We start from the raw sequence: 54,234 nt of genomic DNA, 5'->3' as shown, positions 1-54,234 counted from the left end.
TCTAGACACTGTCAAGATGAGGATATCGAGAAACTAGACGATGTCAAGATAGGATGCAGGGGTGGGAAAACAGACCTATCACCACGGCGACCTGCGGGCGGCGATTCTCTCGCAGGCTGCGGCGCTGGTCGCCGAACGTGGCGCGGACGGCATCTCGCTACGTGAATTGGCCAGAGCCGCAGGCGTTTCACACGCCGCACCCGCGCATCACTTCACCGATCGGCGCGGGCTGTTCACCGCGCTGGCGGCCGAAGGATTCGGCCTGCTGGCCGCGGCCCTGGCCGACGCCCGGCCACAGTTCGTCGACGCCGCCAAAGCGTATGTCCGGTTCGCCCTGGATCATCCCGGCCACTACGAGGTGATGTTCGACAAGTCGCTCTACGACGACGATGACCCCGACCTGCTACGCGCCTCGGCCGCCGCGGGTGCCGAACTGAACCGCGGCGTCGGCACCCTGGCGGATCCGCACGCCAAAGCCGATCCCGACGGGGCCGCCCTGGCGGCGTGGTCGCTGGTGCACGGGTTCGCCCAGTTGTGGCTCAACGACGCCTTCGACAAGACGTGCATGGCGGGCGATCCGATCGCCACGGTCGAGAGGCTGGCGGCGATCCTGTTCGACGGCTAGCGTCGTCCCGGTGAGCCTGAACACGATCCCGCTGACCACCCTCGCCGGGGAATCCACCACGCTGGCCGAATTATCGGACGGCGCAACGCTCGTCGTGAACGTCGCCTCCAAGTGTGGCTTGACACCGCAGTACAGCGCGCTGGAGAAGCTGGCACAGGACTACGCCGGCCGGCTCACCGTCGTCGGCGTGCCGTGCAATCAGTTCATGGGACAGGAGCCCGGCACCGCCGAGGAGATCCAGACGTTCTGCTCGACCACCTACGGGGTCAGCTTCCCGCTGCTGGCCAAGACCGACGTCAACGGCGAAGACCGGCATCCGCTGTACGCCGCGCTGACCGAGACCCCCGACGCCGACGGTGCGGCCGGCGACATCCAGTGGAACTTCGAGAAGTTCCTGCTCGCGCCCGGCGGTGAGGTGGTCAACCGGTTCCGGCCCCGCACCGAACCCGACGCACCCGAGGTGATCGCGGCGATCGAAGCGGTACTGGCCGAATAGCCGATCCAAAAGTCAACTTGCGTCCGGGTGTTCGCAACCGTCGCGACACCTGACGTTGCCACACTGTGAACGTGGCAGGAGAACTGATCGTCTCCATTTCCGGTATCAGGGATCGCACCCTGACCGAGGTCGACGCGTTCTGCGGTGAGTTGGACGCCCGCGGCGTTCCGGTGTCGCTGATGGTGGCGCCCAGGCTCAAGGGAGACTACCGCCTGGAGCAGGATGGCTCCAGTGTCGAATGGCTCGGCGACCGTCGCAACCGGGGCGACGCCCTGGTCCTGCACGGTTTCGACGAGGTCGCCACCAAGACCCGTCGTGGCGAGTTCGCCGTATTGCCCGCGCACGAGGCGAATCTGCGGCTGATGGGCGCCGACCGTGTTCTGGAACATCTCGGCCTGCGTACCCGGCTGTTCGCCGCGCCGGGCTGGACGGTCTCGCAGGGCACCGTCGCGGCCTTGCCGCGGAACGGATTCCGGTTGCTCATCGGCGTCGCGGGCATCAGTGATCTGATCCGCGACACCACCCTGCGGGCCCGTGTGCTCGGCATCGGCGAGGGATTTCTGACCGAACCGTGGTGGTGCCGCACCCTGGTGCTGTCCGCCGAACGCAGCGCCCGCCGCGGCGGCATGGTGCGACTGGCCGTCTCGGCCCGCCAGCTACGCCGCACCGGAACCCGGCAGGCCATCCTGGACGCCATCGACCTGGCTCTCATGCACCAGTGCGTGCCTGCGGTGTACCGCTGGACCCCGTATCCGGCGCTCACCGACGCGGCCTGACCCGCTGGACTGCCCGACTCCTCACCGCTTGATCGTCGTCGAGGTGGGGCTAGCCTTGGCGTCATGGACGCCGATGTCATCGTGGTGGGTGCTGGGCTGGCCGGGCTGGTCGCCGCATGCGAACTGGTCGAACGCGGTCGTAAGGTCCTGATCGTCGACCAGGAGAACGCCGCCAACATCGGCGGCCAGGCCTACTGGTCGTTCGGCGGGTTGTTCTTCGTCGACAGCCCCGAGCAGCGCCGCCTCGGTATCCGCGACAGTCACGAGCTGGCGTTACAGGATTGGCTGGGCTCCGCCGGCTTCGACCGCGCCGAGGACCACTGGCCCCGCCAGTGGGCACACGCCTACGTCGACTTCGCCGCGGGGGAGAAGCGCCGCTGGCTGCGGGAGCGTGGGCTGCAGACCTTCGCGCTGGTCGGCTGGGCCGAACGCGGCGGCTATGGCGCTCGCGGACACGGGAATTCGGTCCCGCGCTTCCACATCACCTGGGGCACCGGCCCGGCGCTGGTCGACATCTTCGCCCGCCGCCTGCTCGGCCACCCGAAGGTGACGTTCGCACACCGGCACCGCGTCGACGAGCTCATCGTCGCGGACGGCGCCGTCGTCGGTGTGCGCGGTGCGGTGCTCGAGCCGTCGGCCGCCGCACGTGGCGTCGCGTCCTCGCGTAACACCGTGGGGGAGTTCGATTTCCGGGCCCAGGCCGTGATCGTCGCCAGCGGCGGCATCGGCGGCAACCACGATCTGGTGCGCAAGAACTGGCCGGCCCGGATGGGTACACCACCGAAGACGATGCTCTCCGGTGTCCCCGAGCACGTCGACGGGCGGATGATCGGGATCGCCGAATCCGCGGGCGCCCAGGTGATCAACGCCGACCGGATGTGGCACTACACCGAAGGCATCACCAACTACGACCCGGTGTGGCCCAACCACGGTATCCGGATCCTGCCCGGGCCGTCCTCGTTGTGGCTGGACGCCACCGGGAAACGCCTGCCAGTGCCGCTGTACCCGGGATTCGACACGCTCGGCACGCTGGAGTACATCGCCGCCACCGGCTACGACTACACCTGGTTCGTGCTCAACGCCCGCATCATCGCCAAGGAGTTCGGCCTGTCTGGGCAGGAGCAGAACCCGGACCTGACCGGGCGCAGTGTCCGTGCCGTGCTGTCCCGCGGCCGGGACGGCGGCCCCGCCCCGGTCCGCGCATTCGTGGACAAGGGCGTCGATTTCGTCACCGCGAACTCACTGCGAGACCTGGTGTCCGCGATGAACGGCGTCGACGGGGTGGCGCCCCTGGACTACGCCACCGTCGAGGCCGAAGTGACCGCGCGGGACCGCGAGGTGGTCAACCGCTTCAGCAAGGACGGGCAGATCACCGCGATCCGGGGTGCCCGCGACTACCTGCCGGACCGGCTGGCCCGCGTCGTCGCCCCACACCGGTTGACCGATTCCAAGGCCGGCCCGCTGATCGCCGTCAAACTGCACATCTTGACCCGCAAATCGCTGGGTGGACTGCAGACCGACCTGGAATCGCGGGTTCTCACCGCCGACGGCAGCGCCTTCAGCGGTCTGTACGCCGCCGGTGAGGCCGCCGGATTCGGTGGCGGCGGCGTACACGGCTACCGGTCGCTGGAAGGCACCTTCTTGGGTGGCTGCGTGTTCTCCGGCCGGGCCGCGGGCAGGGCGGCCGCCCGCGACACCGCCTGAGGCCCGGCCGCCAGGACCGCCAAGCACACCAGGGCGGTGGCCCACAGCCAGCCGCCGAAGATATCGGTCAGGTAGTGGTAGTCGGTCGCGGCCATCCCGATGCCACCGATGACGCTGATCACCGCGGCCAGCGCGGCTCGCCACACCGTGTAGCCGACGGCCAGCACGAACATCGCCGTCACGGTGGTGACCACCGTGGCGTGTCCGCTGGGGTAGGCGTGGGCCCAGTAGCCGCCGTCCCCTTTGGCGCGGCCGAACAGCTTCTTGAGCACACGCGATCCGAGCAGCGCGAGGCCCGGACACAGAGCCGCGACCGCCGCCACCCGCCAGCGCCGCTGCCACAGCGCCACCACCACCGCACAGAACACCAGGGCGACCATCGCGATACCCCAGGTGAACCACAGCATCCAGCGGGGATCCGGGCCGAGGATCCGGTTCATCGCGTTCAGCGCGGCGATGTCGAAAGGGGTGTTACTTGGACCAACCAGCAGGCCGAGCACCACCATGGCGGTGATGCCGGCGGGCGGCCACCAGATCAGCAGGGTCCGTGCGTTCAGAATGTCGTTCCGTTCTCCGGGGTGAGCACCTGGAAGTCGGTGTCCGTCATCTCCGACAACCGGCCGTAGTAGATACCCCGCGCGGCCGGCTCGATGATGCCCTGGTGGATCGGCACGGCCCGGGACGGAGCGACGGCGCGCAGATAGTCGACCGCCTCGGAGATCTTCATCCACGGCGCCGCCGCCGGGGTGGCCAACACGTCGACCGGCTCACCGGGGGCGAACAGGGCGTCGCCCGGGTGCATCAGCCGGGCGGGGTGGTCGCCGTCGCCGATCAGGTACGACGTGTTGTCGATCACCGGGATGTCCGGGTGGATGGTGGCGTGGGTGCCGCCCACGCCACGCACCGACAGATGCCCGACGGTGAAGGCGTCGCCGGCGTGTACCGCTGTCCACGGTGCGCCCAGCTGGGCCGCCGTCTGGGGATCCGCGTACAGCTTGGCCTGCGGGTTCGCGTCCAGCAGCGCGGGCAGCCTGGCGGTGTCGGCGTGATCGGGATGCTGATGGGTGATCAGGATCGCGTCCAGACCCGTGATGCCCTCGAAGCCGTGTGAGAAGTTGCCGGGATCGAACAGCACCCTGGTGCTGCCGCCGCCGACGTTCGGGAAGTCTGCCAGCAGGCAGGAGTGGCCGAAATGCACGAGTTGCATGGCTCCATTGTGGCTTGTATCTACGTCGGTAGAGTTACAGCCGATCAGGACCGATTTGTGCAAACTTTCGAAGGAGTACCCGTGGCCCGCGTCGTAGTGCACGTGATGCCCAAGGCCGAGATCCTCGACCCGCAGGGGCAGGCGATCGTCGGCGCGCTGGGCCGTCTCGGCCACTCTGGTATCTCGGACGTCCGCCAGGGCAAGCGTTTCGAGCTCGAGGTGGACGATTCGGTATCCGATGCGGCGCTGGCCGAAATCGCCGAATCGCTGTTGGCCAACACGGTCATCGAGGACTTCGTCGTGAGCCGGGAACAGTCGTGACCGGTCTAGAGGCGAGCGCAGCGACGCGAAATGCGGCTGCGGCGAGCGCAGCGACGGGTAACAGTGCCGCCAAGGTGGGCGTGATCACCTTTCCCGGCACGCTGGATGACGTCGACGCGGCCCGGGCGGTGCGGTTGGCCGGCGGCGAGGCCGTCGCCCTGTGGCATGCCGATGCCGACCTCAAGGGTGTGGACGCCGTGGTGGTACCGGGCGGGTTCTCCTACGGGGACTACCTGCGCGCCGGGGCCATCGCCAGCTTCGCGCCGGTGATGCGCTCGGTGGTCGACGCTGCCCGGGGCGGGCTGCCGGTGCTCGGCATCTGCAACGGCTTCCAGGTGCTGTGTGAGTCCGGTCTGCTGCCGGGTGCGCTGACCCGCAACGCCGGACTGCACTTCATCTGCCGTGACGTGTGGCTGCAGGTGGCGTCCAACTCGACGGCGTGGACCACCCGCTACGAGCAGGACGCCGATCTGCTGGTGCCGCTGAAATCCGGCGAGGGCCGGTACGTCGCCTCTGAGGCAGTGCTCGACGAACTCGAGGGTGAGGGCCGCGTGGTGTTCCGCTACCGCGACAACCTCAACGGGTCGATGCGCGGCATCGCCGGGGTCAGCTCGGCCGACGGCCGCGTGGTCGGGCTGATGCCGCACCCCGAGCACGCCACCGAACCGCTCACCGGCCCATCTGATGACGGGCTCGGGCTGTTCTACTCCGCCCTTGATGCGGTGTTGACGGCTTAACTCGCGATTAACCGCACCCGGTCTCGAGCCGGGTCGGGCCAGCTGGTCCTCAAAATGCCTGATGGCCAAGAGTTTTCGGTACTCGAGAACGGCGGTCGCGTCCGTAGTCGACGGATTCGGGACCCCCGGACTTAGACTGCTGATGTTCGCGACCACTAATCCGGTCCGGACATTCGGCGAGCGAGTACATCGGAAAGGCCCATATGAAAGTCCGTGTCGCCCTTGGCGTCCTAGTCATCATTGCGGCATACGTCACGACGATCGCTCTGTACGCGGCCACCGGTCTTGGCAGTCCCCGGGAGCTAACCGCCGATGAGCCGGTGCCCGGTGCAACCTCGGTCACCTTCGACCTGGAAGAGGTTCACGCAGTTAAGGGCGAGATGGTTGCCAACGTCACGGTCACCCCGGGACCGGGCGTGCTCGATCCGGTAACTCACAGCCTGACCGAAGACCTCAGTGTCGCAATCCATTCGGCCGTCACGCCCACCACCCGCAGCTGGCCCAAGGGCACCGTCCCAGGTGTTTTTCCTGTCGCGCTCACCATCGCCGGCAACCCCGGCGCCTACCCGTTTGACCGGTATCGATCCGGACCCATCACCGTCGAGGTGGTACGCGGCGCCAACCGAGCCCCCGAGCGAACCTGGGCATCGTTCGTCGACCGGGTGCCGGGATGGATGTTCAGCATCCCCTCGCGCGGCGCGTCCGACGCATCCACGGTGTACCGCGTGGACTTGCATCGGTCGCCGAGCACCGCTGCGTTTGCCGCGATCATCTTGGGCGCACTGATCACCATCGCCACGCTGGGCGTGGTCGTAGCCGTGCAGACCTTGCGGAATCAGCGCAAGTTCCAACCGCCGATGACGACGTGGTTCGCGGCAATGCTGTTTGCAGTCGTGCCGTTGCGCAACGCACTGCCCGATGCGCCACCCATGGGGACGTGGGTGGACGTCACCGTGGTGCTCTGGGTGGTCGTGGCCCTGGTCGCGTCCATGAGCATGTATGTCGCCTGTTGGTGGCGGCACCTCAAACCCGAGGTCGACGACAAGCGATGAGAAGCCCGTGTGGATGCCGGTGCTCTGGGGTACCGGCCGCCGCGCGGATCAGGCGGACAGTGCGACCGACGCCTCGGCGGTGTAGTTCAGGAATGTGAACGTCTCCTGCAGGTACAGCTGCACGGTCTCGGCGTCGTGGCTCAGATAGCCGATCGACACGTCGGTGCCCAGCTGTAGATCGAAATCGCCTCCGCGGGTGGACAACACGAACGCGCCATCGATGGCGGGGGCCCAGATGATATCCCCGTCGACCACCCGGTTGAGGTGCTCGCGCAGCGGGTAGCCGTGTTCGGTGGTCTCGCTGACCTTGGTGTACGCGTCGGCCGACAGCAGCACCGAGTACGGCCCGTCGACACCGGCCAGCCGCAGCTCCGAGAGCGCCTGGGCGATCACATCGGGGTAGTCCCGGGGATCCTCGGGCAAAGCCAGGCCGGGGTTGGAGCTGGACGCCCGGATGCCCTGGATGTTGGCGGCCGCGTACCCCTCGAAGATCGCCCGATCCTCGGCGAACGCCAGCTTCTTGGCCGCGTCCTTGACCGGATCCCAGTCCGAGTCCTGCGAGCCGCGCTCCACGTCGTCGATCGCCTCGCGGGTGATCGTGAACGGCACCCGCAGCCGCACCAGCGGCCGGCTGTCCCGCAGGTGGGCCAGCACACCGTCGCCCGGTGAGGCCACGTTGAGCAGATGTCCTGTCGACACCGCGGCGGTCGTGGCGCCGCTCGGCCCGCTGCAGTCCACGACGCGGCGTCCGGCGATGTGGCGCTTGAACGTCCGGGTGGCCTCCTGCTCGATCTCGGCCCACGCCTCGTCGGTGACCGGCGCCAGTTCGCGGTACAGGTTGTTCATTGGGGTTGTCCTTTCAAGCTGCCGATCGACAGTGAACCGGAGTATGCGGGGGCGGGAGGGGTGACGACCACGGCGGGTGCGGCGTTCTCGTCACCGGGTAGCGGGGGCGGGTCGTCGAGGAAATCGGCGGTCGGGGTGAAGAACAGACACCCGGTGACCGCGGTGGAGAAATCCAGAATCCGGTCGGTGTTGCCGGGCGGATCCCCGATGAACATGTTGCGCAGCATGCGCTCGGTGACCGCGGCGCTGCGCGAGTACCCGATGTAGTAGGTCCCGAACTCACCCTTGCCGATCTCACCGAACGGCATGTTGTGGCGCAGGGTCTTCAGTTCGTTGCCCTCGTCGTCCTCGATCACGTTGAGGGCCACATGCGAATTCGCGGGCTTTACGGCATCGTCGAGTTCGATGTCGTCGAGTTTGGTGCGGCCGATCGCGCGCTCCTGCTCCTCGACCGACAGCGCGTTCCAGGCCGACATATCGTGCAGGTAGCGCTGCACGTGCACGTAGCAGCCGCCGGCGAAGTCGGGATCCTCGTCGCCGATCTGACTGGCGTGCAGTGCCACCTGGCCACCCGGGTTCTCGGTGCCGTCCACGAAGCCCAGCAGGTCGCGGTTGTCGAAGAACTTGAACCCCTGCACCTCGTCGACGATGGTGATGGCGCCGTCCATCGCCTGGGCGATCTTGCCGGCCAGCTCGAAACACACGTCCAGCGACTCGGCGCGGAGGTGGAACAACAGATCCCCGGGAGTGGACGGGGCGCTGTGCCGCGGGCCCTCCAACGCGATGAACGGGTGTAGTTCGGCCGGCCGCGGCCCGCTGAACAACCGGTCCCAGGCGTCCGAGCCGATCGACGTGATGACGGACAGATGCTTGGCCGGATCGCGAAAACCTATGGCGCGAACCAGCCCCGAGATATCGCCGAGGGCATCGTGCACTGTCTGCTCGCCACCGTCGTCGATGGTGGCGACCAAGAAGATGGCAGCCGGCGTCAGAGGCGCAAGCACCGCCTGCGGAACAAGATCGGGCACATCGCAGACCCTAGCGCGGCCGACGCCCGGCACACCGGTCAAGATGAAAAGATGCCAGCTAGCCCCCAGAGCCTGTGTGAGTTCATCGACGCCTCACCGTCGCCGTTCCATGTGTGCGCGACCGCCGCGCGCCTGCTGGCGGCCGCCGGATACACCGAACTGTCCGAGGCGGACGCCTGGCCCGCCTCGGGCCGCTATTTCACGGTGCGGGCGGGTTCGTTGGTCGCCTGGGATTCGACGCCCGGCGATGTGCCGTTCCGGATCGTCGGCGGCCACACCGACAGCCCCAACCTGCGCGTCAAGCAGCACCCGGACCGGGCGGTCGCGGGCTGGCAGGTGGTGGCGTTGGCGCCCTACGGCGGTGCATGGCTGAACTCCTGGCTGGACCGCGATCTCGGGATCAGCGGCCAGCTGTCGATCGTCGAGGCGGGGAGTGGGTCCGGCGGCGGGGTGGAACACCGGCTGGTCCGCATCGACGACCCGATCCTGCGGGTGCCGCAGCTGGCCATCCACCTGTCCGATGACCGCAAGGGTGTCAGCCCCGACCCGCAGCGCCACGTCAACGCGATCTGGGGCCTGGGGGAGCAGGGCTCGTTCCTCGAGTTCGTCGCCGAACGCGCCGGGGTGCGGGCCTCGGAGGTCCTGGGCTTCGACCTGATGACGCACGACCAGGCGGCGTCGGCGATCACCGGCGCCGGTGGCGAGTTCGTCAGCGCCCCGCGGCTGGACAACCAGGTCACTTGCTACGCCGGGGTCGAAGCGTTACTCGCGGTGAAGCCCACCGGTCACATCCCGGTGCTCGCCCTGTTCGACCACGAGGAGGTCGGCTCGCAGTCCGATCACGGCGCCCAGTCCGAGCTGTTGCCGACGGTGCTGGAGCGCATCGTGCTGGCGGCGGGTCACGGTCGGGAGCATTTCCTGCGTCGCTGCGCCGAGTCGATGGTGGCTTCCGGAGACATGGCCCACGCCACCCACCCGAACTACCCGGACCGGCACGAACCCGGTCACCTCATCGCCGTCAACGCCGGTCCGGTACTCAAGGTGCAGCCCAACCTGCGGTACGCCACCGACGGCCGGACCGCGGCGGCGTTCGCGCTCGCGTGCCGGCAGGCCGGGGTGCCGCTACAGCGCTACGAGCACCGGGCCGACCTGCCGTGCGGGTCGACCATCGGGCCGATGACATCCGCACGTACCGGTATCCCGACGGTCGACGTGGGTGCGGCGCAGCTGGCCATGCATTCGGCCCGGGAGATGATGGGCGCCCTCGACGTCGCGACGTATTCGGCGGCGCTTCAGGCGTTCCTGGCGCCCGCGGGTTCGTCCACGCCGTAGGTGTCGGGGGTAGTCGTTAAGCTCCCGGTATGGGCCTTGGCGTGGAGATGATCACCGTCGACTCACTCGATCCCGACCGCCTCGCGGCGTGGTGGGCCACCGCCACCGACGGTGAGCTGACCGCGTTGATGCCGGGGGAATTCGTGTTCGTCGCCTTGCCGAGCGGGTTGCGGCTGGGGTTCCAGCGGGTCGAGGATCCGACTCCCGGCAAGAACCGGGTGCATGTCGATTTCAGCGCCGCCGATCTGGAGGCGGAGGTGGCTCGCCTGGTCTCGCTGGGCGCCCGTGAGACCGGCCGGCACGAGTACGGCGCGGAGTTCCGCTGGGTGGTGCTCGCGGACCCGGACGGAAACGCCTTCTGCTTGACTGCCGCTTCCTGACGGGTGTCCGCGGGCACGGTCGTCGGTCTCGGCGCTGCTGTCCATCACCCTGCTGGTGCTGCGCAGCGTGCTGCTCTGGGGAGTGCTCGGGCCGGTGCTGGTCGGCCGCTACGCGAAGAACGAATAAACTATGCCGGTGACCTTTGGTAACAGTCCCGAAGTAGACACCGTCGAGCGGGCAGCCACCACCCCCGAACATCCGCAGCCCTACCGTGAGCTCGGTCTCAAGGATGACGAGTACCAGCGCATCCGCGAGATCCTGGGCCGCCGACCCACCGATGCCGAACTGGCCATGTACTCGGTGATGTGGAGCGAGCACTGCTCCTACAAGTCCTCCAAGGTGCACCTGTGCTACTTCGGGGAGACCACCACCGACGAGATGCGGGCCGGGATGCTGGCCGGCATCGGCGAGAACGCCGGCGTCGTCGACATCGGCGACGGCTGGGCCGTCACCTTCAAGGTCGAATCGCACAACCACCCGTCGTACGTGGAGCCCTATCAGGGTGCGGCCACCGGCGTCGGCGGGATCGTCCGCGACATCATGGCGATGGGCGCCCGCCCGGTGGCCGTGATGGATCAGCTGCGGTTCGGGGCGGCCGACGCGCCCGACACCCGACGCGTGCTCGACGGGGTGGTCCGCGGTGTCGGCGGCTACGGGAACTCACTCGGCCTGCCCAACATCGGCGGCGAAACGGTGTTCGACGCGTCGTATGCCGGCAACCCGTTGGTGAACGCGCTGTGCGTCGGTGTGCTCCGCAAGGAGGATCTGCACCTGGCGTTCGCCTCGGGCACCGGTAACAAGATCATCCTGTTCGGCGCCCGCACCGGTCTGGACGGTATCGGCGGTGTGTCGGTGCTGGCATCGGAGACCTTCGGCGGCGACGAGGGATCCGGCCCGGGCCGCAAGAAACTGCCCGCCGTGCAGGTCGGTGACCCGTTCATGGAGAAGGTGCTCATCGAGTGCTGCCTGGAGCTCTACGCGGCCGACCTGGTGGTCGGTATCCAGGACCTCGGTGGTGCCGGATTATCTTGCGCCACATCCGAACTCGCATCGGCCGGAGACGGGGGTATGCGGGTGGAGCTGGAGACGGTGCCCCAGCGCGCCGCGAACATGACCCCGGCCGAGATCCTGTCGAGCGAATCCCAGGAACGCATGTGCGCGGTCGTCACACCGGAGAACGTCGAGGCGTTCCTGGCCGTCTGCCGCAAGTGGGAGGTGCTGGCCACCGTCATCGGGGAGGTCACCGACGGCGACCGCCTCGAGATCACCTGGCACGGTGAGACCGTCGTCGACGTGCCGCCACGCACCGTCGCCCACGAAGGCCCGGTGTACCAGCGGCCGGTCGCGCGCCCCGACACCCAGGACGCGCTGATCGCCGACACCACCGCCGCGCTGCCCCGCCCGGTGACGGGCGATGAGCTGCGCGCCACGTTGCTTGCGATGGTGGGCAGTCCGCACCTGTGCAGCCGGGCGTTCATCACCGAGCAGTACGACCGCTACGTGCGGGGTAACACCGTGCTCGCCGAACACGCCGACGGTGGTGTGCTGCGCATCGACGAGGCCACCGGCCGCGGCGTCGCGGTCTCCACCGACGCCTCCGGGCGCTACACCCAGCTGGACCCGTACACCGGAGCGCAACTCGCGCTGGCGGAGGCCTACCGCAACGTCGCCGTCACCGGCGCGACCCCGGTGGCCGTGACGAACTGCCTGAACTTCGGCTCGCCGGAGGACCCGGGTGTCATGTGGCAGTTCTCGCAGGCGGTGCGGGGGCTCGCCGATGGTTGTGCCGCCCTTGGCATTCCGGTGACCGGCGGCAACGTCAGCTTCTACAACCAGACCGGCAGCACCGCGATCCTGCCCACGCCGGTGGTCGGGGTGCTCGGTGTCATCGATGACGTGACCCGCCGGATCCCCACCGGTCTGGGCGCCGAGCCCGGTGAAACCCTGCTGCTGCTGGGCGACACCCATGACGAGTTCGACGGCTCGATCTGGGCGCAGGTCACCGCCGACCACCTCGGCGGCGTGCCCCCCAAGGTTGATCTGGGCCGCGAGAAACTGCTGTCGGAGGTGCTGACCTCCGCCTCGCGCGACGGACTGATCTCGGCCGCGCACGACCTCAGTGAGGGCGGTCTGATCCAGGCCGTCGTGGAGGCGTCGCTGGCCGGCGAAACCGGTTGCCGGATCATCATTCCCGACGAATTCCTGGAAGGCACGGGTCCGTTCACGTTCCTGTTCTCCGAGTCGTCGGGCCGGGTGCTGGTCGCGGTGCCGCGCACCGAGGAGAGCCGGTTCCGGTCGATGTGTGAGGCGCGTGGCCTGCCGGTGCAGCGCATCGGGGTGGCCGACGAAGGCAGCGACTCGGTGGAGGTGCAGGGTCAGTTCACCGTGACGCTCGACGAACTGCGCAGGACGTCCGAGGGCGTGCTGCCCGGGTTGTTCGGGTGATCGAGCGGACCGGTTACCACCACCCCCTTCTGGTGTGGGCCTGGAGCCTGGTCCGCCTCGATTTCTTCGGCGTCGCGTTCGGTGCACTGTTCTTCTGTCTGTCGCTGACCCCGTCACTGTTGCCGCGGGACTGGCTGTTCGCCGGCCTGATCGGTGGCATCAACTCGGCGATCGGTTACGGCATCGGTGTCGGCGTCGGAAAGCTGCTGTACCGCTTCGGGCTTCGGTACCGATCCTGGTGGCCGCCGTCTCCGCGGGTGACCCGGGTGTTCAAGGCCGTGATCGTGACCGCGTCCGTTGGGTCCGCGTTGCTGATGCTCATCCCGGCCGCGGCGTGGCAGCGGCAGGTGTCGGCGGCGATGGGCATCGCGGGCCCGGGCGCCGCCAGTTACCTGCGCACGCTGCTCATCGCGCTGCTGGTCGGCGCGGCCTGTGTGGGGACCTGGCGAGTGCTCGTCGATGCGGTCAAACTGCTTGCCCGGCTGCTGATCCGGCGCTGGCACCTGCACCACGAGGTGGCGTTCTTCATCGGAACCGCCATCGTCGTGGTGCTGATCATCACCCTCGTCAACGGTGTGCTGTACCGCGGCTTCCTGATCGGCGCGAGCAGCGTCTTCCAGCCGCAGAACTCGACGACACGGGCCGGGGTCAGCCAACCGCTGGAGCCGGAGAGATCTGGCAGCCCCACCTCTTTCGCGTCCTGGGACGGCCTCGGTTACCAGGGGCGCAACTTCGTCGCCGGCGGCCCCGATGCCGGCGAACTCACCCGGGTCAACGGCACCCCGGCTCAGGAACCCATCCGGGTGTACGCCGGTCTGGAGACCGCCGACACCGATGAAGGCCGGCTGGCGGTGCTGCTCAGCGAGCTGGAGCGCACGGATGCCTTCGACCGTAAGCTGCTGGTGATCATCCCGACCACGGGCACCGGATGGATCAATCCGATTGCGGCGCGCGCCATCGAGCTGATGTACAACGGCGACACCGCCCTGGTCGGTATGCAGTATTCGTATCTGCCGAGCTGGATTTCGTTTCTCGGCGACCGGCAGAAGTCGGTGCAGACCGGCCGGATGATGATCGACGCGATCCACGACCGCTGGTCGAAACTGCCGCCGGAGCACCGGCCCAGGCTGGCGTTGTACGGCGAGAGCCTGGGGTCGCTGGCCGGGCAGGGCGCCTTCGGCTGGCTGCCCGATATCGCCGCGATGGACTTCTCCTCGGTGTTGTGGGTCGGGCCCCCGAACGAGAGCGCGCTGTGGAGCGGTCTGGTGCAGCGGCGCGACCCGGGCACCCGCGAGGTCGAACCGCGTTACGACAACGGCCGCACGGTGCGGTTCTCGCAGGCGCAGAATGCGGATGAGATCGCGCGGGTGGCCTCGGCACCGTGGGAGGGCACCCGGGTGCTGTTCCTGCAGCACGCGTCCGACCCGATCGTCTGGTGGTCGCCGAAACTCCTGTTCTCCCGGCCGGATTGGCTGACCGAACCGCCCGGTGCCGATCGCACGGCGTCCATGCGCTGGTATCCGATCGTGACGTTCTGGCAGGTGGGTGCCGATATGACCAACGCGTCCGGGGTGCCCGGCGGACATGGGCACAACTACGGCGACTCGGTGCTGGACGGCTGGGTGGCCGTCGCCGCACCGCAGGGCTGGACTCCGGCGGACACCGAGCGGATCCGCGACGCCTTGCACCACGACGACGCATCCGACCAATACTGATGTCCCACAAAATAATTCGGGCCATTGCGCTGGCGACCGCCGTGGCGGCGGGCAAATCCGCGCTGACCCGTGCGCCCGTGCGCGTCGCGGCGGGTACCGCCCTCGTGACCTGCAGCGGGGCCCGGGTCGGGCTGCGCGGGCCGGCGGTGCGGTCCGGGATGCGCCTGGGCCTGGCCGTGGCCGCCCCGATCGCGGTGGGTACCGCTGTCGCGGCGGCGTTGCCACCGGTGCGGGCCGGTATGGCGGCGCGGCAACTGCCCGCCGATCCGGCGCGCTGGCTGTTGGTGCGTATCCCGGTGGCCACCGTCTGGGCCGAGGAGGCGGCGTTTCGGGGCGGGCTCGGCACCGTCACCGCGGCGGCTTTCGGCCCCCGGACCGGCCGGCTGGTGCAGGCGATCGCGTTCGGCCTCAGCCATATCGGCGACGCCCGGCAGGAGCGCAGCGACTCGGGGGAGGTGCTCGTGTGGGCCACCGTGGTGGCCACGGCCGCCGCCGGATGGGCCTTCGACTGGCTGTATCGCCGCTCGGGCAGCTTGCTGGCACCGATGCTGGCGCACCTGGCCATCAATGAGGCCGGCGCGTTGGCGGCGCTGGTGGTCCAGCGGCGTCATCGCTAGGCGTCGCGGATATCGGGCACCAGGTCGTGCGGTTCGGTGTCCTGATCGTCGATGCCGAAACTGATGATCCGCCGTGGCGTCACCCTGATGATGGCGGAATCCAATGGGTCGCCGGCCGGCCCGGTGCGGGCGGGGACCGTCGCCTGTTCCGCGGTGCCCCGGATCTCCAGGCAGCGCACCCGCCACGGTTCGCGTGAGGCGATGTCATCGACGACGAAGGCGACCTTGTCGTTGCGGGCGAGGTTGCGGAACTTGCGGCTGGACGACATCCGGTAGCCGGCGATGTCGATGGTGCCCAGCTCCGCGTTGTAGGTGAAGCCGACCGGGCTGTTCTGCGGTGTCCCGTCCGGCCCGATGGTCGCCAGGCGACCCAGTTCCGCGTTGTCGAGGAACGCGATCTCGTACGGTGTGAATGCCATGAACCCACGCTAGGAGCTCAATCGAGGTTGAGGTCAACCCTCACGGATTGATGGTGGGCTCGCCCACCTGGCGGCCCCACACGTAGTCGGTGAAGATCGGCGAGCCGAATTCGAAATGGTTGTACGGCGCGATGGACAGGCCGGTGTCCATCACCAGATATGGTGCGGGCCAGAGGTCTTTGGTGATCTTCTGCCAGCAGCCGGGCTTGCCTTCCGGACCGCCGTGGGCGTTCACCCGGGGCAGGTTGTCCGGGTACACGTACGGGTTGGGCAGGCCGAACCCGAATACCGTGCCCGCCGAGTCCAACGAGTAGCCGTTGTCGCCGCCGAACGTCGATGCCATCAGCGGTGCGACGTCGTAGTAGTTCCGGATGGTGCACAGCAGTTGCGGACTGTAGATGTCGAACACCTTCGACGTCGGTATCAGATCCTGGGCGCCGCGCGACAGGAACGGTCCGCCTCGCTCCAGGATGTCGCCGGCGTTGTCGCCGAACCCGACGGCGGCCAGCAGCGCCCGATCGATGGCGCCGCGTTGGTCGTTGAGCGTGGCGGCGGTGCGCACCGCGGCGGCCAGTCCGTCGAACAGGTCGGGGCCGGCGTCGGCGTAGCGATCGGCCAGCATGGCCCACGACCGGGTGTCATGCCCGAACTCATCGGTGCGGGCGATGAAATCCGCGAGGATCGCGTTGCCGTCCTGCAGGGAGTTCCCGAACCTGGCGCCCATCCCGTCCAGCGCCTCCGCGGCCGCGGTCAGCGTCAGGTTCAGCTTCACCGGGTCGACCTGCTCGGAGATGGCCATCACCGTCTCGAACAGGGTGTTGAACTCGGTGCTGACCCACGTTGCGGTGATCTCGCCGTGGGGTGAAATGTGCTGTGGCGAGGGGATTTCCGGTGACCTCAGCGCGATGTACTTGTTGCCGAACACGGTGGTGGCGTTGATATCGGCGGTGACGTTCGACGGGATGAGCGGCAGGTAGCGCGGTTCGATCTGCACCGCCAGCCGGGCATGGGGCGTCCCGTCGACATCGGTGGGGGAGATCGCGCGCACCCGGCCGATCTCCACCCCGTTGAAGGTGATCTTCGATCCCGGATCCACTCCGAGGCCGGCCCGCGGCGACAGCACGGTCAGTTCCACGCGGTAACGGAACTCACCCCGGAACTGCAGAGAGATGACGGCGGCCAGGCCGGTCAACAGTGCCAGCGCGACCGCACCGACCGCCCGATACGGCGGTGCGAAGCGCTCGGCTGCCACATTGCGACACTAATGGGATGGTGGCGCGCCGAACGGCAGATCCGGAACAGACGCGGGCCGCGGTGCTCGCGGTCGCGGACTGGCTGCGCGATGACAGCCGTCCGGCCCCGGAGCGGCCCGTTCTCGCCGCTGCGGTCAGGCTCACCGCGCGCACCCTGGCCGCGCTGGCCCCCGGCGCCAGCGTCGAGGTTCGGGTGCCCCCCTATGTCGCCGTGCAGTGCATCGCCGGCCCCCGGCACACCCGTGGCACCCCACCGAATGTGGTCGAGGCGGATCCGCGCACCTGGCTGCTGCTCGCCACCGGGCTGCTCGATATCGACTCGGCGCCCGGGATGACGATGTCCGGTTCGCGGGCTCGCGAGATCGCCGGCTGGCTGCCCCTGGTCCGGCTGGACGGCTGACGGGTAGCCCGGGGGTGGCGTCGCTCACATATTGCGGCCGGCCCGGGCCGGAATGTCGGTTCGCCCCAGTGATGTTGACGTTTGTACCTGGGTAATCCGCCGTTCGATTCAGCTAATGACGGGGGTTGCCCGTAAACTGTGTTACGTCACCCACAGCCCCTAGGGAGCAGACTGATCGTGACCGCCGAGCAGATCGAGCAGACCGAAGAAGACCCGAGAGAAGAATGTGGCGTCTTCGGCGTCTGGGCTCCCGGCGAAGATGTGGCCAAACTCACCTACTACGGCCTTTATGCGCTACAACACCGTGGCCAGGAGGCGGCCGGTATCGCCGTCGCCGACGGTTCGCAGGTGCTGGTGTTCAAAGATCTGGGTCTGGTCAGTCAGGTGTTCGATGAGCAGACGCTGGCGGCCATGCCTGGCCACGTCGCCGTCGGACACTGCCGCTACTCCACCACCGGCTCCACCACCTGGGAGAACGCCCAGCCGGTGTTCCGCAACACCGCCGCCGGCACCGGTGTCGCCTTGGGGCATAACGGCAATCTGGTCAACACCGCGGAGCTGGCCCGTCAGGCTCGCGAAGCCGGGCTGATCGAGACCCGGGGCGCCCCGGCTGCCACCACCGACTCCGACATCCTCGGCGCACTGCTGGCTCACGGCGCGGCCGATGCCACCCTGGAGCAAGCCGCCCTGGACCTGCTGCCGACCGTGCGCGGTGCCTTCTGCCTGACCTTCATGGACGAGAACACCCTGTACGCGGCGCGCGACCCGCACGGTGTACGCCCGCTGTCGCTGGGCCGGCTGGACCGCGGCTGGGTGGTGGCCTCGGAGACTGCGGCACTGGACATCGTGGGCGCGTCCTTCGTGCGCGATATCGAGCCCGGCGAGCTGCTGGCCATCGACGCCGACGGGGTGCGCTCCACCCGATTCGCGAATCCGACCCCCAAGGGCTGCGTCTTCGAATACGTCTACCTGGCCCGGCCGGACAGTGTGATCGGTGGCCGGTCCGTGCATGCCACCCGCGTCGAGATCGGCCGTCGGTTGGCCGCTGAGAACCCCGTGGAGGGTGACCTGGTGATCGGGGTTCCCGAGTCGGGGATCCCCGCGGCGGTCGGCTATGCGCAGGGTTCGGGTATCCCCTACGGACAGGGCCTGATGAAGAACGCCTACGTGGGGCGCACCTTCATCCAGCCGTCGCAGACCATCCGTCAGCTCGGCATCAGGCTCAAGCTGAACCCACTCAAGGAAGTCATCCGCGGCAAGCGGCTGATCGTCGTCGACGACTCGATCGTGCGCGGTAACACCCAGCGCGCCCTGATCCGGATGCTGCGGGAGGCGGGTGCACTCGAGGTGCACGTCCGGATCGCCTCGCCACCGGTGAAGTGGCCGTGCTTCTACGGAATCGACTTCGCCACCCCGGCCGAGCTGATCGCCAACGGTTCCAGCGGCGACGAGGACGAGATGCTGGAGGACGTGCGCCGGGCCATCGGTGCCGACACCCTCGGCTACATCAGTCAGCAGGGCATGGTCGCCGCCACCGAGCAGCCGTCATCGCGGTTGTGCTCGGCGTGCTTCGACGGGAACTACCCGATCGAGCTCCCGGGCGAGAGCGCCCTGGGCAAGAACGTCATCGAGCACATGTTGGCCAACGCGGCGCGCAGCGGGATCCCGCTGGAGCCGGCCAACGACAACGCCTCCGCGATCAGAAGGCCCTGACGGCTCCGCCGTCGTCCAACACTAGAAACCGCACCCGGGATCCGGCGCATCGGTGGCGGGCGGGGCTCCGGCCGGATCGATATAGACCACCCACATCACCAGCGGGTCCGGACCCAGGTTGCGGCCGTTGTGCACCGGGCCGCTCTCCTCGGTGATCGGCGCTCCGGTCGGGTACACCCCGTCCACCGAGCAGTCCGCCCCGAAGTGGGTGAGCGTCCCCGACTCGATCAGGCCGAACACCCGGCCCTGATGCCAGTGCCAGCCGGTACCGCCGCCTGGGGCGATGGTGATCTCTTTGGTGATGTAGTCGTGTCCGTCCCGGGTGGCCTGCGCCAGGACCTGCGCCTCCACGCCGACTCCGGCGGTGGCGGACGCCGTTGCGGGCAGGCCCGCGGCGCACGCCACGACAGCCCCGGCGGCCAGCGCCGACCAGCGAAATCGGTTCATGAGCGCCCAGAGTGTCATACGTCACCTCGTTGTGTGCGGGCCCGGCAGAGGGCCCGGGCCTTACCAGCGGTGTCGGGGCCGGACCGGGAGCGGTAGCCTTTAGCCTGATGAGTCAGGGTCGCGCCGAACAACACGGCATCTCTTATGCAACGGCCGGGGTGGACATCGAGGCGGGGGATCGCGCCGTCGAGCTGTTCAAACCGTTGGCCAAGAAAGCCACCCGCCCGGAGGTCCGAGGCGGTCTGGGTGGGTTTGCCGGACTGTTCGCGCTGCGCGGCGGGTATCGAGAACCGCTGCTGGCCTCGTCGACAGACGGCGTCGGCACCAAGCTGGCCATCGCGCAAGCGATGGACAAGCACGACACGGTCGGGCTGGACCTGGTGGCGATGGTCGTCGACGACCTCGTCGTCTGCGGGGCCGAGCCGCTGTTCCTGCAGGACTACATCGCCGTCGGACGCACGGTCCCCGAGCGGGTCAGCGCCATCGTGTCCGGTATCGCCGACGGTTGTGTCCTGGCCGGCTGCGCGCTGCTGGGCGGGGAGACCGCCGAGCACCCCGGACTGATGGAGCCCGACCACTACGACATCTCGGCGACCGGTGTCGGCGTCGTGGAAGCCGACGACCTGCTAGGGCCGGAACTGGTCAGGCCCGGCGATGTGATCATCGCCATGGCGTCCACCGGCCTGCACTCCAACGGCTACTCGTTGGCCCGCAAGGTGCTGCTGGAGATCGACCGGATGGATCTGGCCGGCCATGTCGAGGAGTTCGGTCGCACACTCGGCGAGGAACTGCTCGAACCCACCTACATCTACGCCAAGGACTGCCTGGCCCTGGCATCGGAGACCCAGGTCCGGACCTTCTGCCACGTCACCGGTGGCGGGCTGGCGGGCAACCTCGAACGGGTCATCCCGAACGGACTGGTCGCCGAGCTGGACCGTGGCACCTGGACGCCCGCGCCGGTCTTCGGCATGATCGCCCAGCGCGGTCGCGTGGAGCGTGCCGAAATGGAGAAGACGTTCAACATGGGCGTCGGCATGGTCGCCATCGTCGCGCCGGAGGACACCGACCGCGCACTGGCGATTCTCACCGCACGTCATCTGAACTGCTGGACGCTGGGCACCGTTGCCAAGAGCGGCAAGGGTGAGGCCCGCGCACACCTCGTCGGTCAGCATCCGCGGTTCTGACGGAAGTCAGAACCGCGGGGCTACACCTCTGCGTGAGTCAGCGCCGCCAGTCGTCTTCGTCGGCGTGTTGATCGGCGAAGCCGTCACTGCCCCCGAAGTCGTTCTCAGACTCGGCATGTGACAGCTCACGCTGCAACCTGTCGAAGTCGGTTTGTGGCGAGCTGTACTTGAGGTCGCGTGCGACCTTCGTCTGCTTCGCCTTCGCCCGGCCGCGGCCCATGGGGGACCCCCTCGCGCAATAACGGAGCGGCCCAACGTGCAGGCGGCTCCGATCTGTGTGTCGTTATTGTCCTGCGGCCACTTTACCGTGCCGCGCGGCGCCGCGCTGGTAGGCCCTGCCTGTCACAGGTCGTCGGCGCGGCCCGAGCAGTTCAACGGTCACCGCCGCGCAGCCGCTGCAGCGCGATTCGGCCCGCGCCGACGTGGTCATCGGCGGCCACCGAATCCGGATCGATCACCGCGGCCACGGCCACCTCCCCGCCGGTGCTCAGCTGCGTATCGGCCGGGATGCCCCGCTTGACCAGCGCCAATGCGATGGGACCGTCGTCGACGTGATCCACCACGGTGCCCAGCCGCCCGACCGGCCGGCCGCCGGCGGTCAGCGGGTCCCCGGTCGAGGGCCGGTCTTCGGAGCCGTCCAGCTGCACCAGCACCAGAGCGCGCGGCGGTTTGCCCAGGTTGTGGACTCGGGCGACGGTCTCCTGGCCGCGGTAGCAGCCCTTGTCCAGATGCACGGCGCCCTCACCGGGACCGCCGATCCAACCGACCTCGTGCGGGATGGTCCGCTCATCGGTGTCCAGCCCCAACCGTGGGCGCAGGGCGGCCACCCGGTGGGCCTCATAGGCCCAGATTCCGGCTGGCCGGACCCCGGCCGCCGCGAGGGTGCGCTGCCGGTCGCCGACCGTGTCACGCGGCACCACCAGGTCGTATTCGCCCGGGTAGACGCCGCGCAGGAAGCCGCCACCGGGCAGCCCGACCGCCGTCCAGGCGTCGGGCAGGGCGTCGACGCCGAGCGCGGCCAGGACCTCGGGCGTGGCCAGTGCCGGTCCGAGCAGGGAGAGGACCGCCAGATCAACGGGTTCGACCACCACGTCGGCCCAGAACACCATCTTGCGCAGATAAGCGAGCAGCGGTTCGCCGCGCCACGGCTCGGTGTCCAAAATGGTGACACCGTCGAGTTGGGTCTGCAGCCAGTGATCTTCCACACGGCCCTGCCCGTCCAGGCTGAGGTTCTGCACGACGGTGCCGTCGGTCAGGTCGCTGACGTGCTGGCTGGAGATGGTGTGCAGCCAGGAGCGCCGTTCGCCGCCGGTGAGTGCGAGCACCGCCCGGTGCGAGCGGTCGACCACCACGGCACCGTCGGCGGCGGCGCGCTGCTCGCCGAAGGGATCGCCGTAGTGCCAGACGGCGCCGGCGTCGGGACCGTGTTCAGGGGCGGGAACTGCAGACATGTCCCAAGCCTACGGCGCAGCGGTCACTAGGCTCTGGCGTCATGCCCGCCGGTCTCGTCGTGACGCTCGACGGTGACGTGCGCGGTCTCGACGAGCCGTTGGTGCGGGTCACCGACCCGGTGCTGACCCACGGCGACGGGGTCTTCGAGACCACCCTGGTGCACGGGGGACGGGCCTGTCTGCTGGAAGCGCATCTGAGCCGGTTGGCCGACTCCGCACGTATCGCGGCGCTGCCGGCCGTCGACCTCGCGCTGTTTCGCGCGGCGGCGTCGACGGCGGTCTCGCGGTGGGCCGGGGACGCGGTGCTGCGGTTGGTGTATGGCCGTGGCGCGGCCTTCGCGGCGATATCACCGGTGCCGGACCGGGTGGCCGCGGCCCGCCGCGACGGGGTGGCTGCGGTGACGCTGGACCGTGGACCGAACGATCCCCTGCACGCAGCGAAGTCGTTGTCCTACGCCGGTAACGCCGCGGCGCTACGGGAGGCTGCCCGTCGCGGCGCCGGCGACGCGATCTATGTCGGCGCCGGCGGGCTGGTGCTGGAGGGCCCGCGTTCGTCGGTGGTGATCGCTGAGGGCGAAACCCTGGTCAGCCCGCCGGCCACGCCGGCGATCCTGCCCGGCACCACCGTGCGCGCGTTGTTCCGGACCGCGCCGCGGGTCGTGTACCGTCCGCTGACCGTCGCCGATCTTTTTGCAGCGCAAGGTGTTTGGCTGCTCTCGGCGGTGACGTTGGCCGCGCGTGTGCACACCCTCGACGGTGTCGCCCTGCCGCCGGCGCCGCTCGCGGCGCAGCTGGCCGAGTGGGTGGACACCGCGGTCGGCCGCGAATCCTGACGAAATTCGGTTGTCGGGTCCGCGGGGCGCGAGTACTTTCGTCGGTACACAGGGAAGGAGGTGGTCCGACACATTGATTGGCATACGGACAAGTGAGGTGGCTGCTCGCTAGCAGCTGCAGGCGCGAGGAATCCACCTGCGAGCGCTGGCGAATTCCAAGCAGCCACCCGGCCCCCGAGCCCTTGGTTTTGTCCCACCAAGAACTACGGCTCGGGGGCCGCCCCATGTCTGGACTACTTCGGGGGTGCAGGGGCGAGCGACGCGCACGCCTCGTTGGCCTTATCCCACGTGCCCTGGTCGACACCCGGGGGTGCCGGCGGCGTCTTACCCGCGCCGGGCTCGGGTGCGCCCGAGGGCGGCGGACCGCTCGGCGGTGTCATCCCGGGCGGCGGGGTCATTCCGGCGGGCGGACCGCCCTCCGGAGGAGCGGGTACACCGTGCTCTGTCATACAGGCGGTGAAAGCGTCGTGACCGTCGGGTGCGGCCGCCGCCGACGTCGATTCCGACGTCGCGCTCGAGGAGGTGGATGCCGTCGCCGAAGTCGTTGATTCCGTTGACGTTCCACCTGACGAACAACCGACCACGCCGGCGATCAAGGCCGCACCGGTGAGGCCCAGCGCCGCGGTGCGTAGTGCTGTCAGAGCCATGAATTCTCCGTTCTCGAATTGACGGAGACGACGGTATGGGCCGTTGCTAGGCGAGCGATGTAGCCAGCCTGGGCGTAGGTTATGCGCGCAGCGCGGCTATCCGACGAAGCGGCTCAGGCGCGCCGACAGGTGCGGTACCAGCCCGCCGTCGGCGTCGACCCGTTCCTCGACATAGGCCAGATCGCCGTCGTCGACGATGCCGTACAGCCGCTTGGCCCCGCCGACGAGCATGCCGGACTTGCTGCGGGCCAGGGCGTCGGTGGCCAGTTCCCAGGAGGACTGGTTGCGCGGGCGTCCGTAGAACAGTTCGACGTAGCCGGCGGAATGGGCCAGCAGCAGCTCGATGGCCTGCGTCTCGGACGGATCGGCGGGATCGTCCACGAAACGCCAGAATCCCGACTCGCGGAACCCGGTCGACTCGAACTCGCCGTCCGTGCCGAGCCGCCAGGAGCGGCTGTCCCAGTTCAGGTAGTCACCGCCGTCGTGGGAGACGATGATCTGCTGGCCGAAACGGTAGTCACCGTGGGTGTCGCGGCCCTCGCCCTCGCCGCGCCACACGCCGACGAGCGGCAGGAGCGCCAACAGCGCGGGGTTGAGGTCGGCGCCTTCCCGGAGGTTCGCGGTATCCGCCGGAAGGGGCAGATCGTCGAACGTCGGGATGTTGCGGGCCGCGGTGATCCTGGCCCGCTCCGCAGCTGCGGCTACGGCACGGTCGCCCGACCCCGGCTCGACGGCGTCGTCGTTGCTCACGCCTCGTCGGTGATCAGGCGGTACAGCGCGTAGAGCGCAAACCAGGTGATGACGACCACGGCCGCCACGAGCATGAATTCGAAGAAGAGAACCACGTCAGGAGTCTAACTGCCGGAAGCCGCTGCGCTCGAACCGGAGGTCCGAGCGCAGCGGCGACTCGATCGGCGTCAGGCGAATTTGTACGGCCCGACTTCTCATCGGCTCATACCTCGCCTCGATCGGCGTCAGGCGAATTTGTACGGCCTGACTTCTCATCGGCTCGTACCTCGCCTCGATCGGCGTCAGGCGACCTTGATGTCGACTTCGTGGATTCCGGCGCCGGACGGCGTCACACTGGCGTCGCCGTTGCCCGCGGGCGACAGCGCGCGCACGGTCCACGTGCCCGGTGCGGCGAAGAAGCGGAAATCGCCGGTCGCCGACGCCACCACCTCAGCGGTGAACTCGTCCGAGCTGTCCAGCAGCCGCACGAACGCGCCGCCGACGGTCTGGCCCGATCCGTCCACCACACGACCCGTGATGACGGTTTCCTTCTCCAGGTCGACGCCTGCCGGCAGCGTCACACCTTGTTTCGGTGCAGAGCACATATCAACTTCCCAACTCGATCGGGGCGCCCACCAGGGAGCCGTATTCCGTCCAACTGCCGTCGTAGTTCTTGACGTTCTGGTGACCCAGCAGCTCCTGCAGCACGAACCAGGTGTGCGAGGAACGCTCGCCGATGCGGCAGTAGGCGATGGTCTCCTTCTCGCCGTCCAGGCCGGCCGCCGCGTAGAGCTTGGCCAGGTCCTCATCGGACTTGAAGGTGCCGTCCTCGTTGGCCGCCTTGCTCCAGGGCACGTTGATGGCGCCGGGGATGTGGCCGGGGCGCTGGCTCTGTTCCTGCGGCAGATGCGCGGGCGCGAGGATCTTGCCGGAGAACTCGTCGGGGGAGCGCACATCGACGAGGTTCTTCTCGCCGATCGCCGCGATGACCTCGTCGCGGAACGCGCGGATGTCGTTGTTCGGCGCCGCGGCGGTGTACGAAGTGGCGGGACGGGTGGGTACCTCGGTCACCAGGGGGCGCCCGTCGAGCTCCCACTTCTTGCGCCCACCGTCGAGCAGCTTGACGTCGTTGTGGCCGTACAGCTTGAAGTACCAGTAGGCGTACGCGGCGAACCAGTTGTTGTTGCCGCCGTACAGGATCACGGTGTCGTCGTTGCTGATTCCCTTGTCGGACAACAGCTTCGAGAACTGTTGCTGGTCGACGAAGTCGCGCTTGACCTGGTCCTGCAGCTCGGTCTTCCAGTCCAGCCGGACGGCGCCGGCGATGTGACCGCCTTCGTAGGCCGACGTGTCTTCGTCGACCTCGACGAAGACGGTGTTCGGCGCGTCGAGATTGCTCTCGGCCCAGTCGGTGGAGACCAGGACGTCGGAGCGTGCCATGGAGTGATTCCTTTCGGTTATCGGCTTGTGGCGGGAGTTGCACGTCGCAGGCGAGCGACGAACGGGTAGATCTGGCAGCCCAGGCAGATGCCGAAGGCCGCGTTCAGGAACGCCGCGAACAGGGCGAGCGCGGTGGCGATGAGGCCGAGCAGCGGCCCGCCGAGCGCCGCCTGGAAAGCGAAGCCGACGGTGCCGACGACGGCGAAGATGAAGCCGACCAACTGGGCGAACTTCAGCGGCGGCACCGGTTCCTTCTCGGTGACCGGGCCCAGCTGCGGTGCGATGAGCGCGGCGAACACCCGGCCGTAAGGGTGCTGACGGGGGCCCCGTACCGCGCCGATGGCGAAGACCACGGCCTGCAGGGCGAGGATGATCGTCGCGGCGGGCACGCTGATCGCAGACACCAGCAGCGTGCCGATGAGCACGCCGGTGGTGACCCAGGCGACGAAGCGGGGACCGCGGATATCGACCTGGTCGAGGCCCTGACTCGTGACGATGCTGGTGGTAGTGGACATATCTGTGCTCCTGTTGCTGGGCTGGGGTTGGGGCTGAAGGGGCACATTCCGGCCTGGTGGCCTGGCCCCGAGCGCGGCGCAGAGAGAAGCGCGGCTACTCAGCAGCTACAACAACAACAGCAACAACCCGCGACGCGGCACAGATCGACTGCGCGGCGCTTGGTGAGCAGCAGCTCAAGGCGGGCGGACACGTCGCACACAATACCTGTTGACCCTGCGGTCAAGCCAATAGTGGCTCCAGGGCCGAGCGCAGGTCAGCGGCCTTGGGAACCCCGGTTGCGCGGAAGCGTTGCCGGCCCTGGGCATCGAAGATGAAGGTCGTCGGCAGTGACAGCACCGAAAGGCGCCGGGCGGCGGCCGGATTGGCGTCCATATCGATCTCGACGTGCGCCACTGCGGGGAGTTCGCCGCACACCTGGCTGACCACGCGGCGCACGGCGGCGCACGGCCCGCACCACACGGCGGTGAAATGCACGATCGTGGGTCCGGTGCCGGACAGCCCGAGATCGGAGGTGTCGACATCCTCGGTGGGGGCGTCCTCGGCCGCGGCGCGCAGCATGCCGGCCCGCAGTGTCACCAGGCGCCCGACGATGTAACCGAGACCCAGCACGGCGATCACCACGACGATCACCAGGGCCATCGAACTGTTCATGACTGTCTGAACCCGTCGAGTGTGATGGTTACTCCCTCGGTGATGCCTTCCACAATGATGTCGGATCCGCGGACTCCGGCCGAGGTGGGCGTCAGACCGAAGGGCAGCTTCTGACCGGGCACCTGCGAGGTGAAGGCCGCCAGCACCGCTGCGGTGTGGTCCTGCGGTACGGCCTGATCGGCGGTGCCGGGTCCGGTGAGCACGTTGGTCGGGGTGAACACCAGGGTGGTCTGGTTCGGGCCGTCGAGAGTGAGATCGACCGAGACGCTGACCCGCTTGTCGAAACCGGCGGCGGCCGGCGTGCCGGTGAACACCAGACCGTCGCCGCTGGAGATGCCCGACTCCGTGGTGTTGTCGGTGGCGTCGTTGGACTCCCGCGGTGGGGCTTCGACCTGCAGGTCCTTGATGCCCATGACATCCCCGACGTGCCTGGAGTCGATGATGATCCGGCTTTCCAGTTTGCCCACCGGCAGGGTGGCGTCCGGACCGATCAGCCAGGACGAGTCGCGCAGGTCTACGCCGTGCAGCGTGGCTTCCAGCGAAACCTTGCCCGTGATCGCCTGGTCTACGCCGGTGGCCCGGATCTCCACCTCCTTATAACGGTGGTGGGCCGCCTGGGCGATGAACGGGAAGCTCAGGATGCTGGCCCACGGATCGAAGGGCAGGTGGGCGGCGGTGCGAACGCTGCGGGCCAAGCGGTATTCGGCGTAGATCGCCGCGCCGAAGTCGACGGCGACGGCTCCCAGCACCAGCGTGGTGAGAGTCGCGATGAGACCGGCGAGCAGTTTGCGCACCCGGTCATTCTGGCGTACCCGCCGGGGTCCGGAGTTGGCGGCGCTCCGTTCAACTCAGCTAATCAGCAGGTAGCACGCTATCGTTAGGGCATCGTCGGTCGTAACGACCACGTGTCAGCCATGAATCTGGAAGATGACCTTCGACAACGTTGTCCTGGGAATCCTCCGGGGCGCCGGAGGGCCTTTTGGAGCTTTTGCTACTCACCGTAGACCCGAATCCTGAGTCCGTGCTGCCGTCATTGTCCCTTCTGGCACACAACGTTCGCTCCGCACCGACTGAGGTTTCGTCCCTGCTGGAGGCGAGTACCGCCGACGTCGCGATCGTCGACGCGCGCACCGATCTGGCGGCGGCCCGGGGGCTGTGCCGACTGCTGGGCACTACCGGAACATCGATCCCGGTGGTGGCCGTGGTGAACGAGGGCGGTCTGGTGGCGGTCAACGTCGAGTGGGGCCTGGACGAGATTCTGCTGCCCGGCACGGGACCCGCGGAGATCGACGCACGACTGCGGTTGCTGGTCGGCCGCCGCGGCGGCGTGTCCGATCAGGAGAGCATGGGCAAGGTCACCCTCGGTGAGCTCGTCATCGACGAAGGCACCTACACCGCGCGGTTGCGTGGCCGGCCGCTCGACCTCACCTATAAGGAGTTCGAGCTGCTCAAGTACCTCGCGCAGCACGCCGGGCGGGTCTTCACCCGGGCCCAGCTGCTGCAGGAGGTGTGGGGTTACGACTTCTTCGGTGGCACCCGCACGGTGGACGTGCATGTGCGGCGGTTGCGGGCCAAGCTCGGTCCCGAGTACGAATCGCTGATCGGCACCGTGCGCAATGTCGGATACAAAGCGGTGCGTCCCGCCCGAGGCCGCGCGCCGGCACCCGAAGCGGACGACGACGAAGACGTGTTCGACGACGACGATTTCGGTTCGGCGTCCGAGGCGTTCGATCCGCTGCACAGTCAGTGATCTCGTGGCAGACCGGACTGCCGGTACCCGAACAGCAACGCATCGCGGCCCTGATCGACGCGGCCACCGCCCACGACGGCGTCGCGCCGGTCGGTGATCAGGTGTTGCGCGAGCTTCCGCGCGACGACACCCGCCACCTGCTCGCCCTCGACGGCGGAGAATTGGTCGGCTACCTCAACCTGGCTCCCGCCATGGCCGAGCTGGTGGTGCACCCGCGGGCCCGGCGGCGCGGTATCGGGTCCGCGCTGGCGCGCACCGGTCTGGCCGAGTCCGCGGACGACCTCCGGATCTGGGCACACGGCAATCTGGAACCGGCTCGCGCGCTGGCCGCCGCGCTGAAGCTGGTGCCGAAGCGGGAGCTGCTCCAGATGCGCCGCGGCCTGGCCGACCTGCCTGCGCTTCCGGCGGTGGACGGCCTACGGACTTACGCCGGACCGTCCGACGACGCGGAGCTGCTGCGCGTGAACAACGCCGCGTTCTCCTGGCATCCGGAGCAGGGCGGGTGGACCGAGGCCGATATCGCCGAGCGTCGCGGCGAGAGCTGGTTCGACCCGGCCGGGCTGTTCATGGTGTTCGAGGGCTCCGGCGGGCTGCAGCGCAGCGACTCGGGGGCGGGTTTCCGGCTGCTGGGTTTCCACTGGACGAAAATCCATTCCACGCCCGGGGAGGACCTGCACCACCGAGGTTTGGGCGAGGTCTATGTGGTGGGTGTCGACCCGGCCGCGCAGGGCCGCGGGTTGGGCGCGGTGCTGACGCTGGTGGGCCTGCACCACCTGGCCCAGCGGCTGGGTCCGGGTGCCGAGGTGACCCTCTATGTGGAGGGGGACAACACCGCGGCGGTGAAGACCTACCGGCGCCTGGGTTTCACGGTGTTCAGCACCGATGTGGCCTACGGAATCTAGGCTGCGCGGGCTGCTCGATGGCCTTTCTCAGCATCCTGTGAACCCCTTGGACCTATTCACCTTCCGTTCACTTTCCATCCGTTAAGAGTCCACTACCACCGCATACGTTGCCGGAGAGCCTGAAGCCGTCAACCGAAAGTGGGATAAGTGAAGCTCAATCGCTTTGGCAAGGTCCTCGGTACCCCCTTGATGCTGGGCGTGTCCGTGACAACAATCGCCGCCCTGTCGCTCACCGCGTGCGGTAGCGATAACAACTCCGGCAGCTCCTCCTCTTCTTCGGCCGCCTCCGGCAGCTCGGCCGCCTCCGCCGCCGACTGCGCCGGCAAGAACAGCCTGACCGCCGAGGGCTCGACCGCCCAGCAGAACGCGATCGCCGAGTTCAACAAGGTGTGGGGCCAGGTCTGTTCGGGCAAGACCCTGGCGTACAACCCGACCGGCTCCGGCGCGGGTGTGGATCAGTTCATCGCCAAGCAGGTCGACTTCGCCGGCTCCGACTCGGCGCTCAAAGACGATCAGGTCACCAAGGCCAAGGAGCGTTGCGGTGGCAACGACGCCTGGAACCTGCCGCTGGTGTTCGGCCCCGTCGCGCTGGCCTACAGCATCGAGGGTGTCGACAACCTCGTCGTGAACCCCGAGGTGCTCGCCAAGATCTTCCAGGGCGAGATCAAGAAGTGGAACGACCCGGCCATCGCCGCGCTGAACTCGGGTACCACGCTGCCCGACACGGACATCAAGCCGATCTACCGCTCGGATTCCTCGGGCACCACCGACAACTTCCAGAAGTACCTGGCCGCCGCCGCGCCGCAGGCGTGGACCAAGGGTGCGGGCAAGGAGTTCCAGGGTGGCGCCGGCGAGGGTGCGCAGAAGTCCTCCGGTGTCGTGCAGGCCATTCAGGCCACCCCCGGCTCGATCGGCTACGTCGAGAAGAGCCCGGCCATGGCAGCCAACCTGCACACCGCGCAGATCGACAGTGGCGCCGGTGCTGTGGCGCTCACCGATGAGTCCACCGCGAAGGCCGTCGACGCCGCCAAGTTCAAGGGCGAGGGCAAGGATCTGACCCTGGATCTGAACGCGCTGTACGCCTCCAAGGACGCCGGCGTCTACCCGCTGATGCTGGCCACCTACGAGATCGTCTGCTCGAAGGGTTACGACGCCGACACCGCGGCGGCCGTCAAGTCCTTCCTCACGGTGTCGGCCAACCAGGGCCAGGCCAGCCTGTCCCAGGCCGGGTACGTCGCCCTCCCGGACAGCTTCAAGCAGCGCCTGCTGGCCTCCGTTTCGGCGATCTCCTGACGGCTGGCGCGTAACCACAATTGCGGTGAGGATGGACTTGCGGACCGATGACCAACCAGGTCCCTGACGGGATAACAGTGACGACACCTAATCCAGCCGACGCGGGATCGGGTGAGGTAATCGCCTCACCCATCCCAGAGCCGGAGCCCATCTCCACCAACCCCTCCAAGGGCGCGAAAGTGCGCTTGGGAGACCGCATTTTCCGTGGTCTCTCCGAAGGATCGGGCATCCTGATCGTCGCGCTCATCGCGGCGATCGGGGTGTTCCTCCTGTGGCGGGCCATCCCCGCGCTGGCCCGCAACAAAGAGAACTTCTTCACCTACGGCGGCAACTGGGTCACCACCGACACCTCGGCGATGCACTTCGGCATCTTCGACCTGTTGCAGGTGACGGTCTTCGTGTCGCTGTTCGCCCTCGTGCTCGCCATGCCGGTGGCACTGGGTATCGCGATCTACCTGACCCAGTACGCCCCGAAGCGACTGGCGGGCCCGCTGGCCTACATGGTCGACCTGCTCGCGGCGGTGCCGTCCATCGTCTACGGCGTATGGGGCCTGTACGTGCTGGCGCCGGTGCTCAAGCCCTTCGCGATCTGGCTCAACGAGAACCTGAACTGGCTGTTCCTGTTCAAGACGGGAACCGCGTCGGTGGCCGGCGGCGGCACCATCTTCACCGCGGGCATCGTGCTCGCGGTGATGATCCTGCCGATCATCACCGCCGTCAGCCGGGAGGTGTTCATGCAGACGCCGCGCGGCCAGATCGAGGCCGCACTGGCGCTGGGCGCCACCCGCTGGGAGGTCGTGCGCACCACGGTGTTGCCGTTCGGTCTGTCCGGCTACATCAGCGGTGCGATGCTCGGCCTCGGCCGGGCGCTCGGTGAGACCATCGCGCTGCTGATCATCCTGCGCGGCACGCAGACCGCGTTCGGATGGTCGCTGTTCGACGGTGGCTACACCTTCGCCAGCAAGATCGCCGCCACCGCAAGCGAATTCAACGATCAGTACAAGGCCGGTGCCTACATCGCCGCCGGTCTGGTGCTGTTCATCCTGACCTTCATCGTGAACTCGCTGGCGCGCGCCGCGGTCGCAGGCCGGGGTGCCAAGTGATGAGCGCTCGCGCGAAGAACAGAGGAACACGATGACCTCCACATTGGAACAGCCGGTCAAGGCGCCCGCCTTCCAGGGTGTCAGTGCGCGCCGGAAGGTCACCAACAACGTGGCGACCGTGCTGGTGACGGGGTCGGTGCTGGTGGCCTTGGTACCGCTGGTGTGGGTGCTCTATTCGGTGATCGTCAAGGGTTTCAACGCCATCACCGCGCCGACGTGGTTCACCAACTCCCAAGCCGGGATGACGACGTTCAGCGCCGGCGGCGGCGTCTACCACGCGATCGTCGGCACGCTGCTGCAAGGCCTGGTGTGCTCGCTGATCTCGATCCCGATCGGTGTGTTCGTGGCCGTCTATCTCGTCGAGTACGGCGGCAGCACCCGGTTGGGCAAGCTCACCACCTTCATGGTCGACATCCTCACCGGTGTGCCGTCGATCGTCGCCGCGCTGTTCATCTACGCGCTGTGGGTGGCCACGTTGGGCTTCGAGCGGTCCGGCTTCGCGGTGTCGCTCGCGCTGGTGCTGCTGATGATCCCGGTCATCGTGCGGGCCACCGAGGAGATGCTGCGCATCGTCCCGATGGATCTGCGCGAGGCGAGTTACGCACTGGGCGTGCCGAAGTGGAAGACGATCATGCGCATCGTCATCCCGACAGCGCTGTCGGGCATCGTCACCGGTGTCATGCTGGCCCTGGCCCGCGTGATGGGGGAGACCGCACCGCTGCTGGTCCTGGTGGGCTACGCCCAGGCGATGAACTTCGACATGTTCGGCGGGTTCATGGGATCGCTGCCCGGCATGATGTACGACCAGATCTCGGCCGGCGCCGGCGCCAACCCGGTGCCCACCGACCGGCTGTGGGGAGCGGCGCTCACCCTGATCCTGCTGGTCGCCCTGCTCAACATCGGCGCGCGACTCGTCGCCAAGATCTTTGCCCCCAAGAAGGTTTAGAGGAGTGAACTGCCATGGCAAAACGGCTTGATCTCAAAGACGTCAACATCTATTACGGGGCGTTCCACGCGGTGGCCGACGTCTCGCTGTCGGTTCAGCCGCGCAGCGTGATGGCGTTCATCGGCCCGTCGGGCTGTGGCAAGTCGACCGTGCTGCGCACCCTCAACCGCATGCACGAGGTCATCCCCGGCGCCCGCGTCGAGGGCTCGGTGCTGCTCGACGGCGAGGACATCTACGGCGCCGGCGTCGACCCGGTGGGTGTGCGCAAGACCATCGGTATGGTGTTCCAGCGCCCGAACCCGTTCCCCACCATGTCCATTCGCGACAACGTGGTGGCCGGCCTGAAGTTGCAGGGCGTGCGCAACAAGAAGACCCTCGATGAGGTCGCGGAGCGTTCGCTCAAGGGTGCCAACCTGTGGAACGAGGTGAAGGACCGCCTGGAGAAGCCGGGTGGTGGCCTCTCCGGTGGTCAGCAGCAGCGGCTGTGTATCGCCCGCGCCATCGCCGTTCAGCCCGACGTGCTGCTGATGGATGAGCCCTGCTCCGCACTGGACCCGATCTCCACGCTGGCCATCGAGGACCTGATCTCGGAGCTGAAGCAGGACTTCACCATCGTGATCGTCACGCACAACATGCAGCAGGCCGCCCGGGTGAGCGACCAGACCGCGTTCTTCAATCTCGAAGCAACGGGTAAGCCCGGCAGGCTGATCGAGATCGACGACACCGAGAAGATCTTCTCCAACCCGACGCAGAAGGCCACCGAGGACTACATCTCGGGCCGCTTCGGCTAAAGCGAGCCACTCAGGGAACGAGCACCACCCGGGTACCGGACGGTTCGGCGGCCGTCCAGGCCTGCGCTACCTCGGCCAATGGCCTTGTGGCCGTGCGTAGTTCGAGGGTGCCGGCGGCGACCATGTCGAACAACCGGGGCAACGCCTCGGTGCGGACCCGCATCAGCACCTCGGGTGGGACGCTGCCGATGCCGACACCGGACAGCACGATGCCGGTACCGCGCAGGATCCCCGCGGGCAGCGTCAAGGTCAGCCCGGCCATCGACCCGATCTGGATGAACCGGGTGGCGTGATAGTGCGCCGCGGGGTGGCTCGCGGCAAGGGCGGAAAGCACCGTCTCGGCGGGCTGTCCCCACAGGTAGTCCAACACGGCGTCGAAGGGCTGCTCGGCGTGCAGGGCGGATACCCGGGCGCCGAGGTCGTCCTCGCCCAGCGCGATCGCCTCGTCCGCCCCGACGGTGCGCAGCCAGTCCAGTCGGGCGGTGTCGCGGCCGGCGACGACCACACGGCCCGCGCCGAACACCGACTTGGCCAGTTGCACCGCCATCGAGCCGGTGACGCCGGTGGCGCCGAGCACCAGCACGCGCTGGCCGGGCCGCAATGCCGCCGCGTGTTCGAGTGCCGTCCATGCCGAGATGCCGGGATTGGGGACGGCGGCCGCGGTGACGGAATCGACTGCGGCGGGCAACTCGACGGCGCCGTGGGCGCTGATCAGGGTGCGCTCGGCCATCATGCCGTAGGGCGCGACCGCTCCGGTGTACACCCGCCGCCCGTCCTGAAGGCGCGCCACCCCGTCGAAGCCGGGGATGGCGGGAAGGGTGAGTTCGCCACTGGCGTAGTGCTTTCCGCTGACCAATCCCTTGGTGAGATTCGTCAGTGCGGAGGCTTCGACGGTGGCGGTCACCGTCCCCTCACCGGCCTGTGGATCAGGGAAGTCGGCGTAGGCGGGAACCTGGCCGAATGATCTGACGACGGCTGCTTTCATGGCGCTCCTCAAGTTTCCATAGAAATGGTTTCTATGGAAACAATGTATGCGGACGGGGTCGGGATGGCAAGATTGTTTCCATGAAAACCAAGTCCGCCCTGGTCGACGCGATCAACGCGCTGATCGGCGCGGTCGGCGACAAGTTCGACACCGACGAGGACGGTGACCCGGAACGCGATTTCATCGCCGCCCGTTGTCCGAAGCGGTTGGAGGGTACGGTCCGCGCGCTACCGACCCTGTCGATGCACCTGCTGGCCGCGATCGCCGACGGCCCGCTCAGTCTGGTCGGGTTGGCCGCGCGGTCGGGTCAGCTGAAGGGGACGGTGTCCAAACACGTGCAGCGCCTGGTCGAGGCCGGGCTGGTGGAGCGCACACCGGTGCCCGGCAACCGCAAGGAGATTGCGCTCGGCCTCACCGCGGACGGGGAGCTGGTCACCGCCGCACACGGCGAACTGCATGACGAGATGGACCGCGGCATGCGCGAGTTCCTGCAGCGCTACAGCAATGCGGATCTGCAGGTGCTGGAGACCGTGTTGCGGGACTTGCTGGCCGCACGCAAGGACGGGGTGCGGATCGTCCCGGGCGGGGGCTAGCGCGGATCGGCGTCGTCGCCCTCGGGTAGCTGACCGGTGACCTGGAAGATCACCCGGCGGGCCACCTCCACCGCATGGTCGGCGAAGCGCTCGTAGAACCGGCTCAGCAGTGTCACATCGACGGCCGAGGTGACACCGTGGCGCCACTCCTTGTCCATCAGGACGGAGAACAGATGGCGATGCAGATCGTCCATCGCATCGTCCTCTTCGCGGATCTGGGCCGCCTTCTCCGGATCCAGGGTGCGCAGCACCTCCTGGGCGCTGTTGCCCAATTCGACTGCGACCCGGCCCATTTCGGCGAAGTAGCCGTTCACCTCTTCGGGCAGCGCATGCTGCGGGTGGCGACGACGGGCGATCTTGGCCACATGCAGGGCCAGCGCACCCATCCGGTCGACGTCGGCGACGATCTGGAGGGAGCTGACGATCGCGCGCAGGTCACCGGCGACCGGGGCCTGCAGTGCCAGGATGACGAACGCCTCTTCCTCGGCTTCCTTGCTGATCTCGGTGATGCGCTCATGGTCGGTGATCACCTGTTCGGCGAGCACCAGATCGGCCTGGAGCAGGGCCTGAGTGGCGCGTTCCATCGCCTGACCTGCCAGGCCGCACATTTCGCCCAGTCGATCGTTGAGGCCGTCAAGCTGCTCGTGGTACGCGGTACGCATGGCGATAAGACTACGGTTGCGACGCGGGATCGTCACGATGCCGCAGGTGAACTCGCGATGAATGGCCGCAGGCGGCGGTGTGCGGCTATTCGCAGGTCGTGTCGGCCGCGTTGGTGACGGTCAGGTCCTCGGGCAGGCGCGTCGGCTCGGTGGCGCCGCCGTGGACCAGGTGCACCTGCACCGCCGAGCCACTCGGCAGCGGTGGGGTCACCGCGCGGTAGTCCGAGCCCAGCACGACGCGCACCACACTGCCCAGGCCGGTCGTCCGTTCCACTGTGGCGTTGGAGAACGAGGAAGCCACGGTCGCGGCCGCCTGCTCATTGCCCGGGGCGAAGAACACCGTCGTCGAGTTCAGCGGCCCCGGATAGTCGTCGGGAGCATCGACGTTGAACCCGTGCTGCTGCAGGGCTGAGGCGGCGTCGGCGGCCAGGCCGTTCTCGCCGGTCGAGTTGGACACCCGGACGGTGACCAGGCTGGGGTCGGTGGCCACGGCGTCGACCACCTCGGCGGTGCCCGGTGCGGGCGCGCTCGGCGCTTCCGGGGTCTGCGGGACCGGAGTGTTGTCGGCGTTGCGTTCCTCGGGCAGCGGGTCGTCGTTGATGATCGCGTCGAAGAGCGCATGGACGTCGTCGGTGCGCGGCGGCTCGTTGCCGTCCGAGTCCGTCTGCCCGGTGGTGGGCACCGTGATGAAGCTGATCCGCCCGGCGTTCACACCTTGGATGGACTGGCCGAGGTCCACCAGATCCTTGGTCTTGATGTTGTCGACGTAACTGTCCTGGATGAACATGTTGACGACGTTGTTGAGCTTGCTCAGCGAGAAGAACGTGTCCTTGGAGATCAGCGAACGCAACAACGAGGACAGGAACAGCTGCTGGCGTTTGATGCGGCCGTAGTCACCGTTGAGCTCCGTGGTGACCTGGCGGGCCCGCACATACTGCAGCGCGGTGTGCCCGTCCACGATCTGCCGACCGGCAGTGGACAACACGGTGCCCAGTTCGTAGTCCTCCAGCGGGGTGGTGCTGCACACCTCGACCCCACCGAGGGCGTCGACCATCTTGGCGAAGCCGGCGAAGTCGACGGCCATGAATCGGTTGATCGACAGGCCGGACAGCTTCTGGATGACCTTCACCAGGCATTTGGGGCCGCCGAAGGCGTAGGCGGAGTTCAGCTTGGTTTCGGTGTAGACCTGGTCGGGGCCGTACTCGCCGGTGTCCTCGTCGTAGACCGGGCCGTATTGGCCGGTGGCGGGGTTCCACGCCTGGCACTGGATCGGGTTGATGGCGAGGTCGCGCGGGAACGACACCGCCACGACCCGTTTGCGGTTGGCCGGGATGTTCACCAGCATGACGGTGTCCGAGCGTGCGCCTGCGGCATCGTCGGTGCTGCCCGCACCCATATCGCTGTTGGCGCCGATCCGGCTGTCGACACCGACGATGAGGAAATTCTCGTCCCCGAACTGGGCGGTGGGGTCGACGATATCGCGCGAGTTGAGGTCCAGTGCGGACACCTTGTTGAGGCTGTTGTTCTTCATCGACTGCCACTGCCAGGCCCCGCCGGTGAGTGCCAGCGCGCATACCGCGATGAGCGCCGCGGCGACCCGGCCGATGATGCGGGCCCGGCGGTGGGTGCCCCGTGGAGCCGCGGGTGCGGAGGTGGTGTGGGCCGGTCGGTCCGGGTGGGCCAGGGCCAGATCGGGAAGCACGGAGGTGTAGTCGGAGGCGTAGGCCGACGCGATGTGGATGACCTCGGTGTCCGTATCGCCTGTATCGCCTGTGTCCGCCGGTGCGACGTGGGCGTCATCGAGCAGGGGGGTCGCGGCCGCCGGTTGCTCGACGGACGGCTCGGGCGCGGGTTCGGGGCGCCGCCGGCGACGGCCGCCGGTGCCCGACTCGTTGGCCAGCTTGGCGATCAGGTCGGCAACGGCGACGCCATCGGTGTGGTTACCGGCGCCCTCCACGTCGGGTCGGCGATCGGGCGGCAGCACACCCTGGGCGCGCTCCCACGGCGCGGCGCCTGGTCCCGGCGGGGTCGATCGGGTAAGCCGCTGAGAACGCTGAGAAGGATCCGTGCCGTCCTCATCGGACGGCTCCGGGGGACCCCAAAGACCGGGAGTGGCGTTGTCGCCGTCACTCATGTCGTACCGGCCTTCGACGTTCGCGGGGACGTGCGCGCCGTTGCACACGCGTGGTCGTGGGGGCTGCATTGTTGTCTAGCAGCCCGGTACCCCCTTCCGCCAGCCGGAAGGGGTGAAGTGGGACCTCATCGTACTGAGACAACCTGAGCGTCAGCCAGCCCGAGGAAGCGACAGGGCCATCTCAATATCGTTTCAGACGCAACTATGTCAGGGGTCGGATCAGCCGCCGGAGTGCATCACATCGGCACCTTCGGGCACCGTGAGATCGTCCGGATCGTCGAGCCAGCCTTCGGGCAGCGTCACCGAGGACGGTGAGCCCTGTCGGCCGCGCGGGCCGGACGCAGCGGGCGGGAACGGCACCTCGCCGTCGAGCTCGCCGAGCAGCGCGTCGAGTTCATCCAAGGTCTTGACCAGTGCCAGCGCCCGGCGGAGGTCGGCGCCGGCCGGGAAGCCGTGCAGATACCAGGCGATGTGCTTGCGCATATCGCGCATGCCCTTGTCCTCGCCGAAGTGCGCGGCCAGCAGGGCGCCGTGGCGGCGCATGATGTCGGCCACCTCGCCGAGGGTGGGCGGGGTGGCGATCGGTCGGCCGGTGAACGCCGCCGACAATTCGGCGAACAGCCAGGGCCGGCCCAGGCAGCCGCGACCGATGACTACTCCGTCACATCCGGTCTGTTCCATCATCGCCAGTGCGTCGTCGGCGTTGAAGATGTCGCCGTTGCCCAACACCGGGATGGTGGTGACGTGCTGTTTCAGCGCGGCGATCTGACTCCAGTCGGCGGCACCGGAATAGCGCTGGGCGGCGGTGCGGGCGTGCAGCGCGACGGCGGCCGCGCCTTCCTGCTCGGCGATCCGGCCGGCATCGAGGTGGGTGTGGTGGGCGTCGTCGATGCCGATCCTGAACTTCACCGTCACGGGAACGCCGGAACCTTCGGCTGCGCGCACCGCGGCACCGACGATCTGGCCGAACAGCCGACGCTTGTACGGGATGGCCGAACCGCCACCGCGGCGGGTCACCTTGGGCACCGGGCAGCCGAAGTTCATGTCGATGTGGTCGGCCATGCCCTCGTCGACGATCATCTTCGCCGCGGCATAGGTGGTGTCCGGGTCGACGGTGTAGAGCTGCAGCGACCGCGGCGACTCCTCCGGCGCGAAGGTCGTCATGTGCAGGGTGACCGGATGGCGTTCGACGAGCGCGCGGGCCGTCACCATCTCGCAGACATAGAGGCCGCTGACCGTCCCGGCGCGGGCCTGCTCGAGCTCGCGGCACAAGGTACGAAACGCCACGTTGGTGACGCCGGCCATCGGGGCCAGCACAACGGGGGAACGCAACGATATCGGCCCGATCCGCAGGGATCGGGCCGACGTCGGACGGTGGGTGGTGAGAGTCATCCCGCCGCGGAGGTCGACACCAGGAGGTTCTTCATCGCCTTCTTCTCGGCGATCTTGCGCTCGCGTTCCAGCCGGCGTTCCTTGGCCACCTCGAACTTCACGCAGGTCTCCTCGAGCTCCTGCACCAGCAGCCCCAGGTCGTCGCGCAGCCGGGCACCCTCGCCGGTGAAGTCCTCGCGCTCGAAGATGCGCCACTTCTTCAGCACCGGCATCACTACATCGTCCAGGTGGATCCGCGGGTCGTAGACACCGCCGACGGCGATGATGACGGCCTTGCGGCGGAACTCCGGCACCGTGTATCCGGGCATCTTGAAGTTGCGCAGCACCCGGTGCAGCGATTTCATCGCCTGATTGGGGACCAGGTCCAGGCCCGCGGCGCTGATATCGCGGTAGAAGATCATGTGCAGGTTCTCATCGGCGGAGATGCGGCCCAGCAGCTGGTCGGCGACGGTCTCCTCGCAGGCCTTGCCGGTGTTGCGGTGCGAGACGCGGGTGGCCAGTTCCTGGAACGTCACGTAGACGACGGAATCGAAGAGGGTCGACGCGAACAGGTCGCCCTGCTGGTTCTGGCCGGGTGAGAAGCCGCGGGTGACCTGCTCGACGCGCAGTTCCTCCAGCTCGATCGGATCGATGGCGCGGGTGACCAGCAGGTAGTCGCGCAGGGCGATACCGTGCCGGTTCTCCTCGGCGGTCCAGCGGTTCACCCACCAGCCCCACGGGCCGTCCATGGTGAAGTTCATCGCGATCTCGCGGTGATACGAGGGCAGGTTGTCTTCGGTCAGCAGGTTCTGCACCATCGCGGTCTGGGCGACCTCGGAGAGTTTGGACTGCTCCGGATCCCATTCCTGACCGCCGAGCGCATAGAAGTTCTTGCCGTCCGACCACGGGATGTAGTCGTGCGGGTTCCAGTCCTTGCGCATCGACAGATGCCGGTTGATGTTCTGTTCGACGACGGGCTCAAGTTCTCGCAACAACTGCACGTCGGGTAGATCTTGCGGCACGTTCGCTCCCAGTTATCTGTACCTGTTGGTAGCACTCAATATATCTGTGGACTCCGGTTACATCAAGTTCATGGCCCGGGCCGTCATGTAACGGTTTTCGCACGATTGCGAATCCCGTCGACGTCGACGGGAAGGATGCGGCCCACCACAAGGCACGTTACGCTCTGGCGATTACAACAAAACCCTGAGTAATGGGAGTAGGGCCACACGTGAAGAAGCTGATCGTTTTGGGGTCGGGCACAGTCGGTGCGCTGGCGGCCGCCACCGCGCTTTTCGGTACCGGTGTGGCCGCTGCCGATGACTACGCCGGGCAGACCTATAGCGATGCAAGCTCCGCGGCAAGTAATGCGGGCCAGAGCGTCGTCGTGGCGGCCCGGGTCGGGGACAAGCTCAGTGAGGGTGACTGCATTGTCACGCGCTCGCAGACCGCGCCCTTCGCCAGCGCAAACGACGGTGTGCATGTGTCCAGTCAGGTTCAGTTCTATCTGAACTGCGCGGGCTCGTACGCGACCGCCACCAACCCCGGTTCCTCGGTCGCCAGCCCGGACGGCCGTGCCGCGAAGGCTGCCGCCGACGAGGCCGCCGCCAAGGCTGAGGCGCAGCAGAAGCAGGCCGAGCTGGAGGCCGCCTCCCAGCAGGAACAGGATCTCGCGCAGGTCAGCACCCCCGACCAGTAAGTCGGGGGTCAGTGCGTCGCGGCGCGGCGTAACACCAGGTCACTGCAGTAGTCGATGAACTGCTGCCGGGTGGCCGACAGACGGTTGTCCAGGTAGGCGGTGAACAGTGCCGTCAGGGCACCGACCAAGCCGGTGGCGATCATCTGTTGGCGCGCGGGGTCGCTCACGTGGCTCAGCCGGCTCTGCAACAGCCCGATGAAAGTGGGCATCCAGTCGGCGCCGGATCTGGTGAGCACCGGTTCGCGTTCCGGGGCCAGCAGCAGCACCCGTCCCCGCGTCGGATCGTCGACCATGAGGGCCACGAATGCCTCCACGGCCTCGCGCGGTGTGCTCGACGACGCCAACGCCGTCATTGCCGTGGTGCATACGTCGTCGTATACGGCGCGCACGAATTCGTCTCGGTCGCTGAAGCTTTCGTAGAAGTAGCGCTCGGTGAGACCGGCTGCCCGGCACACTGCGCGCACCGTGAGGCTGGGCCCCTCCGGGCCGCCGAGCAGCGTGACGCCGGCGGTGATCAGCTCGCTGCGCCGGAGCGCCTGACGGTCGCGCAGCGGAACTCCCGACCAACGGCCTCGTCGTTGACCAGACGGCGCACTGCTCCTAAGCTCCATAGTGACAACGAGTGTAGTCAGAATATGGCTGCCCCTGAGCGAAAGGGCGTCCGTGGCACAAGAGACGTCGCCGACATGCCCGGCAGCCGACGATGCTGCACTCGCCGCGGGTTGCCCGGTGTCTGCGGGTGGTTATGACGCGCCGCCGGTCCCGCTCGGCCCGGACTCGTTGACCTGGAAGTACTTCGGTCAATGGACCGGCCTGTTCCAGGGCACCTGGGCCGGTTCGATGCAGAACATGCATCCACAGCTGGGTGCAGCGGTGAAGGACCACTCGATTTTCTTCATGGAACGGATCCCGCGGCTGATGCGGTCGATCTATCCCATCGGCGGCGTGGTGTTCGACGGCTATCGGGCGCCACAGACCGGCGCCGAGGTACGCGATTACCACATCGGCATCAAGGGCGTCGACGAGCAGGGCCGCCGCTACAGCGCGCTGAACCCGGAGGTCTTCTACTGGGCGCACGCGACGTTCTTCAAGTCGACCCTGCTGGCCGCCGAGAAGTTCGGCGGCGGGATCACCGAGGCCGACAAGCGTCAGCTGTTCTCCGAGCACATCACCTGGTACCGCATGTACGGGATGAGCATGCGGCCGGTCCCCAAGAGCTGGGAGGAATTCCAGGAGTACTGGGACCACATGTGCCGCAACGTATTGGAGAACAACTACGCGGCGCGTGAGGTGATGGACCTGTCGACCATGCCCAAACATCCTTCGCTGCAATGGATTCCGGATTGGCTCTGGGCGCAGAACCTGAAGATCATGCAACGGTTCCTGACGTTCATGACGGTGGCACTCTACGACCCGCCGATCCGTGACCTGATGGGTTACACCTGGTCGCCCCGTCAGCAATGGCTGCACGACCGGCTGTGTGCGGGGATCACGCTGGTCACCAAGTTCGGTCCCAAGCGCAGGTTGATGCATCCGCGGAAGCGTTCCGCGATGGACCGGGCGACGGGCCGGATTCCGGTGGACTCGCCACTGGTGCAGACCCCGGCACGGAATCTGCCGCCGGTCGAGTACCGCGACAGCCCGAATTTCTACTGCCCGAAGGTCGGCTGACACCAGGGCTGAATCGTACTGCCGGGGCGTGGCAGCGGCATGCGGACTGTCGATCGTCCGGTCGTGCGTTCTGGTTACGCAGGCGTCAATCAATTTGCTGACTGCGGTTCGGCATCCACCCTGGCTGCAGAGCCGGGGCGGGCCTGCGCGACCTGGCACCTGCCGTGACCACGGTATCGCGGGCGGTGGGCCATCGGCGTGGCCGCGCCCGGGGACCGAAATGACCGTGCTGGCCAGAGCCGGGACCGTCGCGTAACCTTTGCTTGACAGTTCCGACGGGGCCTTAGTTGTGTCAGGAGAAGGATGTCCACGTCACTGCGCGTCTGGTATTCAGCGGTCTTCGCGGTGGGCGCCGGCGCCATCGTGGCCGGAGCTGTGCTGGCTCAGCCCGCGCAGATCACCGCTGCGGGGGATCCCGTCCCGACACAGGCCGGCGTGGTGCTGATGTCGGCCAACCCCACGGTGTCGATGAAGGTGCAGGCCGGCGCCACTCAGCAGTGGCTGACGAAGTTCATGCCGGCCTTGGGGCGTGTCAACGACTCGATCAAGAGCCTGCAAGCAGCGGCCGAGGGGCAGGACTTCGGCGCGATGCAGGCCTCCTGCAACCGGCTGTCCAAGGCTGCCGGGGATATCGAGGCGATGCTGCCCGCGCCGCGGCGCGATATGACGGCCGCCCTGCAGAGTGCTGTCGACAGCTACCAACAGGCCGGGGCGAAGTGCGACACGCTGACCGCGGAGGGCGGCCAGGCCGCGGTCCAGGCGATCGGCGTCGACGTGAAGAACGGTATGACGGCGATGGATCAGGCGACGACGATCTACAAGAACGCGGCCGGGCCCGGCTAGACGCAGGCTTCGGGTGCTGCCATCGGTTGGCTTTGGTCTGACCGTCGATTCCGCTGGGTGGCGGGCAGGTTAGCGTGGTGGACATGCAGCGCCCGGAACTTCTCGGCGACCGGTATGAACTGCGGGGACTGCTGGGCCGCGGCGGTATGGCGGAGGTTCACTCCGGCTGGGACGTCAGGCTGGGCCGTGCGGTCGCGATCAAACTGCTCTCTGCGCCGCTGAGCGCGCAACCGGACAGCCGGCGACGGTTCGACGTGGAGGCGCGGGCGGCGGCCGGTCTGAGTCATCCGCATGTGGTGGCGGTGCACGATGTCGGCGAATACCGGACCACCCCCTACATCGTCATGGAACGGTTGTCCGGACGGACGCTGGCCGACGCGCTCGACCACGGCCCACTTCCGGACCATGCGGTGCGGGCACTGCTCGACCAGGTGCTGTCCGCGCTATCGGCGGCGCACAGGGCGGGCGTGTTGCATCGCGACATCAAACCCGCGAACATCCTGCTGACCGAAGACGGATCGGCGAAGGTGGCCGACTTCGGAATCGCCAAGCTTGCCGATTCGGCGGACACGATGACCGGCCAGATCTTCGGAACCATGGCCTACCTGTCGCCGGAGCGGATCGCGGCGCGGCCGGCGACGGTGGCCGATGACCTGTACGCCGTCGGGGTGGTGGGCTACCAAGCGCTGTCCGGTCGACTGCCGTTTCCGCAGGAGAATCTCGCCGAACTGGTCCGCGCCATCTCCGAGGGGCTGCGTCCACCACTGGCTGCTCTGCGGCCCGATGCCGACCCCGCGCTGGTGGACGTCATCGAGCGGGCACTGGCGCGAGCCTTCGGCAGCGCAACCGAGATGCGTGCCGCGTTGCCAGGTGGGCTGCCGGTGCGCCCGCCGACCCGGGTCCTGGAGAGTCCGCCGGTCGATCCGACGACGAGGGTGGTCCCGGTGCGGCGGCGCCGCCGGCGTCGGCCGGTGATCGCGGCGATCGGAGCCATCGCCGTCGTGGTGATGGTGGTGGTGGCGTTCGTCGTGGATTCCGCGTCGCGGCCCAGCGCCCCCGAGCCGGCCGGTTCGACTACCTCCGAGCCTTCGCCGCCAACGACTTCCGTGCTGCCGCCGCCGTCGTCGGCGCCTGTCCCCACGGACCAGCAGGGCCCGCCGAAGGATCGCGGTGGCGGTAACGGCAAGGGAAATACCAACGGGCACAAGCCAAAACACAGTCAAGGCGGATAGTCGTCAAATATGTTCGGCGACAGGTGAAATCGCGCGCATGAGGGTGTGAGGTCCTTGTAGCGTGGCGGGTACCTCGCCGAAACGGGGTGGCAACGGCGACGCGGTGTCCTTGACGCATGAGCATCTACGCGCAGATCGGCGGGGCGGAGGCCATCGAGACCGTCGTCGAGGACTTCTACGTCCGTGTGCTCGCCGACGACGAGCTGGCGGGCTTCTTCACGGGAACGAACATGGCCCGGCTCAAAGGCAAACAGGCCGAGTTCTTCGGTGCTGCTCTGGGTGGGCCCGACCCTTACACCGGCGCACCCATGCGTCAGGTTCATCAGGGGCGTGGGATCACCCCGCACCACTTCGCTCTGGTCGCCGGGCATCTGTCGGACAGCCTGACCGCCGCCGGGGTACCTGAGCCGCTGGTGGCCGAGATCATCGCCGCGGTCGCGCCGTTGGCCGACGAGATCACGACGGCGCGCAGCGCCTGAATCGGGTGGTGGTGCCCCCACCAGGGCTCGAACCTGGGACCTGCGGATTAAAAGTCCGTAGCTCTACCGACTGAGCTATAGGGGCGTGGAGCAACAGAATACTGCCTGCCGCCCGACGGTCGTCGTCAGGTGGTCCCGGAGGTGGTCTGAGCTGGGAAGGGGGATCCCGTTTGGGATTTCCGGCGGTGGTGTCCTAAGCTATCGAAGCTCTCAACGGAACGTAGTTGCGAGTACCCCGGAGGAATTCGGATTAGGCCCCCATCGTCTAGTGGCCTAGGACGCCGCCCTTTCACGGCGGTAGCACGGGTTCGAATCCCGTTGGGGGTACGCAACGCGGAAACGCGGAGCACGCAGGAAAGCAAGGCCCTGTGGCGCAGTTGGTTAGCGCGCCGCCCTGTCACGGCGGAGGTCGCGGGTTCGAGTCCCGTCAGGGTCGCAGTATTGCGGCGTAAGGCTCGCTCGGTCGAAAGACCGGCGCCTTCCGGCCAGGTAGCTCAGTTGGTACGAGCGTCCGCCTGAAAAGCGGAAGGTCGCCGGTTCGATCCCGGCCCTGGCCACCATTCTTTCCCTGCATCGACACGGGTCTTGCACTCGGTTGTCAGTCTTCTTCGTCCGGTTCTTGGCCGGTCTTGGGTGCATGAATCTCGGTCGCATGAAGCTGATCGAGGTTCGTCGCGACCTGGTCCAGCTCGTCGGAGTAGAGGTCGCTGTAGATGTTCGCGGTCACGGTCGGCGTGGAGTGGCCCATGGTCTTCTGGACATATCTGAGGTCGGCGCCGGATTTGCGGGCCAGGCTGGCGTAGGTGTGGCGTAGATCATGGATGGTCAGTGGCGCTAGGTCGGTCTTCTTGAGGGCTTTGTTCCAGTGGGTGTGGCGACGCCAGTTGTTGGAGCGCATCATCGCGCCATTGGGTGAGGTGACTGCGGGCTCGTCTGGTTCCCGCCCGGTGATACGCCCCTTGAAGATGTCGACCACGACTTGGGGGAGCGGGACGGTTCTAATGCCGGCTCGGGTCTTGGGCGGCCCGATAACAATGTGGCCTTCAACTTCGGGTGCCGCCCGTCGGACGTAGAGCCGACGAGCCACGAGGTCGATGTCCTTGACCCGGAGGCCGACGAGTTCGGACCAGCGCAGGCCGGTGTAGGCCAGGATCGTCACCACGTCGCCCTGATCCCCGCACGCGACAGCGAGCTTCTGGACCTCTTGAGCGGTCAGGTATCGGTGACGTTCCCGCTCGGGAATGCGGCCAGCCGAGACGCCGAGGGCGGGGTTGCGGTGGATTCGGCCGTCCTGGTGTGCGACGTCGAGAATCGACCGGAGCAGGCGCAGTGTCGATACCTTCGCCCACGGCCCGACTGTCAGGCCGTCCACGAAGGCCTGGACGTCGGCGCGGGTGATCTCGTCGACGGGCACGTGACCGAACCGCGGCTTGATGCGCAGTTCCCAGTGCTGGGTGTAACCGCTCCAGGTCTTCGGCGACACCGCCGGCCTCTTGGAGTCGGAGAACTGCGTCCAGATTCTGCTGAGCGGCGTCCGACCAAGGCGGGGGTCGAACCGTCGGGCGCCGAGCGCGGCTTCGTTGTCCCGTTCGGACTTGAAGGCCTTTGCCTCCCGCAGGGTTGGGAAGGTCGCCGATGTTTCCACCCAGCCGGATGGGGCGTCGGGGTCACGGATCAGGTAGCGGACTTGGTAGCGGGGCTCGCCGGCGGCGTTCATCCGTTTGCGGATGCCGCGCGGAGTGTTGCCGGCCATTACCGACGCACCTGTTTGAGCCAGGACCGGACTTCGGCCGCATCCCAGCGGCGCACCCGCTCCGAGAGGGTGTAGCAGGGCGGCCCGATCTGCTCGCCCGTGGTTTCGCGGAGTGCGGCCCAGCGGTTGAGCGTCGCGGCGGAGACGCCGAGGAGCGCCGACACCTGATCCGCGGTCAGCAGCTCAGGAAAGCTACCGGTGGACACAAGCGCTTCTCGGAGACCGTGAATCACCATTGCGTCACCTCGCTGCTCGGATTGCATCGAACCCGTTATTCACTGCGCTGCCCTCCTGCGATCCTTGACCTTCCGTATTGCCGCGCAGTGGAGCGGATCTGGTCGTCAGACCAGTAGTCGGATCGGACCTTGGTCGCATGGCCGTCCTCGGCGATGATGTAGCCGGTGCCGGGTCTGTCGGGGCTGATTCGGTGCGCTGGCGCTTTCTCGGCCATGCCGTCACCGAGGACCATCGTGACTTCTTCGCGCGATCGCAGTCGAAGCGCGATGGTTTGGGTGAACAGGCCTCGCATCGGCAAGATTTCCTTGCGGGGGTCCTGCAGGAACGCGGCGACCACGATGCCCAGCGCACGACCCTTGGTCAGGATTCGTGACAACGAGGCGGCGGCTTCCTTACGCAGGGCTGGGTCGCTCATGTAGGCAGTCAGCCCGGCCAGCTCGTCGATCAGCAGCACGACCAGCGGTGAGGCCTTGGTCGGCCGGTGCTCGCGTGTGCCGCCGGCCATCTCCCTGCCCCGCTTGTCCATCAGCATCTCCAGCCCAGCAAGGGTTGCCACGGCGTCGGCCTCGGTGGTCGCGATCTTGGTGAATAGCCCTGCACCGATTGATAATTCGATGCCGTACTTCAGGTCGATTCCGATGAGATGAACTACTCCGGCGGCGGCGGCAGGACCAAGCCCGCAGGCGATGCCCCAGAAGACGGAACCTTTGCCTGCACCCGAGCAGCCCACGGTAAGGATGTGTCGGCCGCTCAAGGGAAGGATCCAATCGGAACCGTCCTCGCGCCGTCCGAGCGTCACCCGTGTTGTTGTCACCGCCATTGGCGGCGCTGCGTGACGTACCGTCGACAACTGCTCCCGCTTGATCAGCTCGATGCGCAGCGTCCCCGGCGAGACGACAACCGCCCGCGCCGAATGTGCGCCAGCAGCGTCACGGATCGCAGGGACTGCGCGCTCCAGGTCTTCCACGGTTTGTCCCATCCTTGCCCGCACCGTGAGCCGCAGGGTGGTCTGAGACACCTCTGTTCCCAACAGCTTTGGATGAAACCAGCGGGTCGAAGTGACCTGGCGCCCCTCTTTGTCGCGACGCGTCACCTGTTCGGAGGCGGACAAGCCGCAGCGCTTGCAGAGCCTGCGCCAGGAGATGTACGCCCACAGTCGCCAGCTCAGGAGTGTGGCCGGTGTTGCGAACCGTTCTTCGAACGTCTCAGGTGAGTGCAGTCGCCAGTAGATGAGGACGGCGGCACTGACTCCCACGATGATCGCCACCCACAGGCCGAGAGTGGCGAGGAAATTCACGACGTGGTCGAGCCGGAACGGGGTGTCGGGATCGAGCTGTGCGTAGGGATCGGGATTCATGCCGACTCCCGATTTGTCGCTGCGCTCGTGGACGGCTTGCCCGGTGCCCTCATGTCGGAGGCTCGAAACGACCAGGCGATCCGGGAGAAGTCACCCGATTTCTCAACGTAGGGCAGCGCCATGAGACCGTCGAAAACCACTGGGGTAAAGGGTGTCCCGCTGGAATTGGCGGGCGCAGAGGGCTGCGTCGGTGATGCGAACTTGACCGTCACCGTTCGGCTGCGCTTTGGTGCCGCCGGATCGCCGTCGAGCACTTCGACCTGCCACATCGGCAAGCCGGTATCGCGATCCCTGGCCTGCACGCGGTTCTCGCCGGAGGACTTGTCGAAGTCGATCATGGGCGTCACCTCGGATACGAGGAACGCGCCGAGGGCGAACACCTGGTCGTGGCCGACCTGGAGCCATTTCGGGATGGACATTGCTGAGCCTTTCGAGTGGATTGGACTAGATGACTACTCAACCTAGTCGTCTAGAGGAGTAAGTCAAGCGCTCTGACGCACTTGGTCGTTTCGCGACGTTTCAGCGCGCCGAGAAGTCGTATTCCAGCAGGTAGGCAGATGCCACCTTCACTGTGTCGCACACCTCGACGGCTACGTCGTTGGTGTCATAGGCAGTCCGAACCACGGTGAGAACAGGCGCCCCTGGCGGAAGTTGCAAGGCGCGGCGTTCTTCGGGAGTGGGCATTCGGGCGCCGACCTCTTCAGTGAATCTCGCGAGGGTGTGGCCGGCCTCTTCGAGGCGCGCATAAATGCCGCCCGGCCCGGTATCGGTCTGTTCGATCTTGGTTCCCCTGGCGAACGCGGCAGGAATGTAGGAGGTCGCGGTTTCGACTGGTTTGCCATCGGCGAGGTAGCGCCGTGATCGGACCACGACTTCCTCGGCAGAAGGCAGTCGAAGGCGTTCGGCGACAATCGAATCCGGTGTCTCGCGCGTCACGGTGATGTTGTCGACCTGAGGTGCGTAGCCGGACTTCTCCGCTTCGACGGTGAATGCTGCTTTGCCGCTGGTGCGATGTTGCCGCGCGAAGCGATCGGATGCGAGCCGCCGAATTGGGGGAGCGGGTCGCACGAACACGCCCCGACCGTGCTCGGAGATCACCAGGCCTTCGGCGCGCAGTTCTTGTACTGCCTGGCGGACTGTCATCCGCGCGACCCCGAAATGCTCGATCAGCTCGGCCTCAGAGGGCAGACGCCCACCAGCTTCGAGCTGGCCAGAACTGATGGCGCCGCGCAACATGCTGGCGATCTGCCGATATGGCGGCTTATCGTCCGCTCGGTCGATCTGGCCAAGTTGCAGCACCTGAGAGCCTCCCCATACATGTCTAGGCGACTAGTCTAGGGAAACGACACGTCCCCTGTCACTACAGAACCAGGACGGAGAGGGAGTCTCGCATGGCAGCCACACCGAAACATTCGGTCAGCGTCGCCGGCATCGTGGTCCGCGATGATGGCCGGGTCCTCGTCATCAAGCGCGACGACAATGGCCACTGGGAGGCGCCGGGGGGAGTCCTCGAACTGGATGAATCCTTCGAGGCCGGTGTTCAGCGTGAGGTGCTGGAAGAGACCGGCCTTGAGGTTGCCGTCGAGCGGCTGACGGGTGTCTACAAGAACTTGACCCACGGAATCGTCGCGTTGGTATACCGCTGCCGGCCGGCCGCTGGTGAGCCCCACGCAACCGACGAGGCTCGGGAAATCCGTTGGATGACAAAGGAAGAAGTTCAAGGAGTGATGGTACCGGCGTTTGCGGTGCGCGTCTCGGATGCATTCGAGGAAGCGCCCCAATCGCGGGTCCATGACGGGGTCAAACTCGTGTAAGGGGGCGTCACGCAGCAGGATCCTTCAGAGTCTTTAAGCATTGCCGGATCGGAACGCGTTATTGGCCGAAGTGAAACGAATTACACGGGCGATTCAACGAAGACGTCTTCCGGAGATTGCGTGACCCAACGAAAACTACGCGCTACCCGCAGCATCCTCCGAGGCCGTGGCCCTAAGCCGTTCTGCCAGCATGCGCGCGATAGGGGAAGCTACGGCATTCCCGATGGCTCCCATCCCGCGTGACCTTGGTACGGGAAACTCGTAACTATCCGGGAAGCCCTGGATTCGAGCGGCTTCTCGTACAGTGAGGTAGCGAACGCGGCCATCGTCGAAACGGATCATCGCTTCGCCTCCGCTCACTCCGTGAACGCCGGCTTTGATAGTCTTTGCGGGCCAGTCGAATGGACTGCCAGAATGCTTTGGATAGACTCGAGCTCCTGGTACACCGCGGTGATTTGAAACACCGATGGCCTCAATACCATTCAGCGGTTCAGGCAGTCCGCGGACCGCATCTCGGATCGTCTGCCAGCGGCCTTTGTCGGGCCGTCCGCGTTCCTTCAACTGGCCAAGTCGAAACTCCAAACCTTCAGGCTGCTCAGGCATCGCCAATTTGTGATCAGCCCAGTAGTCGCCGGTCACCCACTGGTCGTAGAGGAGTGCATCACGCGAATGGTCGCCGTCAATGTTCTCCGGAAATGTCTCGGCGCCCGGCAAGTCATCGCGTATCGCGATCAGGAACACACGTCGACGGGCTTGTGGCAATCCGAAGTCGGCGGCGTCAAGGAGATGCTCACGTACGACGTAGCGCAGAGAACGAGGACGTGCCCTTTGAATGCGGCCGTCATGGTCAGTCCAGAGCTCCCCGTCTTTCGCTACTACAGTCGGCTTTTCGAGTTGACGCTTGATGTATGCGAAGTACGGAGCGAAAGACGGACGCGTCAAGCCCGGAACGTTCTCGAAAATGACAAACTTCGGCTGGAATTTCCGAACCGCATCGAGCGCTGCTGGAAACATGTTGCGATCGTCTTCGTCACCTGCGTGAACGCCTGCGAGTGAAAAAGGTTGGCACGGTGGGCCACCTGCGACTAAATCGACATCGCTAGTCTCAATGGTCGGCCGTTTTAGCCATCGCCTGACATCCACTTCATGTACGAGCTCTTCACGCCACAGATCCGGCTGAAGTCGGGCGTTGTGACGCAATATTGCTGCCGCAGGCTTGAACCACTCCACTAGGGCAAGGTGTTGAAACCCAGCTTGGCGTGTACCGAGCGCCATACCACCGCCACCTGCGAAGAGTTCGACGGACGTGAGCGAGCCAGTCATACAGCCTCGCCCGTCGTCTGGCTGCGGACCACAGCTTCAACGCGATCCGCCGCCCCACTGACATCCTTCTCGATGTCAGATGCCCAGATACGGATCACGCGCCATCCGGTCGCCGCTAAACGCTCATCCACTTCGCGGTCTCGTTCGATGTTCCGCCGGATCTTCTCCTTCCAGAAGTCGGAATTCGCGTGCTCAAACTCATCTTCGAACGAAGTGAATCCACGGACTTTCCAGCCATTGCCATGCCAACGGTCACCGTCAACGAAGCACGCAACACGAGCAGGTCCGAAAACGATGTCGGGCCTTCCGGTGAGAGTGGAGGTTAGTCTGTAACGGAGGCCGCGGCTATGAAGTTCGCGCCGCAGCAACATTTCCGGCCGAGTATTGGCATTCCTGACGGCGGCCATAATCCGTGAGGTCATTGCCGGATCGCGCGTCATAACTTCTCGCCATCCAAAGGCCTCCGGTGCGCGGCTTGGTAATAAGTGATCTTGATCGCGCACCGCCCAGCGATGCGTGAGTGCCGTACCTTATCGGCTTGGGGGATCGGCCGCTCCATGGTCTCCATGAGGATGATGCAGGCGGTGTCCTGCGGATGGTCGGCCAGGTAATTGATCGATGCCCACACAAGGTGGCGAAGATTCTTGGGCGACTCCCAGGAAACGTAAGTCGTGACTCCATCAGCGATGGCAAGGCAGTGGAAAGGCTTCACGCCATAGGAGTTTGTGATCACCGATGCACGGGCGCCGAGTGCGTGGGTCACTAATTGCTCCGGTGTGGCGCTAGGTGACCCGCCGAACTTTGCGTATCGGCCGGCACCAAGGCACGCGCGTCCGTACTCCTTCATCGGGCCATCTTTGATCCAAGAGCGCGCGTTCTCACTACTCATGTATTGAGTTAGCACGCCGCCGATTTCGGCGTCCTTTACCCATTCGTCGTACTGGGTGGTTCGAGCGCTCGGGGGGAGATACCCCCAATCAATCCGGTGCGCTGCGTCGTATAGCGCCTTCACCACGGAGTCGAGTTGGTCCCGCGGAACGCGGCGGGAATCGCTACTCATGAGGCTGGCAAGTCCGGGTCGATAAACTGCAGTCGCACATCATCATTGGCGGTCTCCAAGTCAGCTGCGTCTAGTATCCACTGCTCTAAGAGTGACTCCACTTTGGCGTTGCTGAAAGTGATGTGTGGCTGAGGAACGTGAGAAATGACTTCAATCTCCTCGGCGTTAGTTTGGCGACGAAGGTTTAGGAGTGCCGCGACTCGTCGAAGGTCACTGACGAAATCGAGTGCGATTACTTTATGTTTGCCCTCACGGAGTCGAAGTCCGCGACCCAACTGTTGGACGAAAATCCGGCGGCTATGCGTAACACGGGCAAAGCAGATGATGTTGACATCTGGCACATCGACTCCTTCATTCAGGATGTCGACAGCCGTCAGAATCGGTACGCGTCCAGAACGAAAGTCAAGAAGTCGTAGCTGGCGCTCACGAATCTTTAGACCATCATGAACGGCTTGCGCTCTTCTCCATTCCGGGCTCCGACGAAGAAGTTCGGCCATGCGCTCCGCATGTTCCTTTGTCTGGCAAAAGACGATCGCGCGTGGGTCGAGCGTAGAACGCCAGGCCTCCGCTAGCTCATCGACAATCGCTTCGTCACGCTGCGGAAGGAAGAGTCTGGTGTTCAATTCCTTCATAGAGTACGAACGGTGTGAGACATCTTTGACGACTTCCCAATCAATGTTGTCCAAGAACAACCGGTAGTCGACCTGAGCGAGATAACCCAGTCGCATACCATCACCGATGCCTAGCTTGTAGGAAGCTGCGCCAAAGTGATTCTCAATGTCGTAGCTGTCACCCCGCCACGGTGTGGCAGTCACGCCGAACTGGCTGACCTCAGACAGTTCACCGAGCAATCTCCCATACTGTCCGTCTTCTCCGACATGGTGCGTTTCGTCGATCATTACAAGCGATGGCCGGTAGCCGGCTAGCGCAACGTTGAGTGCGCTCGCGACGGTTGCAAAAGTCACGCCCCGAAGGTCTTTCGGCTTCTCGTCCCCAGTCAGCACCTGCGTCTTGACGGTCTTCGGAAGGTGACGCCACATTGCGCGCTCAAGTTGCGCCACAAGATCCTTCGTGTGTGCGACCACGAGGATATCGGCCTCTGAATCGAGAGACAGGTGGTGCGCAATCACCTCGCCCCCACCACGGTCTTACCCAGACCAGTCGCGAGAACCAACAACGCCCGGCCTTCGGTGTCCAGGTCATCGACTAGCGCGGCAACCGCATCGCTTTGGTAGCTGCGCAGCCGAATTCGCGCAGGATGGCACGGGGCC

62 protein-coding genes and 4 tRNA genes are annotated in these 54,234 nt (G+C 66.8%); 32 read left to right on the top strand and 34 right to left on the bottom strand.

Features of this window, described 5'->3' with window-relative positions; translation table 11 throughout:
- Nucleotides 1-61: 61 nt before the first annotated feature.
- From FHU31_RS23555 to FHU31_RS23540, 4 genes are all read left to right on the top strand, one after another.
- The gene (locus FHU31_RS23555; RefSeq protein WP_167163123.1) at nt 62-625 is read left to right on the top strand and encodes a TetR/AcrR family transcriptional regulator; all 564 of its coding nucleotides are present in this window, start codon (nt 62-64) and stop codon (nt 623-625) included.
- 10 nt (nt 626-635) lie between these two features.
- On the top strand, nt 636-1,121 hold the full coding sequence (locus tag FHU31_RS23550; protein ID WP_167163121.1) for a glutathione peroxidase: 486 nt from the start codon (nt 636-638) through the stop codon (nt 1,119-1,121).
- Nucleotides 1,122-1,192: 71 nt separating this feature from the next.
- Complete coding sequence (locus FHU31_RS23545) at nt 1,193-1,897, top strand: DUF2334 domain-containing protein (protein ID WP_167163119.1); 705 nt, start codon at nt 1,193-1,195, stop codon at nt 1,895-1,897.
- A 63-nt stretch (nt 1,898-1,960) separates the two neighbouring features.
- Nucleotides 1,961-3,601 (top strand): FAD-binding dehydrogenase, encoded by a 1,641-nt coding sequence (locus tag FHU31_RS23540; protein WP_167163117.1) that lies wholly within the window; start codon nt 1,961-1,963, stop codon nt 3,599-3,601.
- Here FHU31_RS23540 and FHU31_RS23535 read toward each other — a convergent pair.
- Complete coding sequence (locus FHU31_RS23535; protein ID WP_167163115.1) at nt 3,514-4,107, bottom strand: phosphatase PAP2 family protein; 594 nt, start codon at nt 4,105-4,107, stop codon at nt 3,514-3,516. The genes FHU31_RS23540 and FHU31_RS23535 overlap by 88 nt on opposite strands.
- 47 nt (nt 4,108-4,154) lie before the next feature.
- On the bottom strand, nt 4,155-4,808 hold the full coding sequence (locus tag FHU31_RS23530; RefSeq protein WP_167163113.1) for an MBL fold metallo-hydrolase: 654 nt from the start codon (nt 4,806-4,808) through the stop codon (nt 4,155-4,157).
- 81 nt (nt 4,809-4,889) lie between these two features.
- Between FHU31_RS23530 and purS the strand changes: the two genes are divergently transcribed.
- From purS to FHU31_RS23515, 3 genes are all read left to right on the top strand, one after another.
- A complete protein-coding gene (purS, locus tag FHU31_RS31660; protein ID WP_167163110.1) occupies nt 4,890-5,129 on the top strand; it encodes a phosphoribosylformylglycinamidine synthase subunit PurS in 240 nt (79 codons plus the stop codon).
- A gap of 74 nt (nt 5,130-5,203) precedes the next feature.
- On the top strand, nt 5,204-5,866 hold the full coding sequence (gene purQ, locus FHU31_RS23520; RefSeq protein ID WP_167163614.1) for a phosphoribosylformylglycinamidine synthase subunit PurQ: 663 nt from the start codon (nt 5,204-5,206) through the stop codon (nt 5,864-5,866).
- 203 nt (nt 5,867-6,069) lie between these two features.
- Nucleotides 6,070-6,918, top strand: a complete 849-nt coding sequence (locus tag FHU31_RS23515) for a DUF4436 domain-containing protein (protein WP_167163108.1) — start codon at nt 6,070-6,072, stop codon at nt 6,916-6,918.
- Nucleotides 6,919-6,966: 48 nt separating this feature from the next.
- Here the strand turns inward: FHU31_RS23515 and FHU31_RS23510 are convergent, their stop codons facing one another.
- Nucleotides 6,967-7,764 carry a family 1 encapsulin nanocompartment shell protein gene (locus tag FHU31_RS23510; protein ID WP_090354436.1) on the bottom strand — a complete coding sequence of 266 codons (798 nt, stop codon included), beginning with the start codon at nt 7,762-7,764 and terminating at the stop codon, nt 6,967-6,969.
- Entirely contained in the window at nt 7,761-8,792 is a 1,032-nt protein-coding gene (locus FHU31_RS23505; RefSeq protein WP_167163106.1) for a Dyp-type peroxidase, read from the bottom strand. The genes FHU31_RS23510 and FHU31_RS23505 overlap by 4 nt, the downstream gene beginning before the upstream one ends.
- 51 nt (nt 8,793-8,843) lie before the next feature.
- On the opposite strand from FHU31_RS23505, the gene FHU31_RS23500 reads away from it, so the two are divergent.
- The 5 genes from FHU31_RS23500 to FHU31_RS23480 all read left to right on the top strand — a co-directional run bounded on the left by FHU31_RS23500 (nt 8,844) and on the right by FHU31_RS23480 (nt 15,282).
- A complete protein-coding gene (locus FHU31_RS23500; RefSeq protein ID WP_167163104.1) occupies nt 8,844-10,124 on the top strand; it encodes a M18 family aminopeptidase in 1,281 nt (426 codons plus the stop codon).
- Between the two features lie 29 nt (nt 10,125-10,153).
- A complete protein-coding gene (locus FHU31_RS23495) occupies nt 10,154-10,504 on the top strand; it encodes a VOC family protein (protein ID WP_167163102.1) in 351 nt (116 codons plus the stop codon).
- A gap of 136 nt (nt 10,505-10,640) precedes the next feature.
- A complete protein-coding gene (purL, locus tag FHU31_RS23490) occupies nt 10,641-12,950 on the top strand; it encodes a phosphoribosylformylglycinamidine synthase subunit PurL (RefSeq protein ID WP_337789563.1) in 2,310 nt (769 codons plus the stop codon).
- Nucleotides 12,947-14,665, top strand: a complete 1,719-nt coding sequence (locus FHU31_RS23485; protein WP_167163098.1) for an alpha/beta hydrolase — start codon at nt 12,947-12,949, stop codon at nt 14,663-14,665. The genes purL and FHU31_RS23485 overlap by 4 nt, the downstream gene beginning before the upstream one ends.
- Nucleotides 14,665-15,282 carry an Rv0804 family intramembrane glutamic endopeptidase gene (locus tag FHU31_RS23480; protein WP_167163096.1) on the top strand — a complete coding sequence of 206 codons (618 nt, stop codon included), beginning with the start codon at nt 14,665-14,667 and terminating at the stop codon, nt 15,280-15,282. The genes FHU31_RS23485 and FHU31_RS23480 overlap by 1 nt, the downstream gene beginning before the upstream one ends.
- Here the strand turns inward: FHU31_RS23480 and FHU31_RS23475 are convergent.
- On the bottom strand, nt 15,279-15,701 hold the full coding sequence (locus FHU31_RS23475) for a PPOX class F420-dependent oxidoreductase (RefSeq protein ID WP_167163094.1): 423 nt from the start codon (nt 15,699-15,701) through the stop codon (nt 15,279-15,281). The genes FHU31_RS23480 and FHU31_RS23475 overlap by 4 nt on opposite strands.
- A 40-nt stretch (nt 15,702-15,741) precedes the next feature.
- A complete protein-coding gene (locus FHU31_RS23470) occupies nt 15,742-16,953 on the bottom strand; it encodes an MCE family protein (RefSeq protein WP_167163092.1) in 1,212 nt (403 codons plus the stop codon).
- A gap of 17 nt (nt 16,954-16,970) precedes the next feature.
- Between FHU31_RS23470 and FHU31_RS23465 the strand changes: the two genes are divergently transcribed.
- Nucleotides 16,971-17,354, top strand: a complete 384-nt coding sequence (locus tag FHU31_RS23465; RefSeq protein WP_167163091.1) for a sterol carrier family protein — start codon at nt 16,971-16,973, stop codon at nt 17,352-17,354.
- A gap of 177 nt (nt 17,355-17,531) precedes the next feature.
- Nucleotides 17,532-19,067, top strand: a complete 1,536-nt coding sequence (gene purF, locus FHU31_RS23460) for an amidophosphoribosyltransferase (protein ID WP_090354453.1) — start codon at nt 17,532-17,534, stop codon at nt 19,065-19,067.
- A gap of 21 nt (nt 19,068-19,088) precedes the next feature.
- On the opposite strand, the gene FHU31_RS23455 is transcribed toward purF, so the two are convergent.
- On the bottom strand, nt 19,089-19,514 hold the full coding sequence (locus FHU31_RS23455; RefSeq protein ID WP_167163089.1) for a cupin domain-containing protein: 426 nt from the start codon (nt 19,512-19,514) through the stop codon (nt 19,089-19,091).
- Nucleotides 19,515-19,621: 107 nt separating this feature from the next.
- Here FHU31_RS23455 and purM point away from each other — a divergent pair, with 107 nt between their 5' ends.
- Nucleotides 19,622-20,698, top strand: a complete 1,077-nt coding sequence (purM, locus tag FHU31_RS23450; RefSeq protein WP_090354455.1) for a phosphoribosylformylglycinamidine cyclo-ligase — start codon at nt 19,622-19,624, stop codon at nt 20,696-20,698.
- A 37-nt stretch (nt 20,699-20,735) separates the two neighbouring features.
- On the opposite strand, the gene FHU31_RS23445 is transcribed toward purM, so the two are convergent.
- Both FHU31_RS23445 and ygfZ read right to left on the bottom strand, forming a co-directional pair.
- On the bottom strand, nt 20,736-20,918 hold the full coding sequence (locus FHU31_RS23445) for a DUF3073 domain-containing protein (RefSeq protein WP_090354456.1): 183 nt from the start codon (nt 20,916-20,918) through the stop codon (nt 20,736-20,738).
- Nucleotides 20,919-21,069: 151 nt separating this feature from the next.
- Complete coding sequence (gene ygfZ / locus FHU31_RS23440) at nt 21,070-22,149, bottom strand: CAF17-like 4Fe-4S cluster assembly/insertion protein YgfZ (RefSeq protein WP_167163087.1); 1,080 nt, start codon at nt 22,147-22,149, stop codon at nt 21,070-21,072.
- A gap of 41 nt (nt 22,150-22,190) precedes the next feature.
- Here ygfZ and FHU31_RS23435 point away from each other — a divergent pair, with 41 nt between their 5' ends.
- The gene (locus tag FHU31_RS23435) at nt 22,191-22,982 is read left to right on the top strand and encodes an aminotransferase class IV (RefSeq protein ID WP_167163085.1); all 792 of its coding nucleotides are present in this window, start codon (nt 22,191-22,193) and stop codon (nt 22,980-22,982) included.
- Nucleotides 22,983-23,215: 233 nt separating this feature from the next.
- Here FHU31_RS23435 and FHU31_RS23430 read toward each other — a convergent pair whose 3' ends face one another.
- From FHU31_RS23430 to lmeA, 8 genes are all read right to left on the bottom strand, one after another.
- The gene (locus FHU31_RS23430) at nt 23,216-23,629 is read right to left on the bottom strand and encodes a hypothetical protein (RefSeq protein ID WP_167163083.1); all 414 of its coding nucleotides are present in this window, start codon (nt 23,627-23,629) and stop codon (nt 23,216-23,218) included.
- A 96-nt stretch (nt 23,630-23,725) separates the two neighbouring features.
- Nucleotides 23,726-24,379: a heme-binding beta-barrel domain-containing protein gene (locus FHU31_RS23425; protein ID WP_090354463.1), complete on the bottom strand. Its 654-nt coding sequence runs from the start codon at nt 24,377-24,379 to the stop codon at nt 23,726-23,728.
- A gap of 281 nt (nt 24,380-24,660) precedes the next feature.
- Nucleotides 24,661-24,963: a DUF1416 domain-containing protein gene (locus FHU31_RS23420; RefSeq protein WP_062655781.1), complete on the bottom strand. Its 303-nt coding sequence runs from the start codon at nt 24,961-24,963 to the stop codon at nt 24,661-24,663.
- 1 nt (nt 24,964) lies between these two features.
- Nucleotides 24,965-25,798 (bottom strand): sulfurtransferase, encoded by an 834-nt coding sequence (locus FHU31_RS23415; protein WP_090354465.1) that lies wholly within the window; start codon nt 25,796-25,798, stop codon nt 24,965-24,967.
- Nucleotides 25,799-25,815: 17 nt separating this feature from the next.
- Nucleotides 25,816-26,313 carry a DUF4395 domain-containing protein gene (locus tag FHU31_RS23410; protein WP_167163081.1) on the bottom strand — a complete coding sequence of 166 codons (498 nt, stop codon included), beginning with the start codon at nt 26,311-26,313 and terminating at the stop codon, nt 25,816-25,818.
- Nucleotides 26,314-26,411: 98 nt separating this feature from the next.
- Nucleotides 26,412-26,504 carry an Ms5788A family Cys-rich leader peptide gene (locus FHU31_RS32220; protein WP_353961945.1) on the bottom strand — a complete coding sequence of 31 codons (93 nt, stop codon included), beginning with the start codon at nt 26,502-26,504 and terminating at the stop codon, nt 26,412-26,414.
- A gap of 29 nt (nt 26,505-26,533) precedes the next feature.
- Nucleotides 26,534-26,965: a thioredoxin family protein gene (locus tag FHU31_RS23405; protein ID WP_167163079.1), complete on the bottom strand. Its 432-nt coding sequence runs from the start codon at nt 26,963-26,965 to the stop codon at nt 26,534-26,536.
- On the bottom strand, nt 26,962-27,759 hold the full coding sequence (gene lmeA, locus FHU31_RS23400; RefSeq protein ID WP_167163077.1) for a mannan chain length control protein LmeA: 798 nt from the start codon (nt 27,757-27,759) through the stop codon (nt 26,962-26,964). The genes FHU31_RS23405 and lmeA overlap by 4 nt, the downstream gene beginning before the upstream one ends.
- 185 nt (nt 27,760-27,944) lie before the next feature.
- On the opposite strand from lmeA, the gene FHU31_RS23395 reads away from it, so the two are divergent.
- From FHU31_RS23395 to pstB, 6 genes are all read left to right on the top strand, one after another.
- On the top strand, nt 27,945-28,715 hold the full coding sequence (locus FHU31_RS23395; RefSeq protein ID WP_167163075.1) for a winged helix-turn-helix transcriptional regulator: 771 nt from the start codon (nt 27,945-27,947) through the stop codon (nt 28,713-28,715).
- A complete protein-coding gene (gene mshD, locus FHU31_RS23390; protein WP_167163073.1) occupies nt 28,712-29,617 on the top strand; it encodes a mycothiol synthase in 906 nt (301 codons plus the stop codon). The genes FHU31_RS23395 and mshD overlap by 4 nt, the downstream gene beginning before the upstream one ends.
- 147 nt (nt 29,618-29,764) lie before the next feature.
- A complete protein-coding gene (gene pstS / locus FHU31_RS23385; protein WP_167163071.1) occupies nt 29,765-30,910 on the top strand; it encodes a phosphate ABC transporter substrate-binding protein PstS in 1,146 nt (381 codons plus the stop codon).
- Between the two features lie 47 nt (nt 30,911-30,957).
- Nucleotides 30,958-32,013: a phosphate ABC transporter permease subunit PstC gene (gene pstC, locus FHU31_RS23380; protein ID WP_167163069.1), complete on the top strand. Its 1,056-nt coding sequence runs from the start codon at nt 30,958-30,960 to the stop codon at nt 32,011-32,013.
- A gap of 31 nt (nt 32,014-32,044) precedes the next feature.
- Nucleotides 32,045-32,959: a phosphate ABC transporter permease PstA gene (gene pstA, locus FHU31_RS23375; protein ID WP_167163067.1), complete on the top strand. Its 915-nt coding sequence runs from the start codon at nt 32,045-32,047 to the stop codon at nt 32,957-32,959.
- Between the two features lie 14 nt (nt 32,960-32,973).
- The gene (pstB, locus tag FHU31_RS23370; protein ID WP_167163065.1) at nt 32,974-33,750 is read left to right on the top strand and encodes a phosphate ABC transporter ATP-binding protein PstB; all 777 of its coding nucleotides are present in this window, start codon (nt 32,974-32,976) and stop codon (nt 33,748-33,750) included.
- 10 nt (nt 33,751-33,760) lie between these two features.
- Here pstB and FHU31_RS23365 read toward each other — a convergent pair whose 3' ends face one another.
- Nucleotides 33,761-34,735: a quinone oxidoreductase family protein gene (locus tag FHU31_RS23365; RefSeq protein WP_167163063.1), complete on the bottom strand. Its 975-nt coding sequence runs from the start codon at nt 34,733-34,735 to the stop codon at nt 33,761-33,763.
- A gap of 80 nt (nt 34,736-34,815) precedes the next feature.
- Here FHU31_RS23365 and FHU31_RS23360 point away from each other — a divergent pair, with 80 nt between their 5' ends.
- Nucleotides 34,816-35,328: a MarR family winged helix-turn-helix transcriptional regulator gene (locus tag FHU31_RS23360; protein WP_167163062.1), complete on the top strand. Its 513-nt coding sequence runs from the start codon at nt 34,816-34,818 to the stop codon at nt 35,326-35,328.
- Here FHU31_RS23360 and phoU read toward each other — a convergent pair.
- The 4 genes from phoU to FHU31_RS23340 form a co-directional block, all read right to left on the bottom strand.
- Complete coding sequence (gene phoU, locus FHU31_RS23355; protein ID WP_167163060.1) at nt 35,325-35,990, bottom strand: phosphate signaling complex protein PhoU; 666 nt, start codon at nt 35,988-35,990, stop codon at nt 35,325-35,327. The two genes, FHU31_RS23360 and phoU, sit on opposite strands and share 4 nt — an antisense overlap.
- A gap of 85 nt (nt 35,991-36,075) precedes the next feature.
- Nucleotides 36,076-38,124, bottom strand: coding sequence for an LCP family protein (locus FHU31_RS23350; RefSeq protein ID WP_167163058.1), 2,049 nt, complete (start codon nt 38,122-38,124; stop codon nt 36,076-36,078).
- Between the two features lie 219 nt (nt 38,125-38,343).
- A complete protein-coding gene (gene dusB, locus FHU31_RS23345; protein WP_167163056.1) occupies nt 38,344-39,516 on the bottom strand; it encodes a tRNA dihydrouridine synthase DusB in 1,173 nt (390 codons plus the stop codon).
- Nucleotides 39,513-40,517 carry an acyl-ACP desaturase gene (locus FHU31_RS23340; protein WP_167163054.1) on the bottom strand — a complete coding sequence of 335 codons (1,005 nt, stop codon included), beginning with the start codon at nt 40,515-40,517 and terminating at the stop codon, nt 39,513-39,515. The genes dusB and FHU31_RS23340 overlap by 4 nt, the downstream gene beginning before the upstream one ends.
- Before the next feature lie 209 nt (nt 40,518-40,726).
- Here FHU31_RS23340 and FHU31_RS23335 point away from each other — a divergent pair, with 209 nt between their 5' ends.
- Nucleotides 40,727-41,194: a hypothetical protein gene (locus FHU31_RS23335; protein ID WP_167163052.1), complete on the top strand. Its 468-nt coding sequence runs from the start codon at nt 40,727-40,729 to the stop codon at nt 41,192-41,194.
- Between the two features lie 8 nt (nt 41,195-41,202).
- Here FHU31_RS23335 and FHU31_RS23330 read toward each other — a convergent pair whose 3' ends face one another.
- Nucleotides 41,203-41,805 carry a TetR/AcrR family transcriptional regulator gene (locus FHU31_RS23330; RefSeq protein ID WP_167163050.1) on the bottom strand — a complete coding sequence of 201 codons (603 nt, stop codon included), beginning with the start codon at nt 41,803-41,805 and terminating at the stop codon, nt 41,203-41,205.
- 52 nt (nt 41,806-41,857) lie between these two features.
- Here FHU31_RS23330 and FHU31_RS23325 point away from each other — a divergent pair, with 52 nt between their 5' ends.
- The 4 genes from FHU31_RS23325 (at nt 41,858) to FHU31_RS23310 (ending at nt 45,419) form a co-directional block, all read left to right on the top strand.
- Nucleotides 41,858-42,865 carry an oxygenase MpaB family protein gene (locus FHU31_RS23325; RefSeq protein WP_090354497.1) on the top strand — a complete coding sequence of 336 codons (1,008 nt, stop codon included), beginning with the start codon at nt 41,858-41,860 and terminating at the stop codon, nt 42,863-42,865.
- Between the two features lie 303 nt (nt 42,866-43,168).
- Complete coding sequence (locus tag FHU31_RS23320; protein WP_167163048.1) at nt 43,169-43,708, top strand: hypothetical protein; 540 nt, start codon at nt 43,169-43,171, stop codon at nt 43,706-43,708.
- Between the two features lie 83 nt (nt 43,709-43,791).
- Nucleotides 43,792-44,940 (top strand): serine/threonine-protein kinase, encoded by a 1,149-nt coding sequence (locus FHU31_RS23315; protein ID WP_167163047.1) that lies wholly within the window; start codon nt 43,792-43,794, stop codon nt 44,938-44,940.
- A gap of 116 nt (nt 44,941-45,056) precedes the next feature.
- Complete coding sequence (locus FHU31_RS23310) at nt 45,057-45,419, top strand: group I truncated hemoglobin (protein WP_167163045.1); 363 nt, start codon at nt 45,057-45,059, stop codon at nt 45,417-45,419.
- A 9-nt stretch (nt 45,420-45,428) separates the two neighbouring features.
- Here FHU31_RS23310 and FHU31_RS23305 read toward each other — a convergent pair.
- A tRNA-Lys gene (locus tag FHU31_RS23305) sits at nt 45,429-45,504 on the bottom strand.
- Nucleotides 45,505-45,673: 169 nt separating this feature from the next.
- On the opposite strand from FHU31_RS23305, the gene FHU31_RS23300 reads away from it, so the two are divergent.
- The 3 genes from FHU31_RS23300 to FHU31_RS23290 all read left to right on the top strand — a co-directional run bounded on the left by FHU31_RS23300 (nt 45,674) and on the right by FHU31_RS23290 (nt 45,979).
- Nucleotides 45,674-45,746 (top strand) — tRNA-Glu (locus FHU31_RS23300).
- 35 nt (nt 45,747-45,781) lie between these two features.
- A tRNA-Asp gene (locus FHU31_RS23295) sits at nt 45,782-45,855 on the top strand.
- A gap of 47 nt (nt 45,856-45,902) precedes the next feature.
- A tRNA-Phe gene (locus FHU31_RS23290) sits at nt 45,903-45,979 on the top strand.
- Nucleotides 45,980-46,017: 38 nt separating this feature from the next.
- On the opposite strand, the gene FHU31_RS23285 is transcribed toward FHU31_RS23290, so the two are convergent.
- The 5 genes from FHU31_RS23285 to FHU31_RS23265 form a co-directional block, all read right to left on the bottom strand.
- Nucleotides 46,018-47,172, bottom strand: a complete 1,155-nt coding sequence (locus tag FHU31_RS23285) for a site-specific integrase (protein WP_167163042.1) — start codon at nt 47,170-47,172, stop codon at nt 46,018-46,020.
- Nucleotides 47,172-47,408 carry a helix-turn-helix transcriptional regulator gene (locus FHU31_RS23280; RefSeq protein WP_005139256.1) on the bottom strand — a complete coding sequence of 79 codons (237 nt, stop codon included), beginning with the start codon at nt 47,406-47,408 and terminating at the stop codon, nt 47,172-47,174. The genes FHU31_RS23285 and FHU31_RS23280 overlap by 1 nt, the downstream gene beginning before the upstream one ends.
- A 35-nt stretch (nt 47,409-47,443) precedes the next feature.
- Nucleotides 47,444-48,766, bottom strand: coding sequence for an FtsK/SpoIIIE domain-containing protein (locus FHU31_RS23275; RefSeq protein WP_167163040.1), 1,323 nt, complete (start codon nt 48,764-48,766; stop codon nt 47,444-47,446).
- Nucleotides 48,763-49,185, bottom strand: a complete 423-nt coding sequence (locus FHU31_RS23270; protein WP_167163038.1) for a plasmid replication, integration and excision activator — start codon at nt 49,183-49,185, stop codon at nt 48,763-48,765. Before FHU31_RS23270 ends, FHU31_RS23275 begins: the two co-directional genes overlap by 4 nt.
- A 100-nt stretch (nt 49,186-49,285) precedes the next feature.
- Entirely contained in the window at nt 49,286-50,065 is a 780-nt protein-coding gene (locus tag FHU31_RS23265) for a GntR family transcriptional regulator (protein WP_167163036.1), read from the bottom strand.
- 92 nt (nt 50,066-50,157) lie between these two features.
- On the opposite strand from FHU31_RS23265, the gene FHU31_RS23260 reads away from it, so the two are divergent.
- Entirely contained in the window at nt 50,158-50,580 is a 423-nt protein-coding gene (locus FHU31_RS23260; RefSeq protein WP_167163035.1) for an NUDIX hydrolase, read from the top strand.
- Nucleotides 50,581-50,715: 135 nt separating this feature from the next.
- Here the strand turns inward: FHU31_RS23260 and FHU31_RS23255 are convergent, their stop codons facing one another.
- The 5 genes from FHU31_RS23255 to FHU31_RS32215 are packed head-to-tail and all read right to left on the bottom strand — an operon-like array spanning nt 50,716 to nt 54,206.
- Nucleotides 50,716-51,903, bottom strand: a complete 1,188-nt coding sequence (locus FHU31_RS23255; protein WP_167163033.1) for a DNA cytosine methyltransferase — start codon at nt 51,901-51,903, stop codon at nt 50,716-50,718.
- Nucleotides 51,900-52,343 carry a very short patch repair endonuclease gene (locus FHU31_RS23250; RefSeq protein ID WP_167163031.1) on the bottom strand — a complete coding sequence of 148 codons (444 nt, stop codon included), beginning with the start codon at nt 52,341-52,343 and terminating at the stop codon, nt 51,900-51,902. Before FHU31_RS23250 ends, FHU31_RS23255 begins: the two co-directional genes overlap by 4 nt.
- A complete protein-coding gene (locus FHU31_RS23245; RefSeq protein WP_167163029.1) occupies nt 52,340-52,963 on the bottom strand; it encodes a hypothetical protein in 624 nt (207 codons plus the stop codon). Before FHU31_RS23245 ends, FHU31_RS23250 begins: the two co-directional genes overlap by 4 nt.
- Nucleotides 52,960-54,093, bottom strand: coding sequence for a helicase-related protein (locus FHU31_RS31900; RefSeq protein WP_208411340.1), 1,134 nt, complete (start codon nt 54,091-54,093; stop codon nt 52,960-52,962). Before FHU31_RS31900 ends, FHU31_RS23245 begins: the two co-directional genes overlap by 4 nt.
- On the bottom strand, nt 54,090-54,206 hold the full coding sequence (locus FHU31_RS32215; RefSeq protein WP_420372089.1) for a DEAD/DEAH box helicase family protein: 117 nt from the start codon (nt 54,204-54,206) through the stop codon (nt 54,090-54,092). The genes FHU31_RS31900 and FHU31_RS32215 overlap by 4 nt, the downstream gene beginning before the upstream one ends.
- Between the last annotated feature and the right edge of the window lie 28 nt (nt 54,207-54,234).

It is taken from the genome of Mycolicibacterium fluoranthenivorans, from assembly GCF_011758805.1.
Lineage (GTDB): Bacteria > Actinomycetota > Actinomycetes > Mycobacteriales > Mycobacteriaceae > Mycobacterium > Mycobacterium fluoranthenivorans.
Note: the sequence above shows the minus strand (reverse complement) of the source record. Positions and strands in the feature narration are given on the sequence as shown.

What these genes read in the sequence shown, in the direction of transcription:
- FHU31_RS23540 (WP_167163117.1), top strand. Translation starts at nt 1,961, where the DNA reads ATGGACGCCGATGTCATCGTGGTGGGTGCTGGGCTGGCCGGGCTGGTC.
- FHU31_RS23535 (WP_167163115.1), bottom strand. Translation starts at nt 4,107, where the DNA reads ATGGTGGTGCTCGGCCTGCTGGTTGGTCCAAGTAACACCCCTTTCGAC.
- FHU31_RS23530 (WP_167163113.1), bottom strand. Translation starts at nt 4,808, where the DNA reads ATGCAACTCGTGCATTTCGGCCACTCCTGCCTGCTGGCAGACTTCCCG.
- FHU31_RS23515 (WP_167163108.1), top strand. Translation starts at nt 6,070, where the DNA reads ATGAAAGTCCGTGTCGCCCTTGGCGTCCTAGTCATCATTGCGGCATAC.
- FHU31_RS23510 (WP_090354436.1), bottom strand. Translation starts at nt 7,764, where the DNA reads ATGAACAACCTGTACCGCGAACTGGCGCCGGTCACCGACGAGGCGTGG.
- FHU31_RS23500 (WP_167163104.1), top strand. Translation starts at nt 8,844, where the DNA reads ATGCCAGCTAGCCCCCAGAGCCTGTGTGAGTTCATCGACGCCTCACCG.
- FHU31_RS23495 (WP_167163102.1), top strand. Translation starts at nt 10,154, where the DNA reads ATGGGCCTTGGCGTGGAGATGATCACCGTCGACTCACTCGATCCCGAC.
- FHU31_RS23480 (WP_167163096.1), top strand. Translation starts at nt 14,665, where the DNA reads ATGTCCCACAAAATAATTCGGGCCATTGCGCTGGCGACCGCCGTGGCG.
- FHU31_RS23475 (WP_167163094.1), bottom strand. Translation starts at nt 15,701, where the DNA reads ATGGCATTCACACCGTACGAGATCGCGTTCCTCGACAACGCGGAACTG.
- FHU31_RS23465 (WP_167163091.1), top strand. Translation starts at nt 16,971, where the DNA reads ATGGTGGCGCGCCGAACGGCAGATCCGGAACAGACGCGGGCCGCGGTG.
- FHU31_RS23455 (WP_167163089.1), bottom strand. Translation starts at nt 19,514, where the DNA reads ATGAACCGATTTCGCTGGTCGGCGCTGGCCGCCGGGGCTGTCGTGGCG.
- purM (WP_090354455.1), top strand. Translation starts at nt 19,622, where the DNA reads ATGAGTCAGGGTCGCGCCGAACAACACGGCATCTCTTATGCAACGGCC.
- FHU31_RS23445 (WP_090354456.1), bottom strand. Translation starts at nt 20,918, where the DNA reads ATGGGCCGCGGCCGGGCGAAGGCGAAGCAGACGAAGGTCGCACGCGAC.
- ygfZ (WP_167163087.1), bottom strand. Translation starts at nt 22,149, where the DNA reads ATGTCTGCAGTTCCCGCCCCTGAACACGGTCCCGACGCCGGCGCCGTC.
- FHU31_RS23435 (WP_167163085.1), top strand. Translation starts at nt 22,191, where the DNA reads ATGCCCGCCGGTCTCGTCGTGACGCTCGACGGTGACGTGCGCGGTCTC.
- FHU31_RS23430 (WP_167163083.1), bottom strand. Translation starts at nt 23,629, where the DNA reads ATGGCTCTGACAGCACTACGCACCGCGGCGCTGGGCCTCACCGGTGCG.
- FHU31_RS23420 (WP_062655781.1), bottom strand. Translation starts at nt 24,963, where the DNA reads ATGTGCTCTGCACCGAAACAAGGTGTGACGCTGCCGGCAGGCGTCGAC.
- FHU31_RS23415 (WP_090354465.1), bottom strand. Translation starts at nt 25,798, where the DNA reads ATGGCACGCTCCGACGTCCTGGTCTCCACCGACTGGGCCGAGAGCAAT.
- FHU31_RS23410 (WP_167163081.1), bottom strand. Translation starts at nt 26,313, where the DNA reads ATGTCCACTACCACCAGCATCGTCACGAGTCAGGGCCTCGACCAGGTC.
- FHU31_RS23405 (WP_167163079.1), bottom strand. Translation starts at nt 26,965, where the DNA reads ATGAACAGTTCGATGGCCCTGGTGATCGTCGTGGTGATCGCCGTGCTG.
- pstC (WP_167163069.1), top strand. Translation starts at nt 30,958, where the DNA reads ATGACCAACCAGGTCCCTGACGGGATAACAGTGACGACACCTAATCCA.
- pstA (WP_167163067.1), top strand. Translation starts at nt 32,045, where the DNA reads ATGACCTCCACATTGGAACAGCCGGTCAAGGCGCCCGCCTTCCAGGGT.
- pstB (WP_167163065.1), top strand. Translation starts at nt 32,974, where the DNA reads ATGGCAAAACGGCTTGATCTCAAAGACGTCAACATCTATTACGGGGCG.
- FHU31_RS23365 (WP_167163063.1), bottom strand. Translation starts at nt 34,735, where the DNA reads ATGAAAGCAGCCGTCGTCAGATCATTCGGCCAGGTTCCCGCCTACGCC.
- FHU31_RS23360 (WP_167163062.1), top strand. Translation starts at nt 34,816, where the DNA reads ATGAAAACCAAGTCCGCCCTGGTCGACGCGATCAACGCGCTGATCGGC.
- phoU (WP_167163060.1), bottom strand. Translation starts at nt 35,990, where the DNA reads ATGCGTACCGCGTACCACGAGCAGCTTGACGGCCTCAACGATCGACTG.
- FHU31_RS23350 (WP_167163058.1), bottom strand. Translation starts at nt 38,124, where the DNA reads ATGAGTGACGGCGACAACGCCACTCCCGGTCTTTGGGGTCCCCCGGAG.
- dusB (WP_167163056.1), bottom strand. Translation starts at nt 39,516, where the DNA reads ATGACTCTCACCACCCACCGTCCGACGTCGGCCCGATCCCTGCGGATC.
- FHU31_RS23330 (WP_167163050.1), bottom strand. Translation starts at nt 41,805, where the DNA reads ATGGAGCTTAGGAGCAGTGCGCCGTCTGGTCAACGACGAGGCCGTTGG.
- FHU31_RS23320 (WP_167163048.1), top strand. Translation starts at nt 43,169, where the DNA reads ATGTCCACGTCACTGCGCGTCTGGTATTCAGCGGTCTTCGCGGTGGGC.
- FHU31_RS23315 (WP_167163047.1), top strand. Translation starts at nt 43,792, where the DNA reads ATGCAGCGCCCGGAACTTCTCGGCGACCGGTATGAACTGCGGGGACTG.
- FHU31_RS23310 (WP_167163045.1), top strand. Translation starts at nt 45,057, where the DNA reads ATGAGCATCTACGCGCAGATCGGCGGGGCGGAGGCCATCGAGACCGTC.
- FHU31_RS23285 (WP_167163042.1), bottom strand. Translation starts at nt 47,172, where the DNA reads ATGGCCGGCAACACTCCGCGCGGCATCCGCAAACGGATGAACGCCGCC.
- FHU31_RS23280 (WP_005139256.1), bottom strand. Translation starts at nt 47,408, where the DNA reads ATGGTGATTCACGGTCTCCGAGAAGCGCTTGTGTCCACCGGTAGCTTT.
- FHU31_RS23275 (WP_167163040.1), bottom strand. Translation starts at nt 48,766, where the DNA reads ATGAATCCCGATCCCTACGCACAGCTCGATCCCGACACCCCGTTCCGG.
- FHU31_RS23270 (WP_167163038.1), bottom strand. Translation starts at nt 49,185, where the DNA reads ATGTCCATCCCGAAATGGCTCCAGGTCGGCCACGACCAGGTGTTCGCC.
- FHU31_RS23260 (WP_167163035.1), top strand. Translation starts at nt 50,158, where the DNA reads ATGGCAGCCACACCGAAACATTCGGTCAGCGTCGCCGGCATCGTGGTC.
- FHU31_RS23255 (WP_167163033.1), bottom strand. Translation starts at nt 51,903, where the DNA reads ATGACTGGCTCGCTCACGTCCGTCGAACTCTTCGCAGGTGGCGGTGGT.
- FHU31_RS23250 (WP_167163031.1), bottom strand. Translation starts at nt 52,343, where the DNA reads ATGACGCGCGATCCGGCAATGACCTCACGGATTATGGCCGCCGTCAGG.
- FHU31_RS23245 (WP_167163029.1), bottom strand. Translation starts at nt 52,963, where the DNA reads ATGAGTAGCGATTCCCGCCGCGTTCCGCGGGACCAACTCGACTCCGTG.